This is a genomic window from Paenibacillus urinalis (genome assembly GCF_028747985.1).
Lineage (GTDB): Bacteria > Bacillota > Bacilli > Paenibacillales > Paenibacillaceae > Paenibacillus > Paenibacillus urinalis.
The window spans coordinates 1,725,587-1,783,257 of sequence record NZ_CP118108.1 but is presented as its reverse complement, the minus strand read 5'-3'; the positions used below and the strand labels follow the sequence as shown (position 1 = coordinate 1,783,257).

At 45.2% G+C, this 57,671-nt stretch carries 54 protein-coding genes (2 of these 54 running past the window's edge); 14 read left to right on the top strand and 40 right to left on the bottom strand.

Features of this window, described 5'->3' with window-relative positions:
- The 22 genes from PUW25_RS27490 to PUW25_RS08085 all read right to left on the bottom strand — a co-directional run.
- A protein-coding gene (locus tag PUW25_RS27490) for a glycine betaine ABC transporter substrate-binding protein (RefSeq protein WP_081872159.1) crosses the window boundary here: on the bottom strand, positions 1-619 show its start. 977 nt of this gene lie to the left of the window's left edge; the window shows 619 of its 1,596 coding nt (coding positions 1-619); its start codon is at positions 617-619; its stop codon lies off the left edge, out of view.
- A 63-nt stretch (positions 620-682) separates the two neighbouring features.
- Complete coding sequence (locus PUW25_RS08185) at positions 683-1,357, bottom strand: ABC transporter permease (RefSeq protein ID WP_047909911.1); 675 nt, start codon at positions 1,355-1,357, stop codon at positions 683-685.
- Entirely contained in the window at positions 1,344-2,501 is a 1,158-nt protein-coding gene (locus PUW25_RS08180; protein ID WP_047909912.1) for a betaine/proline/choline family ABC transporter ATP-binding protein, read from the bottom strand. The genes PUW25_RS08185 and PUW25_RS08180 overlap by 14 nt, the downstream gene beginning before the upstream one ends.
- 221 nt (positions 2,502-2,722) lie before the next feature.
- Positions 2,723-3,382 (bottom strand): phosphate signaling complex protein PhoU, encoded by a 660-nt coding sequence (phoU, locus tag PUW25_RS08175; protein WP_274336883.1) that lies wholly within the window; start codon positions 3,380-3,382, stop codon positions 2,723-2,725.
- 50 nt (positions 3,383-3,432) lie between these two features.
- Positions 3,433-4,191, bottom strand: a complete 759-nt coding sequence (gene pstB / locus PUW25_RS08170; RefSeq protein WP_274336882.1) for a phosphate ABC transporter ATP-binding protein PstB — start codon at positions 4,189-4,191, stop codon at positions 3,433-3,435.
- A gap of 167 nt (positions 4,192-4,358) precedes the next feature.
- Positions 4,359-5,429 (bottom strand): methyl-accepting chemotaxis protein, encoded by a 1,071-nt coding sequence (locus PUW25_RS08165; RefSeq protein ID WP_274336881.1) that lies wholly within the window; start codon positions 5,427-5,429, stop codon positions 4,359-4,361.
- 109 nt (positions 5,430-5,538) lie between these two features.
- The gene (locus tag PUW25_RS08160) at positions 5,539-6,261 is read right to left on the bottom strand and encodes a response regulator transcription factor (protein ID WP_047909916.1); all 723 of its coding nucleotides are present in this window, start codon (positions 6,259-6,261) and stop codon (positions 5,539-5,541) included.
- Positions 6,262-6,348: 87 nt separating this feature from the next.
- A complete protein-coding gene (gene pnpS / locus PUW25_RS08155; protein WP_047909917.1) occupies positions 6,349-8,166 on the bottom strand; it encodes a two-component system histidine kinase PnpS in 1,818 nt (605 codons plus the stop codon).
- Between the two features lie 217 nt (positions 8,167-8,383).
- A complete protein-coding gene (locus PUW25_RS08150) occupies positions 8,384-9,358 on the bottom strand; it encodes a bile acid:sodium symporter family protein (RefSeq protein ID WP_047909918.1) in 975 nt (324 codons plus the stop codon).
- A 178-nt stretch (positions 9,359-9,536) separates the two neighbouring features.
- On the bottom strand, positions 9,537-10,403 hold the full coding sequence (locus tag PUW25_RS08145) for an SDR family oxidoreductase (RefSeq protein ID WP_047910230.1): 867 nt from the start codon (positions 10,401-10,403) through the stop codon (positions 9,537-9,539).
- Positions 10,404-10,685: 282 nt separating this feature from the next.
- Positions 10,686-11,105, bottom strand: a complete 420-nt coding sequence (locus PUW25_RS08140; protein WP_047909919.1) for a hypothetical protein — start codon at positions 11,103-11,105, stop codon at positions 10,686-10,688.
- A gap of 213 nt (positions 11,106-11,318) precedes the next feature.
- The gene (gene mdh, locus PUW25_RS08135; protein WP_047909920.1) at positions 11,319-12,260 is read right to left on the bottom strand and encodes a malate dehydrogenase; all 942 of its coding nucleotides are present in this window, start codon (positions 12,258-12,260) and stop codon (positions 11,319-11,321) included.
- Between the two features lie 15 nt (positions 12,261-12,275).
- Positions 12,276-13,571 (bottom strand): NADP-dependent isocitrate dehydrogenase, encoded by a 1,296-nt coding sequence (gene icd / locus PUW25_RS08130; RefSeq protein ID WP_047909921.1) that lies wholly within the window; start codon positions 13,569-13,571, stop codon positions 12,276-12,278.
- A gap of 157 nt (positions 13,572-13,728) precedes the next feature.
- A complete protein-coding gene (gene citZ, locus PUW25_RS08125) occupies positions 13,729-14,841 on the bottom strand; it encodes a citrate synthase (RefSeq protein ID WP_047909922.1) in 1,113 nt (370 codons plus the stop codon).
- 347 nt (positions 14,842-15,188) lie between these two features.
- Positions 15,189-15,584 carry an FxsA family protein gene (locus PUW25_RS08120; RefSeq protein WP_047909923.1) on the bottom strand — a complete coding sequence of 132 codons (396 nt, stop codon included), beginning with the start codon at positions 15,582-15,584 and terminating at the stop codon, positions 15,189-15,191.
- Positions 15,585-15,590: 6 nt separating this feature from the next.
- The gene (locus tag PUW25_RS08115) at positions 15,591-16,103 is read right to left on the bottom strand and encodes an acyl-CoA thioesterase (RefSeq protein WP_047909924.1); all 513 of its coding nucleotides are present in this window, start codon (positions 16,101-16,103) and stop codon (positions 15,591-15,593) included.
- Between the two features lie 103 nt (positions 16,104-16,206).
- A complete protein-coding gene (gene pyk, locus PUW25_RS08110; RefSeq protein WP_047909925.1) occupies positions 16,207-17,625 on the bottom strand; it encodes a pyruvate kinase in 1,419 nt (472 codons plus the stop codon).
- A 100-nt stretch (positions 17,626-17,725) separates the two neighbouring features.
- Complete coding sequence (locus PUW25_RS08105) at positions 17,726-18,727, bottom strand: acetyl-CoA carboxylase carboxyltransferase subunit alpha (protein ID WP_047909926.1); 1,002 nt, start codon at positions 18,725-18,727, stop codon at positions 17,726-17,728.
- A 1-nt stretch (position 18,728) separates the two neighbouring features.
- Positions 18,729-19,619, bottom strand: a complete 891-nt coding sequence (accD, locus tag PUW25_RS08100; RefSeq protein WP_047909927.1) for an acetyl-CoA carboxylase, carboxyltransferase subunit beta — start codon at positions 19,617-19,619, stop codon at positions 18,729-18,731.
- Positions 19,620-19,841: 222 nt separating this feature from the next.
- The gene (locus tag PUW25_RS08095; protein WP_047909928.1) at positions 19,842-20,030 is read right to left on the bottom strand and encodes a hypothetical protein; all 189 of its coding nucleotides are present in this window, start codon (positions 20,028-20,030) and stop codon (positions 19,842-19,844) included.
- A 184-nt stretch (positions 20,031-20,214) separates the two neighbouring features.
- The gene (locus tag PUW25_RS08090) at positions 20,215-20,700 is read right to left on the bottom strand and encodes a phosphatidylglycerophosphatase A family protein (protein ID WP_047909929.1); all 486 of its coding nucleotides are present in this window, start codon (positions 20,698-20,700) and stop codon (positions 20,215-20,217) included.
- Between the two features lie 212 nt (positions 20,701-20,912).
- A complete protein-coding gene (locus PUW25_RS08085; RefSeq protein ID WP_047909930.1) occupies positions 20,913-24,521 on the bottom strand; it encodes a DNA polymerase III subunit alpha in 3,609 nt (1,202 codons plus the stop codon).
- Between the two features lie 172 nt (positions 24,522-24,693).
- Here PUW25_RS08085 and PUW25_RS08080 point away from each other — a divergent pair, with 172 nt between their 5' ends.
- From PUW25_RS08080 to PUW25_RS08070, 3 genes are all read left to right on the top strand, one after another.
- Entirely contained in the window at positions 24,694-25,017 is a 324-nt protein-coding gene (locus PUW25_RS08080) for a YtrH family sporulation protein (protein WP_047909931.1), read from the top strand.
- Positions 25,018-25,036: 19 nt separating this feature from the next.
- Entirely contained in the window at positions 25,037-25,519 is a 483-nt protein-coding gene (locus PUW25_RS08075) for a sporulation membrane protein YtrI (protein ID WP_047909932.1), read from the top strand.
- Positions 25,520-25,589: 70 nt separating this feature from the next.
- A complete protein-coding gene (locus PUW25_RS08070; protein ID WP_047909933.1) occupies positions 25,590-25,901 on the top strand; it encodes a YtpI family protein in 312 nt (103 codons plus the stop codon).
- 28 nt (positions 25,902-25,929) lie between these two features.
- Here the strand turns inward: PUW25_RS08070 and PUW25_RS08065 are convergent, their stop codons facing one another.
- From PUW25_RS08065 to PUW25_RS08055, 3 genes are all read right to left on the bottom strand, one after another.
- Positions 25,930-27,267 carry a DRTGG domain-containing protein gene (locus PUW25_RS08065; RefSeq protein ID WP_047909934.1) on the bottom strand — a complete coding sequence of 446 codons (1,338 nt, stop codon included), beginning with the start codon at positions 27,265-27,267 and terminating at the stop codon, positions 25,930-25,932.
- A 255-nt stretch (positions 27,268-27,522) separates the two neighbouring features.
- The gene (locus PUW25_RS08060; protein ID WP_047909935.1) at positions 27,523-27,846 is read right to left on the bottom strand and encodes a hypothetical protein; all 324 of its coding nucleotides are present in this window, start codon (positions 27,844-27,846) and stop codon (positions 27,523-27,525) included.
- A gap of 100 nt (positions 27,847-27,946) precedes the next feature.
- Positions 27,947-28,294, bottom strand: a complete 348-nt coding sequence (locus tag PUW25_RS08055) for a YlbF/YmcA family competence regulator (RefSeq protein WP_047909936.1) — start codon at positions 28,292-28,294, stop codon at positions 27,947-27,949.
- 217 nt (positions 28,295-28,511) lie between these two features.
- Here PUW25_RS08055 and PUW25_RS08050 point away from each other — a divergent pair, with 217 nt between their 5' ends.
- The 5 genes from PUW25_RS08050 to PUW25_RS08030 all read left to right on the top strand — a co-directional run bounded on the left by PUW25_RS08050 (position 28,512) and on the right by PUW25_RS08030 (position 34,740).
- Complete coding sequence (locus PUW25_RS08050) at positions 28,512-29,879, top strand: YheC/YheD family endospore coat-associated protein (RefSeq protein WP_047909937.1); 1,368 nt, start codon at positions 28,512-28,514, stop codon at positions 29,877-29,879.
- 25 nt (positions 29,880-29,904) lie between these two features.
- Positions 29,905-31,005: a YheC/YheD family endospore coat-associated protein gene (locus PUW25_RS08045; RefSeq protein ID WP_047909938.1), complete on the top strand. Its 1,101-nt coding sequence runs from the start codon at positions 29,905-29,907 to the stop codon at positions 31,003-31,005.
- Positions 31,006-31,121: 116 nt separating this feature from the next.
- Positions 31,122-32,495, top strand: a complete 1,374-nt coding sequence (locus tag PUW25_RS08040) for a YheC/YheD family endospore coat-associated protein (protein ID WP_047909939.1) — start codon at positions 31,122-31,124, stop codon at positions 32,493-32,495.
- A complete protein-coding gene (locus tag PUW25_RS08035; protein ID WP_337999945.1) occupies positions 32,387-33,601 on the top strand; it encodes a YheC/YheD family endospore coat-associated protein in 1,215 nt (404 codons plus the stop codon). Before PUW25_RS08040 ends, PUW25_RS08035 begins: the two co-directional genes overlap by 109 nt.
- Positions 33,602-33,639: 38 nt before the next feature.
- The gene (locus PUW25_RS08030) at positions 33,640-34,740 is read left to right on the top strand and encodes a YheC/YheD family endospore coat-associated protein (protein WP_047909940.1); all 1,101 of its coding nucleotides are present in this window, start codon (positions 33,640-33,642) and stop codon (positions 34,738-34,740) included.
- A 140-nt stretch (positions 34,741-34,880) separates the two neighbouring features.
- Here PUW25_RS08030 and PUW25_RS08025 read toward each other — a convergent pair whose 3' ends face one another.
- Positions 34,881-35,531, bottom strand: a complete 651-nt coding sequence (locus PUW25_RS08025) for an HAD family hydrolase (protein ID WP_193745979.1) — start codon at positions 35,529-35,531, stop codon at positions 34,881-34,883.
- A gap of 400 nt (positions 35,532-35,931) precedes the next feature.
- Between PUW25_RS08025 and PUW25_RS08020 the strand changes: the two genes are divergently transcribed.
- Positions 35,932-38,565, top strand: a complete 2,634-nt coding sequence (locus tag PUW25_RS08020) for a cation-translocating P-type ATPase (protein ID WP_370510311.1) — start codon at positions 35,932-35,934, stop codon at positions 38,563-38,565.
- A gap of 76 nt (positions 38,566-38,641) precedes the next feature.
- On the opposite strand, the gene ltrA is transcribed toward PUW25_RS08020, so the two are convergent.
- From ltrA to PUW25_RS08000, 4 genes are all read right to left on the bottom strand, one after another.
- Positions 38,642-40,042 (bottom strand): group II intron reverse transcriptase/maturase, encoded by a 1,401-nt coding sequence (gene ltrA / locus PUW25_RS08015; protein WP_047911907.1) that lies wholly within the window; start codon positions 40,040-40,042, stop codon positions 38,642-38,644.
- Positions 40,043-40,519: 477 nt separating this feature from the next.
- Positions 40,520-41,665, bottom strand: coding sequence for a radical SAM/CxCxxxxC motif protein YfkAB (yfkAB, locus tag PUW25_RS08010; RefSeq protein ID WP_047909943.1), 1,146 nt, complete (start codon positions 41,663-41,665; stop codon positions 40,520-40,522).
- A 55-nt stretch (positions 41,666-41,720) separates the two neighbouring features.
- Positions 41,721-42,845 carry an HD-GYP domain-containing protein gene (locus tag PUW25_RS08005; protein ID WP_047909944.1) on the bottom strand — a complete coding sequence of 375 codons (1,125 nt, stop codon included), beginning with the start codon at positions 42,843-42,845 and terminating at the stop codon, positions 41,721-41,723.
- 51 nt (positions 42,846-42,896) lie between these two features.
- Complete coding sequence (locus PUW25_RS08000) at positions 42,897-44,339, bottom strand: bifunctional metallophosphatase/5'-nucleotidase (RefSeq protein ID WP_047909945.1); 1,443 nt, start codon at positions 44,337-44,339, stop codon at positions 42,897-42,899.
- Between the two features lie 179 nt (positions 44,340-44,518).
- Between PUW25_RS08000 and moaD the strand changes: the two genes are divergently transcribed.
- Positions 44,519-45,250 carry a molybdopterin converting factor subunit 1 gene (gene moaD, locus PUW25_RS07995; protein ID WP_047909946.1) on the top strand — a complete coding sequence of 244 codons (732 nt, stop codon included), beginning with the start codon at positions 44,519-44,521 and terminating at the stop codon, positions 45,248-45,250.
- Positions 45,251-45,337: 87 nt separating this feature from the next.
- Entirely contained in the window at positions 45,338-46,384 is a 1,047-nt protein-coding gene (locus tag PUW25_RS07990) for an HD-GYP domain-containing protein (protein ID WP_047909947.1), read from the top strand.
- 257 nt (positions 46,385-46,641) lie between these two features.
- Here the strand turns inward: PUW25_RS07990 and sufB are convergent, their stop codons facing one another.
- The 7 genes from sufB to PUW25_RS07955 form a co-directional block, all read right to left on the bottom strand.
- Positions 46,642-48,039, bottom strand: a complete 1,398-nt coding sequence (gene sufB / locus PUW25_RS07985) for a Fe-S cluster assembly protein SufB (protein ID WP_047909948.1) — start codon at positions 48,037-48,039, stop codon at positions 46,642-46,644.
- A gap of 20 nt (positions 48,040-48,059) precedes the next feature.
- Positions 48,060-48,491 (bottom strand): Fe-S cluster assembly sulfur transfer protein SufU, encoded by a 432-nt coding sequence (gene sufU, locus PUW25_RS07980; RefSeq protein ID WP_047909949.1) that lies wholly within the window; start codon positions 48,489-48,491, stop codon positions 48,060-48,062.
- Positions 48,481-49,704, bottom strand: a complete 1,224-nt coding sequence (locus PUW25_RS07975) for a cysteine desulfurase (RefSeq protein ID WP_047909950.1) — start codon at positions 49,702-49,704, stop codon at positions 48,481-48,483. The genes sufU and PUW25_RS07975 overlap by 11 nt, the downstream gene beginning before the upstream one ends.
- Positions 49,701-51,002 carry a Fe-S cluster assembly protein SufD gene (gene sufD / locus PUW25_RS07970; RefSeq protein ID WP_047909951.1) on the bottom strand — a complete coding sequence of 434 codons (1,302 nt, stop codon included), beginning with the start codon at positions 51,000-51,002 and terminating at the stop codon, positions 49,701-49,703. The genes PUW25_RS07975 and sufD overlap by 4 nt, the downstream gene beginning before the upstream one ends.
- Before the next feature lie 26 nt (positions 51,003-51,028).
- Positions 51,029-51,811 (bottom strand): Fe-S cluster assembly ATPase SufC, encoded by a 783-nt coding sequence (sufC, locus tag PUW25_RS07965; protein WP_047909952.1) that lies wholly within the window; start codon positions 51,809-51,811, stop codon positions 51,029-51,031.
- A gap of 388 nt (positions 51,812-52,199) precedes the next feature.
- A complete protein-coding gene (locus PUW25_RS07960) occupies positions 52,200-52,664 on the bottom strand; it encodes a Dps family protein (protein WP_047909953.1) in 465 nt (154 codons plus the stop codon).
- Positions 52,665-53,011: 347 nt separating this feature from the next.
- Complete coding sequence (locus PUW25_RS07955) at positions 53,012-53,314, bottom strand: YunC family protein (protein WP_047909954.1); 303 nt, start codon at positions 53,312-53,314, stop codon at positions 53,012-53,014.
- Positions 53,315-53,578: 264 nt separating this feature from the next.
- Here PUW25_RS07955 and PUW25_RS07950 point away from each other — a divergent pair, with 264 nt between their 5' ends.
- Positions 53,579-54,070 (top strand): hypothetical protein, encoded by a 492-nt coding sequence (locus tag PUW25_RS07950; protein ID WP_047909955.1) that lies wholly within the window; start codon positions 53,579-53,581, stop codon positions 54,068-54,070.
- A 52-nt stretch (positions 54,071-54,122) separates the two neighbouring features.
- Here the strand turns inward: PUW25_RS07950 and PUW25_RS07945 are convergent, their stop codons facing one another.
- Positions 54,123-54,455, bottom strand: a complete 333-nt coding sequence (locus PUW25_RS07945) for a DUF423 domain-containing protein (RefSeq protein ID WP_370510312.1) — start codon at positions 54,453-54,455, stop codon at positions 54,123-54,125.
- 212 nt (positions 54,456-54,667) lie between these two features.
- Here PUW25_RS07945 and PUW25_RS07940 point away from each other — a divergent pair, with 212 nt between their 5' ends.
- Both PUW25_RS07940 and PUW25_RS07935 read left to right on the top strand, forming a co-directional pair.
- The gene (locus PUW25_RS07940) at positions 54,668-55,081 is read left to right on the top strand and encodes a hypothetical protein (protein WP_047909957.1); all 414 of its coding nucleotides are present in this window, start codon (positions 54,668-54,670) and stop codon (positions 55,079-55,081) included.
- Positions 55,082-55,237: 156 nt separating this feature from the next.
- Entirely contained in the window at positions 55,238-56,089 is an 852-nt protein-coding gene (locus PUW25_RS07935; protein ID WP_274336880.1) for a DegV family protein, read from the top strand.
- 55 nt (positions 56,090-56,144) lie between these two features.
- Here PUW25_RS07935 and PUW25_RS07930 read toward each other — a convergent pair whose 3' ends face one another.
- Together PUW25_RS07930 and pdaA are read right to left on the bottom strand one after the other, a co-directional pair.
- The gene (locus PUW25_RS07930) at positions 56,145-57,272 is read right to left on the bottom strand and encodes a glycoside hydrolase family 88/105 protein (protein WP_081872162.1); all 1,128 of its coding nucleotides are present in this window, start codon (positions 57,270-57,272) and stop codon (positions 56,145-56,147) included.
- 206 nt (positions 57,273-57,478) lie between these two features.
- A protein-coding gene (gene pdaA / locus PUW25_RS07925) for a delta-lactam-biosynthetic de-N-acetylase (protein WP_047909959.1) crosses the window boundary here: on the bottom strand, positions 57,479-57,671 show its 3' portion. The gene runs 584 nt beyond the window's last position; the window shows 193 of its 777 coding nt (coding positions 585-777); its start codon lies off the right edge, out of view — the gene reads right to left on this strand; it ends in the stop codon at positions 57,479-57,481.

Genomic DNA, 57,671 nt, shown 5'->3' with positions numbered 1-57,671 from the left:
GGTATACGAGCGAGATTTCCATAGGTGAAGTCGATGCGAATGTATAGCCATATTCCTTCGTAAAGGCCGGATAACCGTCAGCAGGACGTTCCAGCCAGGTTGTATCCACACCGATACTCATATTCCCTGCGTGCTCTTTGAGATCGGACATTGTACTTAAACCATATTGTTCAGCTACCTCTGGTCTTACAGCCAAGGTATACGTATTTTCGAACCCAAGCGGATCATACCATTTCAAATTATACAATTCGTCAAAGCCTTCTTGTGCCTGTCTCAGCACCGCTGCCCGGTCCTTGGTGTCTTCGATTTCAAAATATCCATTAAATATTTCTCCTGAGTACAGTGTACCCATATCCACTTCGCCCTGGGCGATGGAACGGAGAACAACACTGGAGGCAGCGAGGTCCGTTTTAATATCTACAGTTAGATCGGTTCGATCTTCAATTAACGCCTTATACATTTCGGCAAGTATCTTCGTTTCGGTAAATGTCTGGGTTCCTATGGTGACATCTGCTGCGGCAGCCTTGGTTGGAACGCTTACTGTGAATAACGTAAGAACCAAGACCAGCGTGAACAACGACCGTATCGTTTTGAACCATTTCTGATTTAATGCTCTCATATTTCCGTATCTCCCTCTTTCTTCATGGCTTTGAAGTGTGAACTTCCTGCTGATGCAGCGTTCTTATGCATTCGCTTTGGCACTATTCTTTTTTGGTGTGAATGCTTTCTCGACAAGGCTTAACACGAGGTCAGCCAGCAATGCAAAAAGAATGGCCGAAATGGCACCTGCTACAATCAGCTCCGTCTTATTCACGCCTAGACCTGACACAATTAATTGGCCAAGGCCACCGGCTCCAACAAGGCCTGCAAGGGTGGTCCAACTGATAATATAAACGGTCGTAATTCGGATTCCTGACATGATGTATGGAACAGCTAAAGGGAGCTCGATCTGGAATAAGCTCTGAAGTCTGCTATAGCCCATTCCCTTCGATGCGTCCCGGAGTGCTGGGTCTACAGATTGTAAGCCCGCGTAAGTATTCCGCAGCAAGGGCAGTAGGGAATACAGAAACAACGCGATAACCGCGGGTGTCATTCCAATGCCGAAGAGCGGAATCATCAGTGCGAGCAGTGCCAGACTTGGTATCGTCTGAAACAGATTAGCTACGCTAAACACAATCGAGTTGAGCCATTTGATCTCGCTTCTTGATATCATGATTGCGACTGGAATGGCGACCACAATCCCGAGCAGTGTTGCAATCAGCGCAATGAGCGCATGCTGTCCTGCAGCACTGAGGATATCAGGGTATCGCTCACCTACAAATACAAAGAAATTCGCTATCGCATCAAAGATTTGCATTGGCATCTGCCTCCTCTGTATCCGGAGTATACACATCCGCCAGCAGTCTCACCACGCTCCCCCTTGTAATGAGACCAAGGAATTGTCCATGCTCATCTACCACAGGCAGATTGGATAAATGATGCTCATTCAGAATCGCCAGCGCGGTCGTAACCGAAGTTCCACGCTGCACCACATGCTCTACAGGAGTCATAATATCCGCAATCTTCTTATCTTCCTCACGGTAATGCTTGATTAATTGATAGATCGTAACCGTACCGAGGAGACGCTTGGATTTGTCGACAATAACGAGGGAGTCAACCTTGCGTCTTTGAAGGATCGTTACAGATTCAGCAATTCCCCGGGTCGGGAATGCGGTAGCAGGATTATCGATCATGACCTCCTCAACATTCGGGAAGTCACTGTCATTATTTGAGATCATCCGGTTCTTACCAATGAAGCTTTCGACAAAAGGACTCGCAGGATGACGCAAGATTTGGTCCGGTGTCCCGACCTGTTCAATCTGACCATCCTTCATAAGCACAATGGTATCCGCAAGCTTAATCGCTTCGTCCATATCATGCGTAACGAACACAATCGTCTTCTTGACCTCTGTCTGCAGTCGGATGAGTTCATCCTGGAGCTCTTCACGACTGATGGGGTCCAAGGCACTGAATGGTTCATCTAAGAGGATAATGTCCGGATCAGCAGCAAGAGCACGAATAACTCCTATCCGCTGCTGTTGACCTCCGCTGAGCTCTGAAGGATAACGATTTCCAAATGTCTCAGGACTTAGCCTAACCTGGTTCATCAGTTCATTCACTCGGCTATCGATTTTTTCCTTATCCCATTTCTGCAGACGAGGTACAACCCCGACATTTTTTGCAATTGTCATATTCGGGAACAGACCTACACTTTGAATGACATATCCGATCTTCCGTCTAAGCTCAACCGCATCCATCTTGGAAATATCATCGCCATTGATTAGAATCTGCCCGTGTGAAGGTACATTCAATCGGTTAATCATTCTCATCGTCGTCGTTTTCCCACATCCCGAAGGTCCGATAAATACCGTTATTTCGCCTCGCTTGATTTCAAGGTTTATCCCTTTTAATGCCTCGAAGCCATCATCATACACTTTCTTAACACCTTTGAATTCAATCACAAATACGTTCCCCCTATTCAGAATTACTCACCTTATTCATTGTCTCGCAAATAACAAAAAGAGCCGTTGTATAACGGACTCAAGTATTAACCGCTATATCCATTTGCTTGGTGAGTTGCTTAAGTGACAAAGTATTATTACCCAATTTTGAGCATAAAAAAACAGATTTATCCGAAAAAGTTGAAAAAACTTTTTTTCGGTATAAATCTGTTCTTTGTTTCTTATTGATTTAGGTCTGGACGCTTGCCGGTAACCAAATATACGGTGCTTTCGCCGATATTGGTTGCATGGTCTCCAATTCGTTCAATATATCTTCCTACAAGCATCAGCAGCATCACTTGGGAAGCTTCCTGTGGATGATCAGACATGTAGCTGTATAGATCCGTAATAATTCGACTGTACAATTGATCTACGCCATCATCTCTCTTAGCCATTTGATACGCCAAATCTGAATTCTCTTCAAGATAAGACTGAATGGATTCGTCGATCATCACTTTTACGATATCCGCCATTTGAGGAATATCAATCAGCGGTTTAATTAGATTCTGACCTTCTAGACGCATGGTCACTTTCGCAACATCCAGTGCCAGATCACCCATTCTTTCAAGATCACTGGAAATTTTGAAGGCAACGATAATTCTGCGAAGGTCCTTTGCTACAGGCTGCTGTGTAATAATCAATTTGGTGCCGATATCCATGATGCGTTCTTCCATGGCGTTCAGTTCCACGTCTTCGCTTACTATCTTTTGCGCCAGCCCTTGATCCGAGGTTTTCAAGCTTGTAATAGAATCCACTAATGCCTTATTTACGTGCTCTGCCATCTGAAGCAGCAAATCACGGAGTTCATTCAGTTCACGATCAAAACTTTTTCTACGAATCATACTGCAGTTCCTCCCTTGGATGAGTCAAGCTGAGCTGGTACAAATATTACTTAACCAAAACGCCCTGATACGTAATCTTCTGTTCTGGAATCCTGCGGGTTAGAGAAGATTTCATTCGTATCCTGCGCTTCAATCACTTCCCCATTGAGGAAAAATACCGTTTTGCCCGATACACGTGCCGCCTGGTGCATATTGTGCGTTACCATCACAATGGTATATTTCTCTTGGAGCTCCTGCACCAGCTCTTCAATCTTGAGTGTAGAGATGGGATCAAGCGCGGAAGTCGCTTCATCCATCAGGAGCACTTCCGGCTGAACCGCAAGTGCTCTCGCAATACAGAGACGCTGCTGCTGGCCTCCCGACAGAGAGAGTGCAGATCTTTTGAGATAATCCTTCACTTCATCCCATAAGGCTGCTTGTCTCAAGCTCTGTTCTACGAGCTCATCAAGGACCTTCTTGTCTGTTGTTCCATGAAGTCGAGGCCCATAAGCGATATTGTCATAGATCGATTTAGGAAATGGATTGGGCTGCTGGAATACCATGCCAACCTGCTTCCGAAGGTTCTCTACAGGCAGATCCTCACCGTATATATTTTTGCCATCGAGCTCAACAATTCCTTCAATGCGGGTTCCCGTAATCATATCATTCATTCGATTTAACGTACGCAGAAGCGTTGATTTACCGCATCCCGATGGTCCAATGAATGCCGTAACCGTGTTCCGTGGAATATCCAGATTTACGTTTTTCAAAGCATGAAAGGATTCGTAGAATAAATTTAGATTCTTTATATCAATCATGGTAGTGTTCATCCGTATGCTATCTCCTTTACTGCCTAACAAAATAAGAAATACAAAAACTCATGAATATAGTCGTCAGAAACTGCTTAATTGTATCAAATTATTGTTAAGGCTGTATAAACAATTGTTAACGCTATGTAAAATATAGTCTCACTTACGTCTATCACTTTTCTGACTAATCATTCAGCAGCAAGCGATGTGAGCGTTTTGTGGACCATCTCTGTTACATGAGCAGCATCGGATATTGAAGCCAGAATCTCCTCACTTGTACGAGACATTTCCCTCGTCGTAGACTGAACAGAGTCATAAGCTTCATTACCAAGAGCAATATCTTCAGAGCTTGAGGCGATTTCAGCTGCGCTTTCTTTTGCAATAAGAGCGGTCAGATGTATTTTGTCTCTGATGAGGTTTAATAATTCAGTGATTTGATCGGCAAGCGTTCCTGTCTGACCCGACAGCTTCCTAACCTCATCTGCAATGACGCGAAAAGATCTGCCATATTCCTTGGCATGTGCCGCCTCAATGGAGGCGTTAATCGCCAGCAAATGACTGCTCTCTGCGAGCTCGCGAATGGAAGAAGTAAAATTAGATATATCGCTGACCTTAACCATCTGTTCCTCTGCTTGTGAGCGCTGAGCCTTGGTCTGATCCAGAACTGAACGATAGGATTCCTGGATGTGCCTTAGTGAAACACTACCCTTCTCCGTCAGCTGGTTCAATTGTGCAATCCCCTCTGTATTTTTCAGTACAGCCTGTCTTACTTTCTGAACGGCAGTATCCACTTCTTGCAGTTTAGATTGACTATGCTCGATAACCTCTGTTCGGGACCTTCTAGCGATCTTTTGAATATCTCTTGACATGTTCATTAAATCACGAACTGTAAGAACACCCACGTAACGCCCTTCTTCATGCATAATGACACAATGATAAAAAGATTCGTCCTCTCGGTCTACTGCCTGATCTACGATCTCTTCGGCAGACAGCTGGATGCTTAATATTAATGGATGCTCTGTCATAAAAGATACAACGGATCTGTGATCATACAGTTCAGCAGCAAATCGGTTCGCATACTTTTGAAACACCGTATCCCGCATAATCAGTCCTACGATCGAATCATTCTGATCTCCAATGACAACACAAGAGAGCGTTTCATCCTGCTTCATCATCGCAAACAATGACTTTCCTGTCATATCTTGCGGTACCATCGGCATTTGGCGGCAATAGGCCACAGCTTCCAGATCTTTTTTCATCGTAACTACCCCTTTAGAATTAGTTCTAAAGGCTCATTTTATATAAATGTGATGAAGGATGATCTTGTATTTTGTAAAGGGAATGTAAAATTAAATGTTGTGATTTATTTTATTGATGCACTTTTTTCTTCCCGGCAACAAGCTTGTACCCTACACCGCGAATTGAATCGATATGCACCGTCTCCGGGTCCAGTTCAAGCTTCTTGCGAAGAGAGCTGACATGGACATCCACGGTACGCTGACCTCCGATATAATCAAACCCCCATACCGCATTCATCAAATCATCCCGAGTGAGGACTACACCCGGCTTCTTGGCCAGATATAACAGCACCTCAAACTCTTTTGGCCGCAAGTTGATGGATTGTCCGCTCAGGAGGACTTCATATTTCTCCGGATAAATCTCCAGCTCACCAAGAACAATACGGGAATCATCTTCCTTCTCGACTGTGCGTGTCTCTTCAACACCGGTAACTCTTCTGAGCACGGCATCTACGCGAGCTAAGAGTTCGGATACCCCGAATGGCTTCGTTATATAATCATCAGCTCCGAGCTTAAGACCCTGAACGACTTCATTCTCACCGTTCTTGGCCGTCAGAATAATAACGGGTGTCTTCACACCCGAGGATCTTAATTTACTGAGTATCTCTAATCCGTTCATCCCTGGCAGCATTAAATCAAGCAGTATGAGATCAAATTCTTGTGAAGAAGCTCTATTGTAACCAGCGGAACCATGATCCTCCACCGTCACGTCATGGCCCTCTTGGGTAAGATTGTAGGAAAGCAATCTAGCAAGTGTAGGTTCATCTTCTATAACAAGCAATCGTTGTGCCATCGTATATATCCCCTGCTTTCTTTATGTTAAATCTGCTCATATCATAGCACTCTTTTGTTATCGTTGTGTAAAAATACGACCTGATGCTTAATCTTCCTCTGCTTCTTCGACAGAATCCTGCAGCATAGGCAGAGTTACGGTAAAGGTGGTCCCCGTTCCAAGCTCACTCTCGACAGCGAGCTGTCCATGATGAAGCTCCACCAAGTGCTTCACAATGGAGAGACCAAGCCCTGTTCCGCCCGAATTACGGGACCTGCCTTTGTCCACCCGATAAAAACGTTCGAATACGCGAGGCAGATCACTTTTCGGAATACCTATACCTGTATCACTCACCTGGAAGATGATATGCTCCTCATCCTTGCTGATCTGAGCTGTAATCTTAACCCTGCCGCCATCCAGAGTATAATTAATTCCGTTGCTGACCAGATTCAAGAAGATTTGCTTCAATTTATCCTCATCTGCTTCGATGAACAATTCTTCCGGCACATCCAGAATTAATCGAATCTGCTTCTTCTCTGCGGCATTGCCCAGTGTTCCTGTTATCATTTCAAAAAAAGGCATGAGATGTACAGGTGAGCAATCCAGTGTCGCTCGCTTTGATTCAATCTTAGACAGATCCAATATGTCACTTATTAAGCGATTCAGCCTGTCCCCTTCATCATAGATAATCTGCAGGAAGGACCTTGTTGTTTCTTCATCTCTAACTCCCCCGCTCAGCAGCGTCTCCGCAAAACCTTTAACAGCGGCAACCGGCGTCTTCAGCTCATGAGATACATTCGCGACAAATTCGCTGCGCATGTTCTCCAGTCTGCGAATGGCTGTAATATCCTGAAGCAGGAAGAGCATTCCCCGATAGCTTCCATCATTCTCATACATCGGTACACCGTCAATGCGAACGATAATTTCGTCCGGGCTGTAGATTCGCACTTCGTCATGCACTTTACTTCGCTGCAAAATGCTTGTCTCCACAATCTTCGTCAGTTCATAGTGACGTTTTAATTCATGGTACGGCTTTCCGGTTACACGATCGGGATGCAGCCCCAGCATGCGATGGCTCTCTCTGTTCAGCACCGCAATATTCTGATTCGCATCAATCATCAAAATACCGCCAGCCATGTTGGTCATCACACTCTGCACCAAATCCTCATTGTCACGAATCAACTTCAGCTGGGCCTGCAGGCTGTCAGCCATTCCATTAATGGCATTCCCTAGCTGTCCTATCTCATCATTCCGGGTAAATTTGACTCTCGCATCGTAATCAAGATTCGAAATCTGATTCGCTACTTTGGTTATATGCTCAATTGGCTGCGTTAAGCCTCTAGCTACTCTGTAACAGACGATCGCCGCAATGATATAAAGGGCAAGAAGTGTTAACCCCATTAAATACCAGCCTCTTGCAAGTCCTTCATCAACCGAGTCCAAGCTTAGGGATAGTCGGATGTATCCATCAAAATGTTGGTCAGGGGATGTGACTGGCAGTGCAACATACAGCATTTTTTGTGACAGTGTATCACTCGTCCTGATGGAACGGCCGTAAGGTGAATCATGATCATTCGCTGTTTGTATCTCTTCACGATTAAGATGATTGTCCATCTCGTCAGCAGCATACTCTGAATCTCCAATAACGGTTCCATCCTTCAAAATGAACGTCGTTCGGGAGTCGGTTAAGCGCTCCAGTAACTCGGCCTGCTGCGTGTAGTATGCAACGACTTCATTCTTGTCTAGTGAAGTGTCTTTAAAGTCAAATGTAGAATGAAGCAGATTAATCTCTCTAACCATATTTTCTTCCTGAGATTGGATATGCAGGTCTTTAAATACTTGACCCAAAGCCAAACCAGAGGACAGTACAGAGAGTCCAATCAGCACCATGATGATCATTGTGAGTCTGAATCGAAAATTTTTCATAAATGCTAGTAATCATCCTTTGTATGAATCAATTTCATATTACCTTTAGCTGCTTCAATAAGACGAATTGATTCGTATAATAATAATTAATCTTGTGTATAGAAAGCCCATAGATATTCATCCATTGGCTAAATTAATGGGGACTGAACATTTACAATGTGCTTCCCCCTATAATTAAGTTCCACACTAATATTTACTTCCAATATAAGAACCTATGTCACCTCGCAGCAAGACGCTTGTCTTTCACAGGAGCAAAACGCTTGAGTACAGCATGCTGCACCGTGGCTAAGGGCTGTTGAATTAAGATGCCGAGTACTACAGGTATGGCTGCTTCCGGTGAAAAATAACCCATAGCGAGTACAAGACCGAGTGATATATTCCGCATACCAGAGGCATAAGACATCGTTACGCTTATTTCCCGGGAAACATAGGGCAATAAGAAGGAGCCGGCAAAACCGATGATGTAGCACAGAGCAACGATAAACGTAATGGATATGATCGCCATGATTACACTTGAATCTAAACTGCGCACATGAGGTGCAATAGCTGCCGCGTTGAGCAGAACAACGGCCATAAAGCAAAATTTGGATATTGGAGCAGTAATCGGGGCGGACCATTCTTTAAATTTTCCTTTAGACAGTTCATATACAATGACACCCAAAATCGTCGGCACCACAATAATGAGCATCAAATCCTTGATCAAACTAAGCGTATCAAATTGAACCTCTGCTCCAAAAAACAACTCGATCAGACCTGGAACAACCAGTGGACTTAGAGCTGAATCCAGCACGACCATCGCAAGCATCAGAGGCACACTTCCATAAGACATTGACACCCACAAGACCGAGGATACACCAAGAGGTATGATCGTAAATAGAACGAGTCCAATTGTATACCCCGATGAAGCACCAAATAACAATGTGCCCATAAAATAGGCTATCAAAGGAGCCAGCACATGTGACAGCAATAGTGTAACAACCATGACGGCCGGGCGCTGTACCACCTTCTTCAAGTGACGAACACCACACCCAATGGCCATAACAAAAGTAACGTAGCCAAACAGGTAAGGAGCCCATGATACATAGGATATCAGCTGGTCCGACAGCATAACGCCTAGTAATAATGTTAGCGGCATAATGATAAACATGTATTTTTCAAAACCTGCAGTAAAGCGCAGTGACAGTAGCCTCATGCTGCAACAGATCCTCTCTATGTAACTTATGTAAATTCATGTTCAGTTTTAATTGATCATATCATAGATTACCAGCTCATTTTCGTTCTTTATGTAAAATCTAATTGAATATAAGAATACAAAAAAAGCTCTGTACAGTGTATTTATACTGTACAGAGCTTTACGTATTAGAAACCTATTAACCGTTGACCACTTCGCCGCCATTTACATGGATAACTTGGCCTGTTACATAAGAAGAGTCGCTGGTTGCTAAATATACATATGCAGGTGCCAATTCTTCCGGCTGACCTGGACGCTTCATCGGCTGAGTTGCTCCAAATTCACTTACCTTCTGCTCATCAAAGGTAGCCGGAATAAGCGGAGTCCAGATTGGTCCTGGAGCAACGGCATTGACTCGAATTCCTTTCTCTGCCAAATGCATAGATAAGGAACGTGTGAAGGAAGTGATGGCTCCCTTCGTCGAGGAATAGTCTATGAGTGTCGGGCTGCCGCGATATGCCGTGATTGAGGTCGTATTGATAATTGAACTCCCACCTTTTAAGTGAGGCATTGCCGCTCTAGTCAAATAGAACATGCTGAAGATGTTGGTACGGAATGTCTTCTCAAGCTGTTCATCCGTAATATCCTCAAAGCTTTGCTGAGGATGCTGTTCAGCTGCATTATTGACTAATACATTCAGTTGTCCCAATTCCTCTACCGTTTGCTGTACCGCTTGCTGGCAGAAGGCCGGATCACCTACATCTCCAGCGATCAGGATACACTTTCTGCCTTCCTGCTCAACCTGGCGCTTCGTTTCCTCTGCATCACCGTGTTCATTCAAATATACGATGGCTACATCGGCACCTTCCTTGGCAAAAGTCACTGCCACAGCACGGCCTATACCGCTGTCACCGCCTGTGATAAGCGCTGTCTTCCCTGTGAGCTTCCCTGCTGCCTTGTATTGTTCAGATTCGAATTCCGGTCTAGGAAACATTTCCGATTCGATTCCCGGCTGCTGATTCTGATGCTGTGGAGGCAAAGTTTGATTCACTTGATTCTGTCCCATTTCTGATTTCTCCTTTCGAACGTCAATTTTCATTTCATTAACAGGTTTAGGATGGCTGTTCCCCTCCTCATTATTCCTAACGATTCAGTGACAGCCCATACTCAATAAATATCTCATCCTACTCAATATGGATTTACCCTCTCTTCATAGGATCAAACAATTCGAATGATTAATTCTCGTTCTTAAATCGATGAAAAAATCGGAAGCACAAAAAGACAATGGTCGTTTGCTTATATGCAAATAACCATTGTCTCCGTTAATACATTATTATGTATCTTTAGTTTACCAAGGATTAACCATAATCCACAGCATGACCAATAGAAGCACTGCCAGAATGATACTAAATGTGCGCAGCTTTCCTTTTTCACTACTGATGTCTCTCTTCTCTTGAATACCTGCAATACCCAGACGTAGAGATTTCCCCATAATACCTGCAATCGCCAGCATAGCAAGGAAAATAACAACAACAAGAATCATCCAGGAAACGCCATACTCTCCTTGAGACATAATATATCCGCCGGACAGCAATTGAATGATCAAGCCGTATTGAGCGATACGGTTAAAGGTTCTTACAGCTGCAATACTGCCCTCTTGTGCGGGTACCGACAATTTGCTGATTGCCGCAACGACAAAAGGAAGTAACAGATAGAAGCCGACTGAAACAGCTCCAAGAATGTGTACAAAATACATAATAGCACCCATATTCGTTGATCTCTCCTTTCTTCAAATTGAAAACAATATCATCATATTACCCATTAGAATAATGCTGTAATCAGTCTATTCCCATAAGGAATATGTACAGGTAATACTCTTCCAAATTATACTTGATAGGCGAGGATAAAGAAAAGGAAACCCTCAAATAATTAAAGGGTTTCCTATCATAATTCACGGATTTTTCATAATCAACATCTGAACTCAGATATGGATCACAGAAATTACATTGCGTACGGAGTCTGCTGATTGATCCAGTGCTGTCTTCTCATCGCTAGTAAGCTCGAGCTCAAATATCTTCTCGATTCCACTGCCGCCAAGAATGGTCGGTACACCAAGGAATAAATCATTGTATCCGTACTCTCCCTCGAGGTATGCAATGACAGGGATAATTCGTTTCTTGTCCTTCAGGATCGCTTCTGTCATCTGAACCAGTGAAGCCGCCGGTGCGTAGTACGCACTTCCGTTTCCTAGGAGATTTACAATTTCGCCCCCGCCTACACGAGTCCGCTTGACGATGGCCTCAATTCGATCCTGAGGAATCAGCGTATCAATGGGGATGCCTCCCACACTGGAATAACGTACAAGTGGAACCATATCATCCCCATGTCCGCCGAGTACGAAACCACGGACATCTTCAACAGAAACATTCAGCTCCTGAGCGATGAACGTACAATAACGAGCCGTGTCAAGAACCCCTGACTGGCCTATGACACGGTTCTTCGGAAAGCCCAGTGTCTGATACGCCGCATAGGTCATTGCATCCACCGGATTACTCAGGATGATGACGATCGAATCAGGACAATATTTTTTCACATTTTCACAGACAGATTTGACGATGCCTGCATTCGTATTTACGAGATCATCACGACTCATGCCCGGTTTACGGGCAATCCCTGCCGTAATAATGACGATATCCGAACCTTCGGCATCCTCGTAGTTGGATGTACCGGTTATGTTACTGTCAAATCCTTGAACAGGACTTGCTTCCAGCATATCAAGCGCTTTACCCTTAGTTGGATTCTCAAGCTGAGGAATATCTATAAGCACGACGTCACCAAGTTCTTTTTGAGCCAACATAAGTGCCGTTGTCGCACCGGTAAAACCGGCGCCGACCACGGTGATCTTTTTACGCTGAATGGTCACAGTATCCGCTCTCCTCTACAGGTTTTTGATAATCTCGTCTGCAAACTCAGAGCATTTCACTTCTGTCGCGCCTTCCATTAAGCGAGCAAAGTCATAGGTAACGGTCTTGTTATTAATGGACGTTTCCATCCCTTTGTAGATCAGGTCAGCCGCTTCCTGCCAGCCCAAATGCTCAAGCAGCATAACACCGGACAAGATAACAGAACCCGGGTTAACTACGTCTTTGTCTGCATACTTCGGTGCTGTACCATGCGTCGCTTCGAAGATGGCATGACCTGTTACATAGTTGATGTTCGCGCCTGGAGCGATACCGATACCACCAACTTGTGCAGCTAGAGCATCAGACAGATAGTCACCGTTCAGGTTCAGTGTTGCGATAACATCAAATTCTGCAGGACGAGTCAGAACTTGCTGAAGGGCGATATCGGCAATTGCATCCTTAACAATGATCTTGCCTGCATCTTCAGCAGCTTTTTGAGCGGCATTCGCTGCATCTGTACCTTCTTTTTCTTTAATTTCATCGTATTGTGCCCAAGTGAACACTTTATCGCCAAATTCAGCTTCCGCTACTTCATAACCCCAGTTCTTGAAGGCACCTTCCGTAAATTTCATAATGTTGCCTTTATGAACCAAAGTTACGCTCTTGCGTCCATGATTGATTGCATATTCAACTGCTGCACGCACAAGACGTTTGGATCCTTCAGAGGATACAGGCTTGATACCGATACCGGATGTTTCAGGGAAACGGATCTTGTTCGCGCCCATCTCTTGCTGCAGGAACTGAATAACCTTCTTCACTTCCTCAGATCCTTCTTTGTACTCGATTCCTGCATAGATGTCTTCTGTGTTCTCACGGAAGATGACCATGTCTACGAGGTCCGGACGTTTAACTGGAGAAGGTACACCGTCGAAATAACGTACAGGACGCAAGCATACATACAAATCCAGCTCTTGACGGAGAGCTACGTTCAGAGAACGGATTCCACCGCCAATTGGAGTTGTAAGCGGCCCTTTAATAGCTACGATATATTCACGGATCGCTTCCAGCGTATCAGCCGGCAGCCACTCTCCGTATGTATTGAATGCTTTTTCACCAGCAAACACTTCATACCAAGCGATTTGCTTCTCGCCATTGTATGCCTTCTCAACTGCTGCATCCAGAACACGCTTCGATGCCTTCCAGATGTCACGGCCTGTCCCGTCACCCTCAATGAAAGGAATGATTGGATTGTTAGGTACTTGAAGTGAACCATTGTCAATTGTAATTTGTTCGCCCTCAGTAGGTAGTGCGAATTTTTCAAAGTTCGGCATTGTAAGTATCCTCCTTGTTATTTAGCGGGTAGTATTCGATAGGCTGACAAGCATGGCAGTGCCTTGGGTAATCAAGAGAGCCTCTCCTGCTACCCAAGGATGCTATGACTCTATTATACATATTTCTTCATTAAAATCCCTAGAGAGTCTATCAAAATTATCGATTTTCGATAGAAATGTACTTTTGGGTTGTCGGTCCTGTATATTCTGCGCGTGGACGAATAATACGGTTATCCGCCAGCTGTTCCAAAATATGTGCTGTCCATCCAGATACACGACTGATAGCGAAGATTGGAGTAAACAAATCTCTTTGAATACCAAGCTGTGTATAAACCGATGCAGAATAGAAATCCACATTAGGTCTCAGACCTTTTTGGCCTGTGATCAATTCTTCGATCCGAACGGACATTTCATACAGCTCTGTATTTTCATTCTGCTCACCAAGTTCACGAGACATCTTCTGCAGATGCTTCGCACGAGGATCTCCGTTCTTGTATACACGGTGTCCAAAGCCCATAATCTTCTCACGATTATCTAGCTTCTGCTGAATATAGGCTTCCAGCTTATCTTTGGAACCGATTTCATTCAGCATCTTCATAACAGCCTCGTTCGCACCGCCATGCAAAGGACCCTTAAGTGCACCAATCGCAGAAGTAACTCCGGAGTAGATGTCAGAAAGGGTAGCTACGGTTACACGGGCAGCAAAAGTAGATGCGTTCAGCTCATGATCCGCATGGAGAACCAGGGCCTGATCCAGTGCTTTGATTGCAGTTTCACTCGGCTCCTCTCCTGTAAGCATGTAAAGGAAATTCTCTGCGATGGATACCCCTTGTTTAGGCGCAATCGGCTCTTTGCCTTCACGAATACGAGCAATGGCTGCAACAATCGTTGGAAGCTGTGCTTGCAGCTTCACTGCCTTATTCTCATTTGCTTCCTGAGAGTCGTCTTCTGCCTGAGCATCATACAGCCCAAGTGCAGACACCGCTGAACGCAGAGCCGCCATTGTATTCAAGTCCCGCGGATAGAGTTTGATCTGAGCGATCAGTTCATCGGGAATCGGTGCATATTCACTGAAGCTCTTATTCAATTGATCAAGCTCAGTTTTGTTAGGGAGCTTGCCGAACCACAGCAAGTAAGCAACTTCTTCAAAGCAAGCGTTCGCAGCGAGGTCATCGATATCATAACCACGATATGTAAGAACGCCGTCAACGATGGAACTGATTGAGGAAGTTGCTGCAACGATACCTTCAAGGCCTTTAGTAGCTGTCATCTTAAACATCTCTCCTTTTTATCAAAAATTTACAACATTTAGAATGAAAACATTTACATTATTAAAGATTACAATATCACATAACGGTATAGCCACGAAACATCACTGGAATCAGACACGCTGTGTAAACAACTTTCTTGAATTATCATACTGGATTTTGTCGCTCCTGTGAACATTTTGGAGATGGATTAGGGCATCAAAGTTTTTTTTCAATATCATAAGACATTTTTTGTAATCACTTTCATTGACATTTAAGGAACCTTGGGACCTGAGACTTTGGTCTTGAATAATGATAAGTTTGATTAAAAAAAGAGCAGAAAGAAGTAATAACTTCTCTCTGCCCTTCCTTAAAAACGTTTATAAAACGTAATTTTTCCGTCTTTCATCTTCTTCTCGATCCATTTCAGCAGGAACAAACGGTATATGGGTCTGGTTAGCGGAAACACAAGGGTGAATCCGATAATATCTGTTACGAATCCAGGTATAATTAACAGGCTGCCACCCAAAAACACGCATAATCCATCCAGCATCTTTCGCCCTGGAACCAGGCCGTTTTGCATTTCATTACGTGTATCCTGAAGAACTTTACGTCCTTCAAATTGCATCATTGCCATCCCGATAATGGAGGTAACCAGAATGAGTAGTAAAGTATATCCTGCCCCTATTTGTTCGCTTACCCATATGAACCCGAACAATTCCACTGCAGGAATGAGCAGCAGAAGCGCCCACATCCAGTTTCGCATGTACGGTTACTCCCTTCCAATAGACAAAGCTCTCTTTAAAGCATCGTACAGGTTTGGAACGCTTTTATCAAGCCTGACAGGCTTGAAGTCTGCATTTACCCACACATGCTGCGTCGATCCTGTGACAAGCAGCTCCCCAGGCAAATCCTCGGTATTCAATACGACCTCTTTGTTATCTATCTTTATCTTGTCTGCTGCCATATCTTCTCTTCGCACTTCATATTCGTAATGAAGTCGGACACTGCTAAAATTATTTATACGCGTCCACACCGTAATATAGTCATCATACTTCGCAGGCAGCTTATACTTCAGGTCAAGTCCAATTACAGGCAGCAGAACCCCCTGCTCTTCCATGCTCCGGTAACTTAATCCAAGACTTCGGATCATTTCGGTTCTGCCGATTTCGAACCAGTTCACATAATTCGCATGGTAAACGACCCCCATTTGGTCACTTTCCTGATAACGTACTCTGAACCGTGTTCCATACCAGGCTGTTCGTTCTATCTGCTGGGCTTTCAAACTTTTGCACCTTCCTTTCTGGAAAAACTGTGAAAAAAGCAATGAGACGATAAATGTCCCATTGCTTCTTTACAAATTCTATATGCTTAATGCTTCAGGAACCTTAGTGGATATGGTCGATCTTGATAAGGTTCGTGGATCCCGAGCGGCCAAGAGGAACGCCCGCTGTGATAACTACCAGATCTCCATCTTGCACGATTCCTGATTTTTTGCCGCCAACTACTGCGTTTTCAAACAGCCCGTCAGTCGTGTCACAAGGCACACCTTTGACAGGTGTTACGCCCCAAGTCAATGCGAGTCTACGCATTGTACGATCTTCGTTCGTTACAGCAACGATCGGAGCTTCTGGACGATATTTGGAAACCATTCGAGCTGTATATCCGGATTCCGTAGAAGTAAGAATTGCTTTGGCATGCAGTTCGTATGCACTGATTGCAACCGATTGACTGATTGCTTCAGTAACCGTTGTTTCTTGAGCAATTCGTTGCTTCTTGTATAGTTCACGGTAGTTAAGTGCAGACTCTGCTTTTTCAGCAATACGAGCCATTGTCAGCACAGATTCTACAGGGTATTTACCTGCAGCTGTTTCTCCGGACAGCATAATTGCATCAGTTCCATCGAAAATGGCATTCGCAACGTCACTTGCTTCCGCACGTGTAGGGCGCGGGTTGCGCTGCATGGAATCCAGCATTTGAGTTGCTGTAATAACCGGCTTGCCGGCAATATTACATTTTTCGATCATACGTTTTTGCACAACCGGTACATCTTCTGCTGGAATTTCAACACCAAGGTCACCGCGTGCAACCATCAGGCCGTCAGATACTTCAAGAATTTCATCCAAGTTATCTACGCCTTCTTGGTTTTCAATTTTAGAAATAATTTGAATGTGTCCTGCATTGTGTTTGTCAAGCAGTTCACGAATTTCTAATACGTCACTTGCTTTACGAACGAAGGAAGCTGCAATAAAATCGATGCCTTGTTCAATTCCAAAAATGATATCGTTAGCGTCTTTTTCGGTAATACCAGGGAGAGAAATTGCAACACCAGGAACGTTAACACCTTTCTTGCTCTTGATGGTGCCGCCGTTAACGATACGGCATTTAATATCCGTTTCGCTTACTTCCTCAACCGTCAGTCCGATCAGACCATCGTCAATCAAAATCGTTGATCCTGGGGATACATCACTTGGCAAGTCTTTGTATGTGATAGACAAACGGTCTTTGTTGCCAAGGATCTCTTCCGTTGTCAGAGTGATGTACTCGTCTTGAACCAGTTCGATAGGCTCAACTTCGAGTTTGCCTGTACGGATCTCAGGACCTTTCGTATCCAGCAGAATTGCAACTGATTTATTCAGCTCGTCACTCGCTGCACGAATTGTTTTGATACGTCCGCCATGCTCCTCAAAGTCACCATGGGAGAAGTTCAAGCGAGCTACGTTCATACCCGCCATAATCAATTTTTTTGTGTTTTCCAACGACTCACTGGAAGGACCAATAGTACATACAATTTTAGTTTTGCGCATTTTTCTAGTTTCCTCCGTTTTCAAAATCTCTCTTTATATATCTTTTCCAACAATTAAATCTACTACAAAATTCGCCTTTTGTATAGGAACTTTGTCATATTTAATCTTTAATTAACGAAGATTCTTCAGGCACTGTTTCCTTAGCTGTAATTTCCTGGAATTTACCTATTTTACGGAATTTCTCGTAGCGATCCTGACGAAGGGCCTCTCTATCCATCTGCAGCAGTTCATTAAGATGCTTCTCCAGCGCTTCCTTAATCGATACTGCCGTCGCTTCGTAATCCCGATGAGAACCGCCACGCGGCTCGGGAACGATATCCTCGATGACTTCCATCTCTATCAGATCCTGAGCGGTTATCTTCATCGCTTCTGCAGCCTGATCTGCTTTGGATGCATCCTTCCACAGAATCGAAGCTGCACCATTAGGTGAGATAACGGAGTAAATTGCATGCTCAAGCATTAGCACCCGATTGCCGACCGCCATCGCAAGAGCACCGCCGCTTCCTCCTTCTCCAATGATGACGCACAGCACAGGCACAGAGAGCTTGGCCATCTCAAGAAGATTACGGGCGATAGCTTCGGACTGACCACGTTCCTCCGCTGTTTTGCCCGGATATGCCCCTTTCGTATCTATGAAAGTAATAATAGGCCTGCCAAACTTGTTAGCCTGATGCATTAAACGGAGCGCTTTACGAAACCCTTCCGGGTGCGGACTCCCAAAAAAACGGGCAATATTATCTTTCGTATCCTTGCCTCGCTGCTGTCCGATAACCGTAACAGGACGTCCGTTAAGCTTGGCAAGTCCTCCGACCACGGCCAGATCATCACCAAACTGGCGATCTCCATGAAGCTCCATAAAGTCCGTAAAGATGAGCGATATCAGGTCCAGCGAAGTGGGGCGCTGCTGATGTCTTGCCAAATGCATTTTCTGAGGAGCTGTAATTGATGAGTAAATCTCCTCTTCCAATTTGGTATACCGCTCTTCCAAACGAGCCACTTCCTCTGCAAAATCGATGCCTTTTTCGATACCGAATTGCTGAAGCTCTTCAATTTTTTTGCGCATCTCAATAAGAGGCGCTTCATATGGCAACTCTCCCGCCAATTTAGACCTCTCCTTTCGCGCTGTGCATGTCGAGCAGTTTGGCCAATGTATTCCGCAATTCCTTACGGTTCACGACCATATCCAGCTGTCCATGCTGCAAATTGAATTCAGCGGTCTGAAAGTCATCAGGAAGCTTCTGGCGAATGGTCTGTTCAATAACAATTCGGCCTGCAAACCCGAATATAGCTCCCGGTTCCGCAATATTTATATCTCCGAGCATAGCAAAGCTGGCGGAAACGCCGCCTGTCGTCGGATCGGTTATAACAGATATGAACAATCCGCCCTGTTCATCATGCCTGGACAGCGCACTGCTTGTCTTCGCCATTTGCATCAGACTCAGAATGCTCTCCTGCATACGAGCTCCACCTGAGGTGGAAAAAATAAGGATAGGAACCTTCTTCTCTGTGGCTTTCTCTATGGCGCGCGTAATTTTCTCGCCGACAACCGAGCCCATGCTGCCTGTAAAGAAGTCAAAGCTCATAACAGCAACGACCACCGGATGACCATCAATCGTACCTTCACCTGTAACGACGGCATCCTTCAGGCCCGACTTCATCGTTTGCTGCTCCAGCTTAGATTTATAGCCTGGAAAATCCAGGGGGTCCACGGACACCATATCCGCGTCATACTCAATAAATCCTTCATCAAGCGTCATTTCAATACGCTCTCTTGCATTTAGACGCATATGATGACCGCATGACGGACAAACTTTCAAATTCTTTTCAAGTTCCTTGCTGTATTGTATCGTGCCGCATTTGCTGCACTTATTCATGAGTCCCTCTGGAATCTCACGACGCGGTCGCTCTTCACCTTCAGGATTATCTGTGCGCTGTGCACGATCTGAAGGAATGGTCGCGTACTTCCGTTTTTTCTGGAAAATATCTTTGAACACAACTACACCTCTTCAGCCGTAAATTTGTGGCCCATGCAGTCAATTTGTATGATCGACATTGCATAATAAAGTTAACATGAGCAGCTATAAAATGTGCCCTATAAGCAAAAAAAGAGAAGAATGACACATGTGGGGAGTCGTTTCACTCTTTGCATCCGTAGCCCTTGTCCAATTTAGAAGCAGGTCCTAAAAATAATGAATACAATTCCACCGCCTTCAGTATTATGAATGCAGAATGGAATTCAACACTTCCTGAACCTCTTCCAATTCTCCGGAGGGTACAAGAATTTCGTACTGTTGCTTGGATAAGCTGATGGGACGGGCCTGTACCAAAAATCCTTCTTCCTCAAGCCGATTTGTAATTCTGTCAGCAATCTTTGCCGTCGGTGCAATATATATCACCGTCCACATGCCATTGTACGCCCCCTAAGCCTCATGTTCAAAGCCCGTATAATGGGTTAATGATAACATAACTGACTTTTTTTCCGCAAGGAAAGGAAAGGAAGGCATGGGACGATTATAACCATAATGTTCCTTCATTACATCTTACTGTAACATTCGTTATATCCATATTAGCAGAATATAAACCTTCCAATTACAGCGGATAGACCTTCGCATTCGTGTTCTGATGCGCAATTCGAGCCGAAGCAGCAGCTGCAAGGCCTGCCACCAAATCATCCAGGAATACATGAATGCCCGCATTTTTGTCATTCAGATTCTTAATGATTCCGGTCTTCTCCTTGTCTAAATATCCAAAACTTGTAAGCCCTATCATACCATATACACTGGTAATTCCAAGTGCAAGAGTCTCGTCCACACCATACAGCGGCTCATCCGCCTCCATCAATGCCTGAAGCGGCTGAGGCAGCAGATTTTGCTCCGCCAGCTCATCAAGTGCTACCCCCGTATATAACGTATACTGTACCTCACGCTTGGCAAGAACAGCCCGTACGCTTGTAACACACTCTTCTTCCTTTAATTCGGGATGAAACTTTTTTTGAAGATCATAGACTATTTTGGCGATGGATTCAACGCTCACACCCCTGCGTTTCAGCATCGCTTCCGCAATTTCATATGACATCCGCTGATTCCCCCATCCTTTAAAAACTAGGAATTCCACATAAACTAAGGTATCCGCTTCAAAAATCAAAGCCCACCTTTGCACCTTAGGCCGCATCAATTCACAGCAACCATCGATACTTATAGGGTGTTCCTAAGTGTATGCGCCAGGTTCAAAAATAGTTCGTAAAATGTGCTCATGCACAACAGGGATGCCATATAAAATTACATTCATTATTTCACGATAACGGTATCTTCCCCGAGCATTTGTTCCATACGGTGAATCAGTTCAGGAGAGGGATTAATTCGATAACTGTCACTTAATGCCCGATACTCCCTAGTTTCTTCATAAAAAAGGATCGTAGCTACATTTCCCGGATGTTCCTGTAACAAGACCTTAAGCTTAGTGAGCATCCCCGACTTCTCTATGTCAGGTTTAATCTTGATGAATACTCGCTGCTCGCCCCTGGCGGGCTTCCTATCCGTTACAACCCCTTGGCTATCTGACTTATTTTGCGCCCGTCCACTTCCACTGTTAGGCGGAGAAGTAGAACGACGATTTCTGCCGACTTTAGGCTGTGAAGCTTCTTCCGAACTGCTTCGCTCTTTACCTCCGCTCCCTCTGTTACGCTGCTGCATCATACGCTGCAACTTGTCTGTACTAAGCTCATCCACCTCATCAGCAAGCAGCTTGAAGCCTTCATCCTGAAGCTGAACTTTAGCCCGGAGCGCAATTAATTGACCTTTTGCCGCTAAGTTCTGACTTCTTCTCCACACTTCGGGAAACAATACCACTTCGGTCCGTTCGATCTGATCCTCCAGCTCCATGAAGGCCATCGCTTTGCCTTGCTTCGTAGTAATCGATTTGACGGAAACGACCATTCCGGCCGTAACAATCTGCGCATGCTCTTGTGCATCGTGAAGCTCCATCAGCTTATCCGCTTCGAGCTCTTCCAGAACTTCCGTAAAATCATCAAGCGGGTGACCGGATAGGTATAATCCAAGCAGCTCGCGTTCTAATTCAAGCTGCTGTGTAATCGTGTACTTAGGTATATCCGGATATTCAATTTCCCAATTCGGAGTCTCCACAAAATCAAACAGCTGGATCTGCAGATCCTCTCTCTCTTTGCGCCATTTCGTGGCCGCTTCTACCACTTCATCAAGCATGGCGAACAGCTGCGCACGGTGACCAGGCAATGTATCGAAAGCCCCGGCCTGTATAAGAGATTCTATGACCCGCTTGTTACATACTCTTAGGTCCACTCTTCTGCAAAAATCGAGCAGACTCTCGAACGGTCCCTTGGCCCGCTCTGCAATAATGCTGTCTACGGCCTGTGTACCTACATTTTTAATGGCAGCCAGACCAAAGCGAATGCCCGTCTCACCACCGCCCGGAGTAAACAGCACTCCGCTTTCATTTACATCAGGTGGCAGCACAGGAATATTCATTCGTCTGCATTCGACAACATACTCTGCTACTTTTCGATGATTTCCCATGACCGCCGTCAGCATCGAAGCCATAAATTCGACAGGATAATGTGTCTTCAGATACGCCGTCTGAAAGGCCAATACTCCATACGCAGCAGCATGGGCCCGAGGGAAGCCGTAATTGGCAAACCGTACAATCATATCGTACACAGCTTCAGCATCCTCGCTGCTATAGCCCTGATTCAGGCTCCCTTTTACAAAGTGCTCTCTCTCTTTATCAAGCACTTCCCGTTTCTTCTTCGATACCGCCCTGCGGAGCAGATCGGCTTCTCCAAGAGAAAAGCCTGCCATTAGAGAAGCAATCTGCATAATCTGCTCCTGATACACGATGATACCGTAGGTGTCCTCAAGTATTGGAGCGAGATCAGCATGCGGGTACTCGACCTTGATCTCCCCATGCTTTCCTTGGATATACTTAGGAATGAAATCCATCGGACCCGGACGATATAAAGCAACCACAGAGATAATATCTTCAAATACGGAAGGCTTCAAATCCTTCAGCACTCTTCTGATTCCGGCTGACTCCAGCTGGAATATACCTGTCGTATCTCCAGAACCGAGCATTTCATAGGTTAGCGGATCATCATCCGGAACTGTTTTGAAATCTGGAACTTGCTTCTGCTGATCCTGAATCCATCGCATACAGCGTTCAATGATGGAGAGAGTCCTCAGTCCAAGGAAGTCCATCTTGAGTAGTCCGATGGCTTCGAGATTCTCCATGGAATATTGAGTAAGCGCGGTCCCTTCACTGCCCTCCTGGAGAGGCACTACATCGGTCAGCGGGTCTTTGGATATAACCACACCTGCCGCATGCGTAGAAGCATGCCTTGGCATGCCTTCGACCTTTTTGGCCATTGTGAGCAGCTCTCTTGTTTTGGCTTTGGTATCATGCAGTACTCTAAGCTCATCGCTTATCTCCAGAGCTTTGGTGATATTCATCCCCACTTGTCCGGGAATGAGCTTGGCAGCCTTGTCCACTTCCCCATACGGAATATTAAGCACTCTTCCTACATCTCGAACGGCTGCACGCGCAGCAAGCGTACCAAAAGTAATAATCTGTGCGACATGCTCGCGTCCATATTTAGAAGCGACATATTCAATCACTTCATCCCGGCGTTCATCACTGAAATCAATATCGATATCCGGCATGGTCACCCGCTCAGGGTTGAGAAATCGCTCAAACAAAAGCCTGTATTTCATCGGATCCACATTAGTAATATTCAGTACGTAGGCAACGAGACTTCCTGCGGAGGAGCCCCGTCCCGGACCGGTTGCTATTCCCTCTCTATGCGCATAGGCGATGAAATCCCATACGATGAGGAAATAATCAGAGAAGCCCATTTTATCAATGACGGACAGCTCGTAATCCAGCCGTTTATTCAGCTCGGATCTCTGCTCTTCATGATGCCAGTTATCCGTATCCTTGTAGCGTTCTTCCAGCCCCTTCAGGCAGAGTTCGCGCAAATACTGTCCAGGCGTCAGATGCTCAGGGATCGGCCGGTACTCAGGCAGAATGGAATGTCCAAATTCCAGATCAAGCTGAATGCGGTCAGCAATTTTAAGGGTATTCTCTACCGCCTCTCTCACATGAGGAAAAAGACGAGCCATCTCATCGCCGTTTTTCAAATATAGCTGGCTTGAGGGAATCTTAAGCCGTTCCTCATCCTCCACCGTTTTGCCCGTACCAATGCATATAAGGACATCCTGCACCTCGGCGTCCTCTTGAGACAAATAGTGCACATCATTCGTTGCTACAAGCGGTATGGACAATTCTGCGGCAAGCTCAATCAGCTGAGGATTCACTCGCTTCTGCTCTGCCAGACCATGATCTTGAAGCTCAAGATAGTATCGGTCTCCAAAGATCTGTTTGTGCCTCATGGCTGCACTTTTGGCTTCATCATATCGTCCCATCAGAAGATGCTGAGGAATTTCTCCCCCGAGACAGGCACTGAGGCATATCAATCCTTCGTTGTATTTCGCCAGGCTCTCCATATCGATCCGCGGCTTATAGTGAAAGCCCTCCAAGTGACCAATGGAGCACAGCCTCATCAGATTTTGATACCCGGTCATGTTCTGCGCCAGCAATATAAGATGATAGATCGGTTGATCCTTGCGGCTGCCGCGTTCATGTCTTGAGCCTGCTGTAATATACACTTCACAGCCGATAATCGGCTTAATTCCTTTAGCTGCACATGCTTTATAAAAAGGAATGGCTCCATACATAACCCCATGATCCGTCAGGGCCAGAGCTTCCATCCCGTATCCTGCTGCTGTGTCCACGAGCTCTGCAATCCGCGCCGCACCATCTAGCAGGCTGTATTCACTGTGAACATGCAGATGCACAAATGAACTCATGCTTCCATTCTTCCTCTCTACATTCTCAAATTTACGTATTTTATCTTTACTATTTTATCATATCAGACAAGGCTCCGCCCATAGAATAGAGTACAAGCCGGACGACTCTGCATATCTCACTTAGAAGAACAGCTTGCTAAAAGTGCTATTTAAGAAAGGTGTGTAGTGAACAATGACTTTCATGTCCAAAGTAATCCTAGATTTCTTTATCGCTTTCGGCATCGTTCTCGGTGGGTCCATGCTTGGCGGGATTGGGGCCGTAATGTCCATGCAGCCGCCTACACAAACGATGCTGGAGGTTGCCGGCCGCATTAAAATCTGGGCTCTTGCTGCAGCTGTAGGAGGCACGATTGACCCCATGCGGGTCATAGAAAGCAATATGCTGGATGGGAATCTGTCACCTGCCATTAAACAGATCCTTTATATTATATTCGCCTTTCTTGGAGCACATATGGGAACTGAGCTGGTTAAATGGGTGTGTACCATCCGGAATTAAGTAAGGAGGAAGTCAGCTTATGCGTGTACCCGAGTATCGCCGCTTCCGGCCCTTTATACAGCTGTCTGGTGTATTTGTCCTCGGAATGATTGTAGGGAGCATCGTCTATAATGCGATTTTTCATGCCAGCTACAATAAATTATGGATTGAGAATAAAGATCTCAAGATTCAGGAAGAGCAATATATTGATGATATTAATTCTTTGAAGAAATATAGTAAGAGACAGACCGTGATTAAGGAAATCAATATTCGTGCTGAGGAGTCCGAGAAGGCTCCTGATTCTGTGTACGTGAAGGAGATCATTCAACTGCTTACTGATGAGCTTGAGGTGCTCCGGGGAAGAGATGTTTATAATATCGATGAATACAGTAAAATGACACGCATTATGCTGAACAAGAAAACGTATAACGTCCGAGGACATCCTTACACTGTCAAGATTACAACCATGCTCGTAATGGAAGGCGTTCTTCAGGTATGGGTTGATATTTCAGCTGCACCATAAATGAGCTAAACATGTTACAATAAGTGATAATTCCATATTTATGTAACATAAAGGAGCTGTCCTTCTTTCTATGCTGGATGTCATTCGTTATTTACTGTTTGCGCTGTTCATCCTCTCTACCGTCTGCGCAGCCTTCACAAGTATTCGTGGACGCAGAGCCAGTGATGCGCTGAAGCGAGGTCTCTACCAGGCAATGACAAGCATATGGATGGGAATCATGCTGATTGTTCTGGCCCTTATACAGATGTTTATGTTCAGCGGTTCTACGGTTGCCGTCGTTGTTGAGGGATTGTTCCTGGTGCTGGGTGCCTTCAATCTGTTTGCAGGAATTCGCAATCGCATTCATTACTCCCAGATAAAAAACGAAAAGTCTCCTTTATAGGGAGACTTTTCTGATGAATCATTAATATCTAGGATAGATCGATGGATTGCAGGGTCATGATCGCTTTACATATCAGCTGCCCGTCTCGGACCAGGTCAATATCCAGCTTGCAATTGCGTCTGCTGAGCTCCATTACACTTGGAGATATCGTCACTTTATCTTCAATTTGCAGAGGACGCACAAAATAGGTCGAAAAATTCTCCAGCATATGGTCATTTCCGGTAATCTCACGCGCAATTCGATGTCCGGCCTGCGTCATGAGATGAATAAGCACCCCTTCGGAAATCGTGCCTAAGTCTGTCGCCATCTGAGGAATGATTACACCATTGTACTTGATCTCTCCCTGCTCTCCTCTCTCTTCAACGAACCCATTCCATATCAAATGATCGAAGGTTTCTCCAAGCTGAGGCTGCTTCTGGGTGTCCCGCATCGCACTCAACACTTCTGTGCGCTTAACAGAAGTAATCAGCTTACGATTCCGGTCAACGATCGGTAAATAATCGATACCTTCCCAGGCCATAATCTGTGCGGCAGATGCGAGTGAGGTCTTAAGTGTTGCCGTGACAGGCTTGCGCACAACGCTTTTGTCAATACTTTGATGTTCAGGGAGATCTACGACATCCTTGCGGCTTATAATCCCGATTACCCGATTCCATTCATCAATTACCGGAAAACGCAGCTCTCCCGTTTCGAGCACCAGACGGCTGAAATCCGCCACTGTACTACTCAATTTCAAATAGTAGGTTTTGGGCTTTTCACCGACAATATCTTCTACCAGCATAATCTTCTTCTTAATCAATCGGTCAAATATCGCTCTGTTAATCATGGATGCCACAGTAAATGTGTCGTGCTTAGAAGAGATAATCGGTAAGCTCAGCTTGTCCGCAAGACCCACCACTTCTGGATCAGTACCGAAGCCTCCAGTAATAAGCACGCCTGCCCCTTGATTTAACGCAAGACTATGCGCATTATCTCTATTACCAACGATAAGCAGGCTGCCTGCATCGATGTACTTGGCCATGGCTTCTTCTTTCATAGCTCCAATGACGTATTTATACAAAGGTTTGCCCAGCCCTTCATTACCACCAAGGACATGTCCGCCCACAATCTCGACTACATCCCCGAAAGTGAGCTGTTCCGAGGCTCCTCGCAGCCTTTTCTCTACACGTACTGTACCAATCCGTTCTTTGGTAACGACAATTCCTGCATTTTCTGCTTCTTTGACAGCACGGTAAGCAGTCCCTTCACTGACTCCCATTTCTCTAGCAAGCCCTCGAACCGATATCTTCGAACCGATCTTTAACTGCTCTATGTATTGAAGGAGCTGCACATGCTTCGTTACTGTTTCTTCTTCAAATCCTTCCAAACTCGACACCCCTCGGACGATAAAACATTTTACAATTAGTTTAATCAAATATTTTGCATTAAAATCAGTTCATGTGACTCTTAGCTGCTGAAACCAAAAATATAGTTATTTCCGATTATAGCATTAATAAGGGGGACATCTCACCTTAGAACGGTAAAAAGAATTGCATCCCTCATTACATGAAGGTGCATCCGTTAAATAAAAAGGGTTGACTCCATAACAGCAGCTACACTGTAGGAGACAACCCTGCAAGCATTACTGTGAATGCTCTTTGGCCTGCGCCGGCACAATTTTCACTTTGTTTCCCTGTTCCGTATTATCCGTCCATTTAAGCTCCCACTGACGCAGCTTCGCTTTGCGGACACGGTCAAGCGTCTGCTTCTTCTCTTCATCAACGCCCAATATAAAGTGCAGGTTTGCACCGATGACTAGCAGTGTAAAGAACAGCCAGGCCATGCTGAATCCTGCGCTCCAGCCTGTAAATGAAAGCTTCGGTAATGCAAAAACCAGCATACCACCCGCAACAAGCATATACAGCGTGTGCTTCCACTTCGCAAACTTCATACCCTTTCCTCTCATTTCATTCAGCTCCTCATTTATTCCTTAGAATCTATATATCTATTCTATGAACGGAAAAATGAGATTATGTGAATCAATTTAGAGAAAGAGTCCGCAATTATTATTTCAGTTCGCCGCCGTACAGATGCTGCAGACTTTCCATAATGATTTTGTTGACATCTTCAATAATGACGCTAAGGCGGCGTTCTGCCTCAAACAGTCTCCGAATATTCAAATTCAGACTTAGCACCTCAAAGGATTTTTCCATCGTTTCCATTTCCTCTTGAGAAGGCATGTCGCCTGTCATCATCCGCTGCTGGAGCTCATTCTGACGAACCCGAAACTCATCCAGCATACGCTGCGAATCCGGATCTGCGGCAACAAGCTTCATCGCCTGTGAGATTTCCTTCACTTCTTCGCTGTCTTTAAGTGCTGCGGCCAAATCGTGTGCTTTGTCATAAACGTTCATTATTCATTTTCCTCTCTGTCGATAAAGTGCTGCTGTACATTTACTTCCATCCCTCATGTTTTCGTACAACAACCTAAAATTAAATCAAGTTTTGCAAAAAATGGTCAATCACCAAGGGATATATGTCCTCATATGATGAATCACATGCACTTTCTCATACTCAGCTTACATCCAAAAACGACTGACATCATGTTTGCCCCCTGGAAGGAGATCCACGATGTCCCAAAAAAAAATAACGATCCACATCAGCGGATCAGGCATCCTGCAGGATGACGTCGTGATGATCGGTGAGAAATTTCTAAAGTTTTGGAAAATTCCTGCCGGACGTCCGCTCCAGCTTGCATTCGGAAGCTTTAAGCAAGAAGTTACCATTATTTCCGTACCCAAGTTTGAAGGCATGCGAGTGAGTCCCATACTAGCCGAGCGATGTGGTCTCACTTCTCGTACGGTTCTGAAGATCCGTTATTTCGATAGCAGCCGGACACTCCGTATCGGTCCCCTCATCAGCGTCCTGATCAGTCGCGATCATCCTGATAAGCTTGATCGGCCTTTCGGCTCTATCACGATGTTTTGCAGCGAACTGGTGAGGGCCTGTCAGAAACGGGGAGCATACGTGTACTTTATTACACCAGACCATGTCGATTCAGTTACCGGGCAAATCGAAGGCTGGGTGTATGACGAAGGATGGAAAAAAAGAGTGATGCCTATTGCAGATGTCGTCAACAATCGACTGACTTCACGCAAGCTTGAGAACAAACCTAGCGTACAGCATTTTGTAAAGGAAGTAAAATCGCGATACGGAACCGTGACGTATAATGAGAAGTTTCTCGACAAGAATGAAGTGTTCGAGGCGTTGAAATCGGAGAGCAGTCTAAGAAGGTACTTACCTGAATCACACTCCCTCAAGTCCTTTACTGTGCTCAAAACGATGTGTCAAACGTATCCGGTTATATTTCTCAAGCCCGTTCGAGGCAGCCTGGGCAAAGGAATCATACGTATATCCAGACAGTCTGATGGAACCTATATGACCCTTTCCACTCAGCTTGGCGGTGTCCAAAAGCAGGTATACTCCAGCCTCACCAAATTATTTGCAGGATTGTCTGGGAAGATGAAGACAACCAAATACCAGATCCAACAAGGACTGCATCTCATTGATATCGGCAAAAAACCGGTCGATTTCAGAGCATTGGTACAGAAAAATCGTGCAGGGAAATGGAAGGTAACCTCCATTGTCGCCCGCATTGCCGGCGGCAGCCATTTTGTATCCAACCTCGCCAGAGGCGGCTCACTCAGCACGGTAAGAGAAGCCGTAAACAAGAGCTTATTATCCAGTGATGCCAAAAAAAATGCTTATGTCTCTCTGCATAAGGCAGCGCTTAGTATTGCAGAAGGGATCGACGCGACCATTCCAGCGCATTTTGGAGAACTGGGAATTGATCTTGCGATGGATTACTCGGGTAAGGTCTGGCTCATTGAGGTCAATTCGAAGCCCTCCAAGAATGACAACACACCGCTTACTGACAATAAGATCCGGCCATCTGTCATTACTATGCTCGATTATTCCGCTTACCTCGCCGGATTCTAACAACTGGAAAGGAGGAATCAGATCCATGAAAAAGCCGCTTGGTACGCTCGGTGTGCTCGTGAATGAACGGAAGGGAACACCCCCATTTGCCGATGAATATTTCTGCAGGCGGCTCTGTCAAGAAGGAGTAAACTTTGGAATGAATGTCGTTGTGCTCACCCCCAGAAGCTCAGAGCCAAATGGTAATTATCTAGGTTATCAATATATTAAGGGCACCTGGACCCAGCTTCCGGTAGAACAGCCCGATCTGATCTATGATCGATGCCTGTCACCTGTACCCGGCATATTCAGACGAAGAATAAATAAGGCTGCGAAATCAACTTCACACAAGGTCAGATATTTATCCCGGGGACTACCGGGTAAGTGGCATGTTTATAACTCCCTTCGTCTAAACGCTGTGCTGAGAGAGCATTTGCCCGAAACAGCCATCTACACGAATGTAGAACAGCTGAAGCAATGGCTGGTACGGCATCCTCAAGGTGTATTCTTGAAGCCGCAGGCAGGAACACACGGCAAAAGAACCGTTCTCGTTCGCAGGCAGCCTGAGAATGGCAAGCTTATCATTCAGGGACGCAATCGCTCCAACCACATGTTCAACAAGCGTTTCACCAATCATGAACTTGGACTCAGCCAGCTCCATCGCATCCTTTCCACTCGAACATTTATCATTCAGCCATTTCTCTCACTCATGAATCACGAGGAAAAACCATTTGATCTGCGTGTTCTCGTTCAGAAAAATGGCAGGGGGAAATGGAGCTTAAGCGGTCAAGCGATTCGTGAAGGCGGTCATGGCAGTCTTACTTCTAATCTTCACGGAGGCGGAACAGCTGTGGACTGCCGCTCCTTTCTGGAAACGGAATACGGCAAGGATCAAGCCGATCTCATTATGAACAAAGCGGCTGAGCTCTCCGCTATCATCCCCGTGGTACTAGAAGGAAGGTTTGGTCGTTTAAGCGAGCTTGGTATCGATTATGGGATCGACCGTGATGGGAAGCTGTGGATTATTGAAGTGAATTCCAAGCCGGGCCGCTCTTCCTTTCTGCTCGCAGGTGATGTGGAAAGCGCGAGTCTTGCTTACAACCGGCCTCTTGAATATGCCCGTTATTTACTGCTTCGTACCCAATAACGTCAAGCAAAACGAATAAGCACACTAAAATAGCCGAATACATCCAGCACAGCTGGCCTGAGACGAGACAGCTAAGCTCAAGATCAGCAGCGTTTCAGGATAGGAGGATAAAATCAATGAGTCTGACTTTGTGTAATGTGCACTTTACAAAAAGGCCGGAGAAGGTCATCTATATATCCAATGCATTAATGAATAACTTCCAGCTATCCGGTAAAAAAACAGTTCATGTCCGGCTTGGCAAACAGCGTATCAATGTCCATCTCAAACCACTTAAAAAATCCGGAAAACACATCTATCTGTCAAGCAGCGTCCGCAACGCAATTCAAATTCCAAATCCAGGCAATATTCTTATCAAAGGAGTCGAGGGAGATGAAGTTCAGCTCGGTCCGCTGATCGGTATTCTGTCTGACGGTCCGACTTCTGCATCACAACCGTTCGGCTCACGAACCGGATTTGTGAAACAATTGCTTAAACAAGGTAATCAGGATTCTTATACATTCGGATTTACTCCGAAAGATATTGATTGGGGAAATGAGAGGGTCTACGGCTATTTTCTGAACAGCAGTGGTGGATTCTCTAGAAAATACGTGCCGCTTCCAGACGTCGTATATAACAGGCTGCCGAGCAGAAGATCCGACTTCTCGCAATCGACCAACCAGCTTCGTGACCGCTTTGAGCGAAAGAACATTCCTTTTTTCAACTGGAGCTTCTTTAACAAATCCGATATCTATCGATTGCTGGAGAATGATCAGACAGTTAACAGCTATGTACCGGAGTCACACATGAATCCAAGCATGGAAAAGATCAAGGAAATGCTGGACCGTCATCAATTTGTATATTATAAGCCTTCCGCAGGAAGTCTCGGTCAAGGTATTTTTCGTCTGACCTACTTGCCCAAGAAAGGTTATTATGCCAGGTTCAGAAAGCCAGGCGGCAATGTACTTCTCCGATTTACTTCGTTCAAGAAGCTTGCAACCATGCTTCAAGCCAGACTTGGATCGAGAACGAAGGATTACGTTGTCCAGCAAGGGATTCGGTTGATTGAGATCGATGGCTGCCCTATAGATTTTCGTTTTCATATGCATAAGAACGGGAATAACGAGTGGGTTGTTGTCGGGATCGGTGCCAAAAAAGCCGGAAAGGGCTCCATTACTACTCACATTAAGAACGGCGGCTCCCTTATGACACCAGAACACGCTCTCAGCAAAACCTTTGGTGACCGAGCGCAAGAAATCCTGCAGAAATCTAAGAACACAGCGATTAAATTAGCTGAGGCTATCGAGTTTCATCATAAACATCTTCTCGGTGAAATCGGTTTTGATCTCGGTATTGATCAGGAGGCACAAGTATGGATGTTCGAAGCGAACGCCAAACCGGGCAGATCCATTTTTCGTCACCCTTCCCTCCGCACAGAAGGGAAAGCTTCGGTGGAGCATATCCTGGCGCACTGCATGTATCTGAGCAAATTCCGGAAGAAGGAAAGTTCTTAATTGGAGGCAAAAAAAACACAAAGCCAACGATCGCCATATTAACTGTTTATGATAGAAAGAGAAAATTCCGAGGGAACCATAAAAATTTTAAAGACATTATCAAAACAGGCGAACAATTGGGGTGTCAGGTCTATGTCGTTACGGTTCGCGATCTGAACCTGTCCGCCGACTTCATTAAAGGATACAAGTACAGTGCAGAGCGGAAGGAATGGCTCCAGGGCCGGTACCCACCACCCAACATTGTTTACAATCGGATTCCTCTTCGTGAAGATGAGAGCCGGCCGCTGGTGCAAAAAAAAATCAAGGAATGTATCGCTCATCCCAAAATCAATCTGTATAATCCTTACTTTTTCAACAAATGGGAATTGTTTGAATGGCTGAGCAAAGCGAGGTCAACCGTATCATTTGTCCCCCATACTCGTAAGCTCAAATCGTCTTCTGTAATCAGCAGCATTCTTCAATCCCACCCTACTGTATACCTTAAGCCAGAAAGCGGAAAGGCCGGTAAAGGGATAATGACCCTTCAATATCGTGAGGAAGATAAGCTTCCCTATAAGCTCAAGATCCAGGATCAATCCAAGAGCACAACCTATAAATCCTCTAATCTGGAGTCGTTATGGAAGAAAATTAAGCGCAGTATTAAACAAAACGACTATATAATCCAACAAGGTATTGAGCTGGCCGAATATGGAGGACGTCCCTTCGATCTTCGGGTTCTTGTGCAAAAAAATGCGAATGGTCAGTGGCGCATGACCGGTGTAGGAGCCCGCCTGGCCGGCCGCAGAAGCATCACGACTCACGTTCCGCGCGGAGGCAGTATTGAAGATCCGATCCTGCTTCTCAGCAGCGTATTTGACACACAGCTGGCCAGTAACATTCTCAACGATGTAAAAAGCACCGCTTTGGAAATTGCCAGACAGATAGAGAAATCATCGGGTCACGCCTTGGGTGAAATGTCGATGGATCTCGGCATTGACCAGGACGGAGGCATATGGTTTTTTGAAGCCAATTCCAAGCCGATGAAATTTGATGAACCTGCTATTCGCAAAAGATCGCTTGAACGGTTAATCCAATACTGTACGCACCTAGCGAAGCAAAATGGATAAACCATCCAAATTTGACTATCAAAGAAGGTGATCATTCTATGCCGTCACCTGTCTTAGGCATACTGACACTGTACCTCAACGACAAAAAACAACTCGAAGAAAAGAAAATATACGAGCGAATGATTTCGGAAGGCGAACGGCTCGGACTCGATGTTTATGTATTCACTCCATCCGATGTCCATCCGTCCAAAGAGATGATTCATGCCCTGATTTATGAGACAGAGCATAAACGATGGGCTCGAAAATGGCGAAAGTTCCCTGATATGATATTTGACCGGTGCAGAATCCAGCGGAGTGCCCGTTTCCAAGAGCTCAGACTTTTCAGACAAAAGTATGCGCATCTCCTCTTCTTGAATCGGCCATTACGCAATAAGTGGACTATACATCAGGTACTGCATAAGAAACAGCGATTCAGACCCTATCTACTGGACACCAAATTGTACAGCAGTAATGCAGATCTGAAGAGCATGCTCATGAAACACAGTCTGCTGTATATTAAGCCGATTAACGGAACAGGGGGCCGCGGAATTCTCAGAATCGAACGATTAACCAAGGACGGCCTCCTGCTCGTTCAAGGCAGAGATCATCAACGGCAGATTCTGGAGCCGAGACAGATGCACTATAAGCTGCTCCCTAAGCTGCTGAAGAATTGGGAAGTCAGGAGCCGATACATTATCCAGGAAGGGGTTCAGCTCCAGCTAGCCAGTGGACGGGTGCATGATTACAGGATGCTGGTTCAGAAGAATCAAGAGGGGATATGGGAATTCACTGGCTGTGCCGGTCGGATCGGAGGACATAAGAGTGTCACTTCCAATCTTCATGGCGGGGGAACAGCGATTGAAATGAATGAACTATTAACACAGTGGATTACCGATTCGGATAAGAGAGCAGAGGTTCGTGCTGCTGTCGAGCACTTTGGAGTCGATGTTGCAAAATATTTAGAAGCCACTTATGGTGCATTATGTGAGTTGGCACTCGATATTGCCATTGACAAGAACGGCGATATTTATCTGATTGAGGTAAATCCGAAGCCTGCAAGGGAAGTCTTTGCACAAATTGGCCAGAATGAGGTTTACAAGCAAGCGATTGTGAAACCGCTGGAATACTCTCTGTGGTTATATAAGCAGAGGAGTTCATAATTGTCCTATGCCTCATCATTGATTATATGAGTTAAGAAACCGCATATGCGTAATTCCCTTCGAAAGCTTGAAAGCAATTGACAACGTCCAAAGGGGATTTCATATGCGGTTTACTCATTTCTATAAGCAGTTATTCATTACTATTCAGCTTGTTTATACAAGGTCAACAATTCTGTAAAGTCATTTAGAAGCGCATTTGAGCCCTTCAATTCATCCTCGCGCCCAAACCCTGCATAAGCGCAGCCAATCACTGTTTGTCCATTCTCCACGCCTGCTTCGACATCAGAGGATCGGTCTCCTACCATCCATGCCGAACGAATATTGTGTTTATCTAACAATAGCTTGACCAGATCAACCTTTGATGCTGTTGCATACTCTCCGGCACTATACAGATCATCAAACAGATGTGCAATACCATAAGCTTTGGCGACACCCTTTACATAATGCTCCAGTCCATTACTTGCAACAAACAGCTTCACACCGTAATCATGCAGTGCCTTAAGCGTATCAACCACCCCAGGATATAGTACACCTATCCCCTGCTCTAATCCTTCCAGCTCGAGCTGCAGCAACAGTTCATCGGCACGCAGCTTCGCTGCCTCTGTTGAATTGGGTATTACCCGCTTCCATATATCAGGAAGCAGCATGCCCAGACTGCCGAGAATAAGCTCTTCAGGCGGTGTCGCTCCTTCGTGATGTCCTTCTTCTCTTAAAATATCAAACATTTTATGGTACACAGGAACGAGCAGCGATTCCGTCTGAAACAGTGTTCCGTCCATATCAAAAATCATTGCCTCGGGTTTATTCAGTATGATCCTTTTTTCCACTAGTCCGCATCCCCTATTCTATTAAATATAAGTTTGCTATTACGAATGATTTAGTCGTAAGTCCACCTGTCTATGATAAGCATTCCAGCTCCCACATGTAAACCTTTCAAATGTAAATTTTCAGTCCTGCTTCCGTTTATTCTGTGTGTTGAACCTTCGTACTATACTTTTAGTTTCATCTTTCATCTTGAGGAAAAAAGGGTATATATAATGGCGAAGGATAAGGAAAGGAGAAAAGGGAGAAATTATACTGTCAAGCTCTCTTAGAGTTCTAGGTTCCACATACATATGCGGGCTGTAGGAGCAGGAGCAAATACTAAAATAGGAGAATGGAAAGGAGTCTTAACGCTTGAAATACTACCAAATAGATAAAGAGGAAGTTCTGCGTGAAGTGAACAGCAGCTTAGAGGGCCTGTCGAAGGAAGAAGCACAGAAGCGAATTGAAACAACAGGATACAATGAACTAAAAGCAAAGGATCGAGATCCCATCTGGAAGCTGTTTCTTGAAAACTTCAAGGACCCTATGGTGATCGTCCTGCTGATTGCGGCGATTGTGCAGCTGATTCTTGGACAATTCATTGAATCACTTATTATATTCCTTGTACTAATTCTTAATGCTATCGTCAGTGTTGTGCAGACTCGAAAGGCTGAGAGCTCTCTCGATGCGCTTCGTAATTTATCTGCTCCAGAGGCCAAGGTTATCCGTGCAGGAGCACGAGTTACCATTCCGGCAAGGGAGCTTGTACCCGGCGATATTGTCATTCTGGAAGCAGGTGACTACGTACCTGCAGATGGACGCATTATCGAATCCGGCAGCCTTAAAGTGAATGAGGGTATGCTGACTGGCGAGTCTGAAGCCGTGGAGAAGCATACGGACCCGATCGAAGGAGATGCAGCTCTCGGAGATCGGCGTAATATGGTATTCAGCGGTGCACTAACCGTGTATGGACGGGGAACGGTCGTCGTCACCGCAACTGCTGGCAATACCGAGATTGGTAAGATCGCCGGGCTCATTGAAACTGCGGAGATGAAACAAACACCTCTTCAGCGCAAGCTTGATAAATTCAGTAAGAAGCTGGGTGTGTTTATTCTCATCCTCTCGATCATTATATTCGGTGTTGAGGCTGGTCGCATCTGGCTGTCAAATGATACAGGAGATGTTACGAGCTCTATCCTTAACGCGCTAATGTTTGCTGTTGCCGTAGCGGTTGCTGCGATTCCCGAGGCCCTCTCTTCGATTGTGACGATCGTACTCTCTGTGGGAACCAACAAAATGGCAAAGCAGCACGCCATTATCCGCAAATTGCCGGCGGTAGAATCGCTGGGCTCCGCGAGTGTTATCTGTACAGATAAGACAGGTACACTAACACAGAATCGAATGACCGTTGTTGATTACTTCCTGCCCGAAGGAGCTAAGGAAGAGTTCCCGGATAACCCGCAGGAATGGAATGATGCAGAACGCCGGCTTCTTCATATTGCGGTATTGTGCAACGATTCTCATATTAATGAGGAAGGTAAGGAGCTGGGAGATCCGACCGAGATTGCACTCATTGCATTCAGTAACAGCAAGAACAAGCACTATCGTGAAATTCGTGATCAGTTTCCAAGAGAAGCAGAGATTCCATTCGATTCCGATCGAAAGCTGATGTCTACCATCCATACCTTTGCCGGTCAAAAAGCAATATTAACTAAAGGCGGTCCTGATGTATTATTCAGCCGTTGCAAGCATGTATTTATGAAGGGAGAGCAGGTTCCGCTCACAGACGAGCTGCTCACTCAGTTCCAGGAAGCAAATGAGAATTTCTCTGAAAGAGCACTTCGCGTGTTAGCTTATGCTTATAAAACAATACCAAGTGATAAAAATGAGCTTGGTGTTGAGGATGAGTATGATCTAACCCTAGTAGGTCTGACTGCCATGATCGACCCGCCGCGTGAAGAAGTATACGATTCAATTATTGAATCGAAGAAGGCCGGCATACGTACGGTAATGATTACAGGCGACCACAAGACGACTGCGCAGGCCATTGGGCGTGATATCGGTCTGATGGATGACCATGATATCGCCGTAACAGGACAAGAGCTGGACGCGATGTCTGAGGAAGAGCTGGATCAGAAGCTTGAGAATATATCGGTCTATGCCCGCGTATCACCAGAGAACAAGATAAGGATTGTACGTGCCTGGCAGAAGAAAGGAAATATCGCTGCCATGACTGGGGACGGCGTTAACGATGCCCCGGCCCTGAAGCAAGCCGATATCGGGGTTGCCATGGGCAGCGGAACGGATGTAGCCAAGGATTCCGCGGCGATGATTCTGACGGACGACAACTTCGTGTCCATTGTTAAGGCCGTCGGTGTCGGCAGAACCGTGTTTGATAATATTAAAAAAGCGATCGCATATTTATTTGCAGGAAATCTGGGTGCGATCATCGCCATCCTGTTCGCGCTCATCGTTGACTGGATCAATCCTTTCACAGCAATACAGCTTCTATTCATTAACCTAGCCAATGATTCCCTTCCAGCGATTGCACTTGGTATGGAAAAACCGGAGCCGAACGTCATGTCTCGCAAGCCAAGGGACATCAACGAAGGGATCTTTGCGGGAGGCACGCTCAGCGCTGTGCTCACACGAGGAATCCTTATCGGGATTGCCGTTATTACATCACAATATATCGGTCTATCCCATTCACCTGAGATGAGCGTTGCAATGGCCTTTACAACCTTAATACTGGCCCGCACCCTGCAAACGTTCGCTGCACGCTCAACACAGCAGACGATTTTCCAAGTCGGGCTATTCTCGAACAAATATGTCCTCGGTGCTGTAGCTGTATGCTTCGTGCTGTACGCTGTCACCTTGATTCCAGGTGTGCGAGGAATCTTCTCTATTCCTGATGCATTTGGCTGGAATGAGTTCTTCATAGCCGCTGGCTTAGCGCTGGGTGCTGTAATTCTGATGGAGATTATGAAATTGATCCGCAATACAACAGCTCAGCGTAATTAAATCGAGTAGGAGGCTACCCATTAATTGAGTAGCCGACCTCTCACACCACCGTACGTACCGTTCGGTATACGGCGGTTCAACCGCTTAAGTGCAAGTTACGTAAATGCTCGTACTGAGCAGGGAAGTCATAATACCCTGCTTGTGCGAGCCTTTTGTTTGTTATGGAACGAGACAACACCGGGCTTCCGGCGATGCGCCAGTATCCCAGTCGTGAGTTTGCCCATTGGTAGGCCTGCCACTCCGGTATTCCCAGTTTTCGCAGGTTTTGCGCCTTTGTTCTTGGCTTCTTCCATTGTTTCCAGATGTACATACGGAATCGTCTTCTCAACCATTCGTTCCATCTCTGCAGAGTCCGTTTCATGTCCGCTACGTAGAAGTAACCTATCCAGCCGCGAATATAGACCTTCACCTGCTCCATCACTTGACGGACATTCTTGCCCTGGCTGCGTTTCGTGAGTTCCTTCAGTTTCTTCTTTGCTTTCGCAAGAGATTGTCCATGGGCGCGGATGTGTACTCGGTCCCTGCTCTTTCCCAGAGCAAAACCAAGGAATTTAAAATGCTTTCGGGCCACGATGCTTACGACTTTGCTTTTCCGTCGATTTATCTGAAGTTTCATTCGCTTCTCTAGATACTTCTGGCAGGACTCCAACAGCCGCGTTGCTGCACGTTTGCTTTTCGCCAGCACTACAATGTCATCTGCGTAGCGGATCACATTCACTTCTCGGCTTTTCATCTCTTGGTCGAACTCATTCAAATAGATATTCGCCAGCAGCGGCGATAGCGGGCCACCTTGAGGTGATCCTTCTTCCGTTTCGCGCCGCACTCCGTGCTCCATGACCCCGCTTTTGAGATACTTCTTGATCAGATCAGTTACCCGCTTGTCCTGGATTTGTTTGCGCAAAAGATTCATAAGCAGCTCATGGTTCAGCGTGTCAAAATATTTGGATAGATCGATTTCTACTGCGTAGTCGTATCCCTGCTCCGCATACTCTTTTACTTTGCGAATGGCTTGCTGCGCACTCCGCCCAGGGCGGTAGCCATAGCTTCCTTCCGCGAATAACGGTTCGAACAGGGGTTGTAGCTGCTGCGATATCGCTTGCTGAATCACGCGGTCTATTACCGTAGGGATACCGAGCTTCCGCACTCCACTTCCATCTGGTTTCGGGATTTCTTTACGCCGTACCGGGTTTGGTTTGTAGCTTCCGTCCCGGATACTTTCCAAAAGCCCCTCTCTGTGTTCCCGTAACCACGGTAGTGCCTCCTCGACTGTCATTCCATCGATTCCCGGTGCTCCGTGATTACGTTTGACCCGCTTGTAGGCCTTGTTCAGGTTATCCCTGTTTAGTATCCTCTCAAGCATGTCCGTTGCACCGCCTCTTTCTCTACGTTCCCGAGTGCCGGCACTCCGCGCTCCCGCATACTCTTCGCATTCCATGCTATCCCTTTGCAGGCAGCCCTTTCGGTATTCTGCTTTCATCGTGCCGATGCTCCTTCCAGTCTATACTCGAGGCTTACGATTGTTCGGCCCTTCCCGAAAAAAAACTTCTCGGTACTATGGCCTCTGCTGACTTCTCACAGCAAGCTTTACTCCGTCTTTTCGGATTTTTTTTTTTTCCTACCGGACGTCTGTGAGACCTCCCCGGGTAAGAGCGATAGCCTTCCCCTCATCCATCTGCCACATTTACATGCCGGGATTCGGGCAGTATTGGACTTCGCTTTGATTAGCAAGCTCGTCCGTCCCGTCATGCCTTGTATGTGATTCCTGTTCGTCAGACCGAGGGTTTGCCTCCGGCTTCCTTCAGATTCCGCCTCGCGGCGGACACCCTTGCCTTTGGCTAACAGTTCCTACTGCCAAGCCTGTAGCGGACTTTCACCGCCGAGCTATCGCCCATGCCGGGCGCACTAAATTAAGGGCTGCCTCACCTCATGGGTGTGGCAGCCCTTTGTATACAAACTATCCGATGATATTTGGAAAGGCCTTACGTGTCTTGAAATCAATATCTTTGTAATACATATCTCTTACGAGCAGATTAGGCCCACAGCAGCTCGCTGCATCGCAGAAGCAATTCACCGTTTGATTCAATGGATGATTTGAAGTCCATTCCGAGAAAATATCATCCAGTCTCTCATTCTTAATATTTCCGAATTCCGGAATATCCGCAAAATCGGTTACGTATACGTTGCCGGTAAACATGTTCACATTCACTCGATTGCGGCCATCCGGATCATTTCTTACTGTTACATTCGGCTCTTTATATAGACGGGAAATGAGCCTGCGATCCTCATCTCCCCCATTGCACGCATAGAACGGCAGTGTTCCGAAGAGCATCCACATGTCCTGATCTCTCACATCCAGCAGTCCATGGATCGCGTTACGCATATCATCCAGCGACAAGACAGGTAGTGACTCAGCAAAGTTTGAAGCATACATAGGATGAACCTCATGCCTTCTTGCTCCCATTTGTCCTATGAGCTTGTGGATCTCACCCAGCTTCTGATGTGTGCGATAATTAATCATTGATTCTGCAGAGATGAACATTCCCTGTTCGCTTAGCTTCAAGGAGTTCTCCATCATGCGATCGTACATTTTGGCTGCCGTATTATAGCTGACCGGGCGATTCGTGTTCGCAAATCCTACCTCATGAAAGTCAGAGGCATTCAAATAATTAAATGAAATATGCATAACATCCAGATAGGGCAGCAGCTTCTCATATCGACTAATATCCATCGTCAAATTTGAGTTGATCTGTGAGCGGATCCCACGTGATTTGGCGTACTTGAGCAGAGGAAGAATCATTTCATCCACTGTTTTCTCCAAGAAGCTCGGTTCCCCGCCCGTCAGGCTAATCGTCTCTAGATGCTCCACCTGATCCAACGCCTCAATCATTTGAGATACTGGAATGGAGGGAGCCTCTCTCATAACCAGCATCTCACCGACAGCACAATGCTCGCAGCGCATATTGCATAAATGAGTGACAGTCATTTCAACGCTGGTGAGCACATGCTTACCATATTTTCTTAACGACATCATCGGATCCCAGGGATCATATGCCGGAGAAAGCGCACGAATATTCTTCATTTCATGATTCATTAAAGTCATTTATTTCACCTTATTTCCTAAATTGAACTATGCTGTCCTGCTAAACTACACTACATTATGTAAACTGTGGCTGTTCAGCGATCGATAATACCGAGGAAGACTCACCCATCACTCCTGTAATCATCACCGATAGACGATGAAACAGATCCAGTTCATAAGGGGCTGTAAGGGTGTAACCTTCCTGATCCATAATGATCCGAACTACCGGTCTCTGTGGAGCTTCCGGATGCAACCGTACAACGACTGCCGTCTCTCCTGTAGATAACTGAACAGTCAAACCTACAGGATATATCGCTGCATAGTCCCGAAACAATTCTAACATTTTTTGATCATACTGCGTACCCGAACCTGCAAAAAGCATTTCGACCGCTTGATGCGGCAGCAGAGCATTCTGATAAATTCGGTTTGTCGTCATCGCATCATAAGAATCGGTTAAAGCGATCAGTTTACCGTAATCGTGAATATCGGGCCCAGACAAGCCCTGTGGATATCCCCTTCCATCCATTCGTTCATGATGCTGTAAAGCACAGTGGGCTGAAATAAGCGGAATTCCTGGCTCATCTTTGAGGAGCTTAAACCCATAAACGGTATGATTCTTTACAATATCATATTCCTCATTGGTGAGCTTACCCGGCTTCTGCAGAATATGAGCAGGGATCTGAGTTTTTCCGATATCATGGAGCAGAGCTCCAAGCCCTAACTCCATCAATCTCTTGTTGTCATAACCAAGTGCCTTGCCTAACACTAATGAATAAATACATACATTTAATGAGTGCTCGTATAAAGCATGGTCCATGGATTGCATCCCGGTGAGCATAATCATCACATCTTGACGAGAGCTGATATCTTCAAGAATCTTCTCCATTAGTCCCACGAATACTTTGCCGAGATGAGGATAATAGCCCCGCATCGTTCCACTGGAAGATAACATAGAAAACTGAGTCTTTATCTCTTTCATGGCCTGTATACGGGTTTCTTCTCGTAATAATTCCGGAAATTCAATATCATCAGTATTCGGATCATGAATATACACATAGCTTAAGCCTAATTGACCTAAACGATGAATCAAATTGGCGGTCAATTCGACCTGCTCGCCTAACAATATAATTCCTTCGTCATTATATATTCTTTTGCCCAGCTTCATTCCGGGCTGCAGCATTTGAATGGGTATTAAACGCAAAGTGATCTCTCCTGCCTAAATCAGATGCTATTAGCGGATTTCATTTTATTCTCATTCAAGAATCCATCTCTGTCTCAGACATTCATCAAGCGAATTCGGTCTCTTAAGCTCCATGGCTATCAAATCACGGATAAACTCTGGTAAACGATAAGCTGGCTCTGAACCGAGCGATAGGCTCTGATATCCCACATTGAACGTAAACATATCCAGTGTTCCCACTCGATATAGCTGCTCATCATTCAAAGGAACGCCTCCTATATTCAGCTCGGTAATTCGTTCATATGGAGCTTTGGTCGGATCGTAATGTAACTCTGCACCATCGATGCACAGGACTCCCAGCTGGTATCCTCGAAATCCAAAGCCTTTAAATACGAGGTCCCTGTACTCTGGTATTAAGCTCTCCTCCATAGCTGTACGAAGGTCAGCGCCTTTTAACAGAATGGTGCATGCATTAATCGGAGAAGGGCATAAAGCATGCAGCATCCCCTCCGTTATATTCCCTTCCTCCAAATCACCAAGCAGCTGACCTGCATTAACAACCGCCAGATCTGTACCCGTAAATTGCCGCACTGCCTGAGCTAATAAATTTCCAAATGACGATTCTCTGTCCCAATGAATGGCAAGTGTTCGATCCGTCACAGCAATGGTTCTACCTAATTTATTTTCGGCCTGTTCCCGATGTGTAATAATAGCAGCCGCCACATTTTCATGCAGAAGATTGTCATCCACAGGCAGGCACCCACCTGAAACCAACTTAAAATGCTCTTCCTCGCTGGATCTTTCCACGGTTATTTTTCCGAGGTATTGACCATATTTGCCCGCACCGCATAAGAGCGTCTTGTTTATTTCCAGCGGCTCCTCCAATACGTGATGCGTGTGGCCTCCCAATATCATATCAATTCCATCGATCTGTTCAGCAATTCTCTGATCGGTTGTTAGTCCCAAATGCGATAACAGAATTACGATGTCTGCTTGCTCTCTTATTTGTGTTACCTGAAGCTTTAGCGTTTCGATTGGATTAAGCACCTTCATCCCAAGCAGCTCATAGAACGCGCTAAACGGTGCGGTAGATCCCAATATACCTATTCGTATGTCGCCCTTTGTCAAAATAGTCGATGGCTCCATCCAGGCCGGAGGCTGCCCTGAACGTTCTTCAATCAGATTACCGCATACGACCTTGCATAACAGACCTGCATATGCCTGATCTAGGATATCCGGTGTAAAGGTTAATCCCTCATTATTACCAATCGTAATTGCATCATAGCCCGTTAAGTTTAGAACATCTACATTGGCCCCGCCCATGGAGCCTTCGGTCTCCACTGCCATCCGGTCCATGTGATCTCCAATATCCAATACTAGAATTTCTTCTCCGGGTTCTGCCTGCTCTCTCTCCCTTTGGATCATCGCAGCGATGGAACCCATTTTCTCAAAATGGCTGTGAATATCATTCGTATGAAGAATGGTCAAGGTTTGTTTAGGCATATGGTTCGTCATCTCTGTATTCCTCCTCCGGATACTTATTAGCCATAAATTAATGCGCTATATAAACTAAATTCTCGTCATTTTGCTCACTCTGGTCCATTGGATCTATCTAAAAGATAAGAATAACATTTTCATAAAGGATATGATATATTAAAAGGGTTTATCAATACATCCGTTCGAGGTGAAATCATTTGAAACTGTCCGTGTTATTATTCGCTGGTGTCGCAGAGAGAATTGGGCAATCTAAGATTGAATTAAATATAGATCATGCAGTCACGGTAAACGATTTGAAAAAGCAGCTTGCAGAAGCGTATCCTGAAGCTTCCTTACTCATCCATTCCTCACTAATTGCTGTAAATATGAATTATGCACCAGGCCATGTGGTGATCAACGAAGGAGACGAAATAGCGCTGATCCCCCCCGTTTCCGGCGGAGAAGGTCCCACCTATTCATCAAATTCCGTTCAGCAAACCCACACCTCTGATGATGGACTATACTCTATTGGATATGCCCCCCTATCGGTAGAAGAAACTTCGGCCAAAGTCATCACTGCCAATCACGGAGCAACCTTAACCTTTATAGGAACAACAAGAGAAATGACCGGCGATCAGCGCACCGTCCATCTTGAATATGAAGCATACATACCCATGGCATTATCTACAATGAAGTCGATTGGTGATGAAATCAATGAAAAGTGGCCTGGCGCGCAATGTGCGATATCCCATCGATTAGGCAAAGTGGATATTGCCGAGACAAGTGTCGTGATTGCCGTCTCTTCCCCCCATCGTGACGATGCCTATAAGGCAAGCCGGTACGCTATTGAGAGGCTGAAACAGATTGTCCCGATTTGGAAGAAGGAGATCTGGGAGGACGGATCAGAATGGAAAGGACATCAAACTGGTCCCTGGGACCCATTAAAATGACTAATCATTAAAACTAGTCGTTGTCTGTCCATTTTTTTCTTGATATGATAAATTTAAAAACTTTACATTTAAAGGTGGTTAATTGTCTTGAGATTACATGTCACCGACTTAAAGCCTGGTTTATTGCTTCAATCGGATACTTTTAATCCTTCCGGAGTGCAGCTGATGTCAGCAGGATCCATAATTGATGATTCAGACATCGATAAACTGATGATGCACGGTATTGATTATGTAGACATAACAGAGCCTGCCACCCAGACTGCTCCTGTCTTCAGATCATCCCCAGGAGAATCCCTGCTTAAGCTAGTTCCAATGTTCGATAGTACCATGATAGGAACTGCCTCGATCTTTAAGGAAGCTACAACATCAGGACGTTTCTCGATATCGGAGGTTGACGATCTGCTTAAGCCAATGGCTGAACAGCTTCTGGAGCAGAAGGATGTCGTGTCACTTCTTCTCCTGCTTGATCGTGATGATGAGTATACTTACAACCATTCCGTACAGGTAGGCATTCTTACATACTATATGGCTTCATGGCTCGGTTATGCCCCGGAGGACTGCTACACCATCTCCAAAGCAGGTTACCTCATTGATATAGGGAAATCTATGGTGCCTGAGAAGCTGCTTCACAAGCCAGGCAAGCTAAGCCCAGAGGAATTCCGTGTGATGAAAAAACACGCTAAGCAGGGATATGACATTATATTAGAGTCTACCGGTAATGAAACACTCGCGATTCCTGCATTACAGCATCATGAACGGGAAGATGGCAGCGGTTACCCTTACGGATTACGCAAAGATGATATTCATCCTTATTCCCGAATTGCGGCTGTGGCAGATGTGTACAGTGCGATGACGACTCATCGTGTGTATCAATCCAAGCAAGAATACATATCCGTGTTATGCGAGCTATACGGACTCAGCTTCGGACAGCTCAATGCAAAAGTAACGCAGAGCTTTATCAAGCATCTCCTGCCTAATTTTATTGGCAAACAGGTATTACTGACTTCAGGAGATACAGGTACGATTGTAATGAATAATCCGAATGATCATTTCCGTCCGCTCGTCCGTTGTGGACAAGGCTTTGTAGACTTGGCCAAACAACGAGATATTACTATTGTAGAAATTTATATCTAGAACATACGTTACATAATAAGTCCTTGATTCCTTTCATATCAGCTAGAACTACTTAGAAAGAACAATCTAGTACATACTTCCTTAGATCATCAAATGAAAAACATTTGTAGAAATAGAGGCCTTTCCTATACGGATGGCCTCTATTTTTATATAGCCTAAGCAGCTGCTTGATCACGATGTGAACAAAAAAATACGTGCCCAGCCATAAATGGCCAGAACACGTATTAGAAATCATTTCAAATGTTAAATAGCTCTGCTTAACCGATCGAGCCTTCCATCTCGAATTTGATGAGACGGTTCATCTCCACCGCATACTCCATTGGAAGTTCTTTCGTAAACGGTTCAATGAAGCCCATAATGATCATTTGTGTTGCTTCGTCTTCAGAGAGGCCGCGGCTCATCAAGTAGAACAGCTGATCCTCAGACACCTTAGATACGGTTGCTTCATGCTCAAGCGTAATATTATCGTTCATGATCTCATTGTAAGGAATCGTATCCGAAGTGGACTCGTTATCCAGAATCAATGTATCACACTTAATGTTCGATTTAGCGCCTTCTGCATTGCGTCCGAAGGAAGCCAGACCACGGTAGGTTACTTTACCGCCATGCTTACTAATTGATTTGGATACAATTGTAGAGGTTGTATCTGGTGCAAGGTGAATCATCTTCGCACCTGCATCCTGATGCTGATCTTTACCCGCTACTGCAATCGAAAGTACAGAGCCTTTCGCGCCGCGTCCCTTAAGAACAACTGCAGGATACTTCATAGTCAGCTTGGAACCGATGTTACCATCAACCCATTCCATGGTTGCATTTTCTTCTGCAACTGCACGCTTGGTAACGAGATTGTAGATGTTCGGAGCCCAGTTCTGAATCGTCGTATAACGTACACGTGCATTTTTCTTAGCGATAATCTCAACAACCGCACTATGCAGAGAGTTTGTGCTGTAAATTGGAGCCGTACATCCTTCTACGTAGTGTACAAAGCTGTCTTCGTCAGCAATAATCAGGGTACGCTCAAATTGACCCATATTCTCAGAGTTAATCCGGAAGTAAGCCTGCAGTGGAATTTCACACTTCACGCCTTTTGGCACGTAGATGAAGCTTCCGCCTGACCATACAGCACTGTTCAGAGCAGCAAACTTGTTATCTGCCGGAGGAATCACGGTTGCGAAGTACTCCTTGAGAATCTCTGGATGCTCCTTCAGCGCTGTATCAGTATCCATGAAGATAACGCCTTGATCCTCAAGATCCTTCTGCATGTTGTGGTATACAACCTCAGATTCATATTGAGCAGATACCCCTGCCAGGAACTTTTGCTCTGCTTCTGGAATACCCAGTTTGTCGAAGGTTTCCTTGATTTCTGCAGGAACCTCTTCCCATGTCTTTCCTTGCTTCTCCGAAGGTCTTACGTAGTACTGAATATCATTAAAATCAAGCCCGTCGAGATCGCCGCCCCAACGAGGCATCGGCATCTTCTCAAACTGTTTCAAGGATTTCAGACGGAAATCGAGCATCCATTCAGGCTCTTCCTTAATACGGGAGATTTCTCTTACAACCTCTTCCGTCAGACCTTTACCTGTTTGGAAAATGGACTTATGCTCATCCCGGAAACCATATTTATACTCTTCCATTTCTGGCGCTTTTTTTGCCATGTGGGTCTACCTCCCTATCGTTATTGTGGTTTGTGATCCTCATCTATCCCTTTGCGCAGCGCATTCCAAGCAAGTGTTGCGCATTTGATGCGCGCAGGGAACTTATTTACACCGGATAGGGCTTCTATATCTTCATATTCGTCAAATTCTGGTTCCTCTCCTTGCATCAAGGCGGAGAAACGATCTGCTAGGTTCAAAGCTTCATCCATAGTCTTCCCTTTAACCGCTTCGGTCATCATGGAGGCCGAGGACATGCTGATGGAGCAGCCGTCACCGGTATACTTCGCATCCTCGACAATTCCATCTTTAACTTTTAGCTGCAGGGATATCCGGTCACCGCAGGTCGGGTTGTTCAAATCAACTGTTACCGAGTCGTCTTCAAAGCTGCCCCGATTCCGCGGATTTTTATAGTGGTCCATAATTACGCGCCGATACAGATCATCAAGTTGCATCACCAAAATACTCCTTTGTCTGGATTAAGGCGCTCACAAGACGGTCTACGTCCTGCTCTGTATTGTATAAATAAAAGCTCGCTCTTGCTGTAGATCCAACTTCAAGCCAGCGCATCAGCGGCTGACAGCAATGATGACCTGCTCGAATAGCTACTCCGCTTGCATCAAGCACGGTTGCTACATCATGCGGGTGTACATCATCGAGATTAAAGGTTACGAGACCTACATGACGTTTCTTAGGTCCGTACACCTGAATGCCATCGATTTCAGATATACGACTCATTGCATAATGTGACAGCTTGCTCTCATGCTGCGCGATTTCATCCATTCCAATCTCAGTCAGAAAATCAATTGCTGCTCCGAGACCAACCGCACCAGCAATGATCGGAGTTCCTCCTTCAAACTTCCAAGGGAGTTCCTTCCATGTAGACTCATACAAGCCAACATCATCGATCATCTCGCCGCCAAATTCGACCGGCTCCATGGACTCAAGCAGCGCCTTCTTGCCATACAGTGCACCGATTCCGGTCGGTCCGCACATTTTATGTCCGGATAAGGCGTAGAAATCACAGTCAAGATCTTGCACATCAACCTTCATATGAGGGGTGCTCTGTGCGCCATCAACAACCATAACTGCACCATTGCGGTGAGCAATTTCAGCTACTTCCTTAATGGGGTTAATGACTCCGAGAACATTCGAAACATATGCCATAGAGACAATTTTCGTGTTAGGAGTGATCGTTTTTTCCACATCTGCCAGATCGATATTGCCGTCTGGTTGAAGGGGAATATATTTCAGCACAGCACCTGTTCTTTTGGCAAGCTGCTGCCAAGGGATCAAGTTACTGTGATGCTCCATAGGAGTGATCACAATTTCGTCTCCCTCATTCAGTACGGAAGGTCCGTATGAGGAGGCAACAATGTTGAGCGCCGTTGTTGTACCTCTAGTAAAAATAATTTCTTGCGATCGTTTAGCATTAATAAATTTGGCTACCTTCTCACGAGCACCTTCATATGCATCCGTTGCACGGCTTCCAAGCGTGTGAACTCCACGGTGAACGTTGGAATTCTCCCACTCGTAGTAGCGCTTGATTGCATCAAGCACTACGCGAGGTTTGTGGGAAGTTGCCGCATTATCTAGATAAACTAATGGATGTCCGTTAATTTCCTGATCGAGGATGGGGAACTGTTCACGAATCGCCTGAGCGTTCATTGTCCCAGTTTCCTTTCAACAAGGGACTGCAGCTGCACCTGCAATTCTTCAAGCGGAATGTCAGATACAACAGGCGCAAGGAAGCCATAGATGATTAATCTTTCTGCATTCTCACGGGAAATACCGCGTGACATCAGATAGTAGATTTGCTCTTGGTTTACTTGACCTACAGATGCAGCGTGACCTGCTGTTACATCATCCTCATCAATCAGAAGAATCGGGTTCGCGTCTCCGCGTGCTTTAGGACTCAGCATCAGGACACGTTCCGTTTGCTGACCGTCCGCTTTTGTTGCACCATGCTCGATTTTGGTAATTCCGTTAATGATCGCAGACGCTTCTTCACGCATAACCGCACGTGTAATCATCTGGCTTGCAGAGCTCTTACCAAAATGCTTGGCTTGGGTCGTATAGTTCAGCTTCTGAGAGCCTGCACCTACTGCAATCGTCTTCTGATCCGAATTCGAACCATTGCCTTTCAGGATAGAAAGGGTGTCACTTGCTGTATTACCTGTGTTCATTTCACCAACGATCCATTCAATTGTACCATCGTTCTCAACTACAGCACGGCGATAAGTAATATCTGTTACTTGATCTCCAAATTGGTGAACGGTAGCAAAACGAACCTTCGCACCTGGCTTAACAAACACTTCAGCTACCCCATTATGGAAGACAGGAGCTTCCAAATTGCCTGATACATAGTTGTCTACATATACGACAGAGCTATTCGTGTCCGCAATAATGAGCACATGTGGTGCAAATGTTGCCGTTCCATCTTCAGCAAGCAAAATAGCTTGAACCGGCTTCTCAATCACCACATTACGAGGCACATAGAGGAATACTCCGCCGTTCCAGATCGCTGTATGCAGTGCAGCCAGCTGATGTTCGTCAGATTTAACTGCTGTGTGAAGATGACTCTTAACAAGATCCTCATGCTCACGCACTGCAGTTTCGAGATCTGTAAAGATTACACCTTGATCAGCAAGCTCTTTGGAAAGATTGCTGTACACGACGCTGGAGCCCCGTTGAATCAACAAAGTTCCATCTTGCTCATCTTTTATTAAGCTTGCGATTGCTTCAGGTGTTTCATTCAGAGTAATCGCATCACTCGTTTTATATTGTCCGTACGCGGATAGATTCCAGCGTTCAATTTTTGTTTTTTCCAGTTTTGGAAGCGCAAGGTTGCCCGCAAGATCAAGTGCTGCTTGGCGCCCTTCAGAAAGCCATGCCGGCTCATTTCTGCCTTCGGATAACGCGCGAAGCGCTTCGGAATCAACCGGAAGAATGGTTTGTGTCGTCATTTAAGATATCCTCCTCCGTTTATTCTTTACGCTTCTTGGCCAACAGTTTCGTCTTCAATTCCCAGTTCTGCCTTGATCCAGTCATAACCTTCTGCTTCAAGACGTTCTGCAAGCTCAGGACCACCAGATTTAACGATACGTCCTTGCATCATAACGTGTACATAGTCTGGCTTGATGTAGTTCAGCAAACGTTGGTAGTGAGTGATAATCAAGAAGCCACGATCCTCACTCTTCATTGCATTGACACCTTCTGCAACGATACGAAGAGCATCGATATCAAGACCGGAGTCAATTTCATCCAAAATAACGAGCTTCGGATCAAGCATCATCATTTGAAGAATCTCATTACGCTTCTTCTCACCACCGGAGAAGCCTTCATTAAGGTAACGATGAGCAAACTCAGGGTTCATCTCAAGATCTTTCATCTTACCTTCCATTTGGCGGATGAACTTGATCAGAGAAATTTCGTTACCTTCTTCACGGCGTGCATTGATTGCACTGCGCAGGAAGTCGGAATTTGTTACCCCTGCAATCTCACTTGGATATTGCATTGCAAGGAACATCCCTGCACGAGCACGCTCATCAACTTCCATTTCCAGAACGTCTTCGCCGTTCAAAGCAACAGAGCCGCCAGTTACTTCATACTTAGGGTGACCCATCAGTGCTGAAGCAAGCGTACTTTTACCCGTACCATTCGGTCCCATGATCGCGTGAATTTCTCCACCGTTCATGTTGAGGTTAATGCCCTTCAAAATTTCTTTTCCTTCTATTTCTGCTTTAAGTCCTTCAATGACGAAATTTGTAGCCATATGTGCCTTTACCTCCAATAGAAATGAATTTCCCACTTGAAATCATGAAGTATATTTAATAGGGTATCCCCTTGATTTCCAGCTTCACTCGATAAGTGTCACTTTATAATAATTCTAAACTGATTCTCAATGATTCTCAAGTCATTTATGTGGGAAAGTTTACAGACGCCGTAAACAAAATACCCTTGTCCACATAAACTAAATAGACACAGCTTCCCGAGGTGCTTCCTAAGTGGTCCAATATTTATGCATTCTATAATAAATAAGGAGGCAAATCAAATGATCTTTCCCCCTTTCACTAAGAAATTATCGGACCTTTATTGTTCCTTCATATAATGAAAAAGTCTGGTCATATCGACCAGACTTTAGAATTGTGAAATTATCTATCTTATGCCAAGTAAGAACGCAGCATCCAGATATGCTTCTCCAGATCAGCCTGGAAGCCAGTCAGCATATCTGCTGTCGGGCCATCTCCTGCTTCCTCCGCAGCTTCAATACCTTCTGCATATTCTTCGGATAGTGTTGCGAAATCCTCAATCAGATTTTGAACCATGGTCTTCGGATCTTCACCGCCGGATGCCTCTTGGATGGAAGCCAGGTCCAGGTATTCCTTCATCGTTGCTGCCGGACTACCTTTAATAGTAAGAAGTCGTTCAGCCACTTCGTCCATTTGAAGAGTAACTGCATTGTACAGCTCTTCAAATTTAGTATGAAGGGTAAAGAAATTCGAGCCCTTAACATACCAGTGGTAATTGTGAAGCTTAACGTACAATACATTAAGATTCGCAACCTCTCGATTCAGCAGCTGTTCAATCGTTGTTTTGTTTTCTGTTTTATTTGTTGATTTTGCCATAATGATCCCATCCTTTAACTTATATTTATGATCACATTTATCTTTCGCCACTAGTTCTAAGTTACCCTTGTACGATTTTAATGAAACAAGTTAAGAACTCTATTCCTTAGAGTAAACTCCGACAAAAATATCATGATCCAGCAGTCTCTGCATTATGCAAATTTACGAAATGAAATCTTTGGCGGTTCATCTTATGTAATAGCTTCATTTAAAAAAAAGCAGTCTCCTATAGACAGATTCGACTCAAGGATGAAGTATTACCCTCATTAGCTTCGCATCGTCCGATAGTGGGACTGCTATTCATATTATGTTCGCTTACTACTCCTCAGCTTACTCTTTCATTCCCATTACAGCATTCTTTGCAGCGCCTCTACCCCACTCATTCCAGGAACTATACCTAATCTTTCAGCTTCAATGGTTACAGATTCCATCGGTGCAGCAAGCAGTTCTGCAATGGTCTTGACGCCAACTGCCCGAGCTGCGATAATGCTGCGCGCAGCCAAACGCTCGTTTAGCAGGCCAACATCAAGTGCTCCGCACATAATGTATCCTTTGGAAGTCGAGACTGTAATCAGTGTTGTTTTGGGTAATTTAACTTCAACTGCTACAAGGGTATGGTCTCCAACTTGAACCGGCTCCAATGTTACCATAAGTGTAACACCCCCTTCACTTAACGCGTCTCGACAGTTTATTCCTGGGTCTTCTATATGGTGTGGACAGTAGCGGATACTTTTCATGCTAAAAGAACCATGTCTTAAAACCTACCATTCCACCCTCATACTCATAAAAAAATCCTAAATTTTCGTATAAATATGCGTCTATGGTAGTATTCATGATTGCGTTTTAATGATATAGTTAGAGAATCAATGTACATAAATATTCCATTATAAGAGCAGTGCGAGGTAAATATTATTATGAAAAATACGACGTCAGCAGGCACGAGTAACGAGACCGAATTTCTTTTTAACGTTGACATTATGATTCACAGCAAGTCCGATGCCCTTGCACTGCAATCCCTTCTCGAAATGCTTAATGCACAAGATCAAATTGCAGATTTCAGAATTCAGTCCGGAATGAGGCTGGGAGCAAGAATTGAGCAAGCTTTGAAACAAACAGCTGTATCCGATCTAAACTTGAAACCGATTCATAAATCTCCTCTCCTCCCTGCATCCGGAACGATGAAGAGAGAAGAAGAGGACCGTTGCCCTTCAGAGAAATGGCTTATGTCCGCCATGAAGGAAGGGAGACTGATCAGGCTCGATATTCGTGATAAGAATGGCAAAGATAAGAGCATTCCGTGCCGAGTTCTTAATTTTGATGCGCTATCCAAGCTGGTCAGCATTTATCATGTGGATGAGAAGCAGGTCTACTCCATCCATACGTCCGAGATCGAGAAGTATATCTAGGAATAAGCAAGAACGGCCACTCTCAGCTAATGAGAATGACCGTTCCTTATCCTTATTTTTTTAACACGGACACGACAACAAGAATCCAGCCTATAATGAAGCAAATTCCCCCTAATGGTGTAATTGCCCCGAGAATGCCGATTCCCGTCATGCTAAGCACATATAAACTTCCTGAGAACAGTATAATGCCGATGAGCAGCAGTCTTGCCGCCCAATCTAATGCCTTCTTTGGACCGAAGCTGTTGGCAAGAAGTGCAATAAGCAAAATTCCAAGCGCATGCATCATATGATACTGCACGCCGGTTTCATACGTAGTAAGCCGCTCTTCACCAATAATCGGTTCAATAATATGTGCACCAAAGGCGCCAATCAGGACAGACAGCATCGCTAAAATTGAACCTATGGCAACCCATTTTTTTGCCACTTGATATGTTCACTCCTCAATGAAATGTATTCTAAATTATCTTAACCTAATTTACGCGCCATTTACTAGTGAACATCCCTTTAACATTGTGACAGAACGGTTAGAGAGATACAGCTTGCATTTTAATTTGAATTATGGAAAAGTTAACTGTAAATCTATAAAGGAGCGACTTCATGGATAAGAACCAAGTACCCGATTACGAACAACTTCAAGAAGTAAACAATCCCTATGGCACTTTTCAGCCGCCCCCTGCTAAGGTTAAGCATTCAGGTCCTGGTATTGCGTCTTTCATTGTTAGCATAATTTCCCTGGTCCTTTACATCGCTGTTCTCGCCCTGTCACCAGCTGCGGCAGCTGAAATACTTGAGAATCCCGATCCAGAGGCAATGCTGAACAACTTATATGTAATTGTTATCGGACTTTTGATTCTTGCCAGCCTTGGACTGAATATCATTGGTGTTATCCTTTCTATTATCGGATTGGCATTAAAGAATCGAAAAAGAGCATTTCCACTGGTTGGCCTTATTTTAAATGGACTGATCCTGCTGATTGTCATTGGCTTTTTCAGCATGACCGTTGTGGTGTAGAATAAATCCTCTTCGCGACGAACCTTTTTGCTGCCTTTTTTGCTACACACGCCAAATATGCATTATAATGTTTGATGTAAATCCGTTTTTCACACGATGATGTGAATAGGAAGATGATTTATGAAGAAGAAATAACTAAGTATAAAGGGGATTGAGATGTCGCGAATTAAAATTTTTGCGGACAGTACTAGTGATTTGCCAAAAGAATGGATCCATCAGTATGACATTGGCATTGTCCCTCTCTATGCCGTATTCGGAGACGAGTCATTGAAGGATGGAGTGGATATCGTTCCTGAAGAGCTGTACGAACGTGTCAAAACAGAAGGACGGCTACCGAAGACTGCAGCTCCATCACCGGCCGATTTTATGGCCTGTTTTGGCCCTTACATAGATGAAGGCTACGATATTCTATTTATCAGCCTCTCTTCAGAGCTGTCGTCAACCTATCAAAATGCACTGCTGGCTGCTTCAGAATATCCCGATGGCAGAGTTACCGTGTTTGACTCCCTTAATTTATCAACGGGAATCGGTCTTCAGGTGATCAAGGCGGTACGCGCAGTGGAAGAAGGGCTTTCGGTTCCCGAAATTGTGAACCGTCTTACCCAGATCCGACCACAGGTTGATACTGAATTTGTAATTGATACATTAGATTATCTATATATGGGCGGCCGCTGCTCGGGGATGCAAAATTTAATCGGCAGTCTGCTCAAGATTAGACCGGTTATCAAAGTAACGGATGGCAAAATGACACCTGCATACAAGGTCAGAGGCAAACGGGAAAAAGCGATGGATCAGATGCTCTCAAATGCACTGAGCAAAGCATATGAAATGGACAATGATATTATCATCGTTGTTCACTCCATGTGTGAGGATGATGCGCCTTATCTGCAAAAGGTATTGCAGGAAAAAACAAATGCCAAAGAGGTTGTTCTAGCTACTGCAGGTTGTGTTATTTCCAGTCATTGCGGACCTAAAACCATTGGTATCATCTACACTAAATCATATTAAAAAGAAAAAGAAGACCCTGCATTATATTGCAGAGTCTTCTTTTCTTATGTTCGTTCTATACTGTTATTTCGGTCAATTGTGCCTCGAGCTCGAGACATGCCATAACAAATGGAGCTAATCCTTTAGGATCATCCGTACGCTGCGGTTCTCCAATATAGTATTCGAATGATCCATCCCTATACGGCTGACCGCCGAGACCAGCTACCTTGCATATGCCTTCCAATGCGTAAGAACCATCCTCACGTGCTTTAACAAACTGGCGAACGATGCCTTCATGTCCCCTCCGAGCAGCCTCCAATGCATGACTGCCCAAATAACCAAGACGGGCCCCTTTTGCGAGTGCACATACAAACATTGAGGAGGCAGATGCCTCCAAGTAGTTGCCTTCTTGCTCAGGCAGATTCAGTACTTGATACCATAAGCCAGTCGCCTCATCCTGCACCTTCATGATTGCCTCACACACCCGATAGAAGATGCCGATGACCTGACCGCGTTTAGGATGATCCAAGGGCAATGTATCGAGCACATCGGTGATCGCCATTACATACCAGCCGAGAGCTCTTCCCCAGAAGTGCGGAGAGCAGCCTGTGATTGAATCGGCCCAAGCCTGTTCCCTGCTCTCATCATAAGCATGATATAGTAATCCAGTTTCTGGATCTCGTGATACTTTTTCCATCAACAAAATTTCATGCACAGCCTCGTCAAACCATTCATTTGCACCAATCAGATCTGCATAAGCCGTCATCAACGGACAGGCCATATAAACGCCATCCAGCCACATTTGGAACGGATAGATTTTCTTATGCCATAGTCCTCCTTCGGCCGTTCGAGGATGGCTTCTTAGCTGTGTCATCAGGTGCTCGATCGCGATTCGATATTTCTCATCACCCATTTCTTCGTACAGAGTAAACAATGTCTTCCCTTGATTCAATTGATCCACATTGTATTCATTCAAACGATATGTATGAATATGGCCGTCATCCTGAATGAATAGATCCATGTTCGTTTTGAGGTAATCAAAATAGATAGGGTCGTTCGTCGCCCGCCATACTCGTTCAACAGCGGTCATCATGCAGCCATTTTCATAATTCCAGTGCAGCCTTGAATGAAAATCCCCCCATGGCAATTGCTTGTTACGGTTCATGAATGAATCCAATATCCGAGTAGACCAAATGATATCCAAAGCCCGTTTCCCTCCTATGATTGTTATTCATAATTCATATTTGCCTAATGTGTCCAAGTATCGAATCTCACTTTTTAACTATATAATGGAAATAAAGCGTATACAAGGTTAAATACACAAAAATACGATCTCCATATAAAATCGCATAAAAAACCGCTGACAGCATATAAGCTGATCAGCGGGCTTGCATATTTCACAGATTAATTTCAGTAGGTCTTGGTCTTTAATTCATCCAAGCTTTTGAAGGTGTAGCCCTGAGCTCTCGCAGCATCTATGATGGAGCCAAGTGCCTCTGTATTGTCCTTGGATACCGAATGCAGCAGAATTACAGCACCCGGATGCAGCTGCTTCATCACTTGATCATAGGCATACTGCGAGCCTTTCTGAACATTCGTATCC

Coding starts and splice junctions, on each gene's coding strand:
- PUW25_RS07975 (WP_047909950.1), bottom strand. CDS start 49,704: ATGAACGCTCAGGCGATTCGTGAACAGTTCCCCATCCTCGATCAGGAA.
- PUW25_RS07955 (WP_047909954.1), bottom strand. CDS start 53,314: ATGGTAACATTGGAGCCGGTTCAAGTTGGAGACCATACCCTTGTAGCA.
- PUW25_RS08160 (WP_047909916.1), bottom strand. CDS start 6,261: ATGGCACAACGATTGCTTGTTATAGAAGATGAACCTACACTTGCTAGA.
- PUW25_RS08055 (WP_047909936.1), bottom strand. CDS start 28,294: ATGAACGTTTATGACAAAGCACACGATTTGGCCGCAGCACTTAAAGAC.
- ltrA (WP_047911907.1), bottom strand. CDS start 40,042: ATGAAAGCAGAATACCGAAAGGGCTGCCTGCAAAGGGATAGCATGGAA.
- PUW25_RS08040 (WP_047909939.1), top strand. CDS start 31,122: ATGAGTCTGACTTTGTGTAATGTGCACTTTACAAAAAGGCCGGAGAAG.
- pstB (WP_274336882.1), bottom strand. CDS start 4,191: ATGAACACTACCATGATTGATATAAAGAATCTAAATTTATTCTACGAA.
- PUW25_RS08080 (WP_047909931.1), top strand. CDS start 24,694: ATGACTTTCATGTCCAAAGTAATCCTAGATTTCTTTATCGCTTTCGGC.
- PUW25_RS08185 (WP_047909911.1), bottom strand. CDS start 1,357: ATGCAAATCTTTGATGCGATAGCGAATTTCTTTGTATTTGTAGGTGAG.
- yfkAB (WP_047909943.1), bottom strand. CDS start 41,665: ATGACTTTAATGAATCATGAAATGAAGAATATTCGTGCGCTTTCTCCG.
- PUW25_RS08165 (WP_274336881.1), bottom strand. CDS start 5,429: ATGAAAAAAGATCTGGAAGCTGTGGCCTATTGCCGCCAAATGCCGATG.
- PUW25_RS08045 (WP_047909938.1), top strand. CDS start 29,905: ATGAAAAAGCCGCTTGGTACGCTCGGTGTGCTCGTGAATGAACGGAAG.
- PUW25_RS08000 (WP_047909945.1), bottom strand. CDS start 44,339: ATGACGAACCATATGCCTAAACAAACCTTGACCATTCTTCATACGAAT.
- sufU (WP_047909949.1), bottom strand. CDS start 48,491: ATGCAACTTGATGATCTGTATCGGCGCGTAATTATGGACCACTATAAA.
- sufC (WP_047909952.1), bottom strand. CDS start 51,811: ATGGCTACAAATTTCGTCATTGAAGGACTTAAAGCAGAAATAGAAGGA.
- PUW25_RS08075 (WP_047909932.1), top strand. CDS start 25,037: ATGCGTGTACCCGAGTATCGCCGCTTCCGGCCCTTTATACAGCTGTCT.
- citZ (WP_047909922.1), bottom strand. CDS start 14,841: ATGACAGCTACTAAAGGCCTTGAAGGTATCGTTGCAGCAACTTCCTCA.
- PUW25_RS08060 (WP_047909935.1), bottom strand. CDS start 27,846: ATGAGAGGAAAGGGTATGAAGTTTGCGAAGTGGAAGCACACGCTGTAT.
- sufB (WP_047909948.1), bottom strand. CDS start 48,039: ATGGCAAAAAAAGCGCCAGAAATGGAAGAGTATAAATATGGTTTCCGG.
- PUW25_RS08050 (WP_047909937.1), top strand. CDS start 28,512: ATGTCCCAAAAAAAAATAACGATCCACATCAGCGGATCAGGCATCCTG.
- PUW25_RS08090 (WP_047909929.1), bottom strand. CDS start 20,700: ATGTCATATGAAATTGCGGAAGCGATGCTGAAACGCAGGGGTGTGAGC.
- PUW25_RS08120 (WP_047909923.1), bottom strand. CDS start 15,584: ATGCGAAACTGGATGTGGGCGCTTCTGCTGCTCATTCCTGCAGTGGAA.
- PUW25_RS07945 (WP_370510312.1), bottom strand. CDS start 54,455: ATGCTGTCTGTCCTGATTGGCGCCTTTGGTGCACATATTATTGAACCG.
- PUW25_RS08095 (WP_047909928.1), bottom strand. CDS start 20,030: ATGTGGACGGTGATATATATTGCACCGACGGCAAAGATTGCTGACAGA.
- phoU (WP_274336883.1), bottom strand. CDS start 3,382: ATGATTCGTAGAAAAAGTTTTGATCGTGAACTGAATGAACTCCGTGAT.
- PUW25_RS08150 (WP_047909918.1), bottom strand. CDS start 9,358: ATGAGGCTACTGTCACTGCGCTTTACTGCAGGTTTTGAAAAATACATG.
- icd (WP_047909921.1), bottom strand. CDS start 13,571: ATGCCGAACTTTGAAAAATTCGCACTACCTACTGAGGGCGAACAAATT.
- PUW25_RS08030 (WP_047909940.1), top strand. CDS start 33,640: ATGCCGTCACCTGTCTTAGGCATACTGACACTGTACCTCAACGACAAA.
- PUW25_RS07935 (WP_274336880.1), top strand. CDS start 55,238: ATGTCGCGAATTAAAATTTTTGCGGACAGTACTAGTGATTTGCCAAAA.
- PUW25_RS07960 (WP_047909953.1), bottom strand. CDS start 52,664: ATGGCAAAATCAACAAATAAAACAGAAAACAAAACAACGATTGAACAG.
- sufD (WP_047909951.1), bottom strand. CDS start 51,002: ATGACGACACAAACCATTCTTCCGGTTGATTCCGAAGCGCTTCGCGCG.
- PUW25_RS08085 (WP_047909930.1), bottom strand. CDS start 24,521: ATGAGTTCATTTGTGCATCTGCATGTTCACAGTGAATACAGCCTGCTA.
- PUW25_RS08140 (WP_047909919.1), bottom strand. CDS start 11,105: ATGGGTGCTATTATGTATTTTGTACACATTCTTGGAGCTGTTTCAGTC.
- PUW25_RS07950 (WP_047909955.1), top strand. CDS start 53,579: ATGAAAAATACGACGTCAGCAGGCACGAGTAACGAGACCGAATTTCTT.
- PUW25_RS08070 (WP_047909933.1), top strand. CDS start 25,590: ATGCTGGATGTCATTCGTTATTTACTGTTTGCGCTGTTCATCCTCTCT.
- PUW25_RS08025 (WP_193745979.1), bottom strand. CDS start 35,531: ATGATTTTTGATATGGACGGAACACTGTTTCAGACGGAATCGCTGCTC.
- pyk (WP_047909925.1), bottom strand. CDS start 17,625: ATGCGCAAAACTAAAATTGTATGTACTATTGGTCCTTCCAGTGAGTCG.
- PUW25_RS08145 (WP_047910230.1), bottom strand. CDS start 10,403: ATGGGACAGAATCAAGTGAATCAAACTTTGCCTCCACAGCATCAGAAT.
- pnpS (WP_047909917.1), bottom strand. CDS start 8,166: ATGAAAAATTTTCGATTCAGACTCACAATGATCATCATGGTGCTGATT.
- PUW25_RS07940 (WP_047909957.1), top strand. CDS start 54,668: ATGGATAAGAACCAAGTACCCGATTACGAACAACTTCAAGAAGTAAAC.